Annotated in this window: 50 protein-coding genes and 2 pseudogenes (2 of these 52 running past the window's edge); 20 read left to right on the top strand and 32 right to left on the bottom strand. The window is 64.2% G+C overall.

All coding sequences use genetic code 11. The features are described from left to right. The 6 genes from P6U24_RS13170 to pobA all read right to left on the bottom strand — a co-directional run. A protein-coding gene (locus tag P6U24_RS13170) for an ATP-binding cassette domain-containing protein (protein ID WP_407159527.1) crosses the window boundary here: on the bottom strand, positions 1-724 show its 5' portion. It extends 65 nt beyond the left edge of the window; only the first 724 of its 789 coding nucleotides appear in the window; its start codon is at positions 722-724; its stop codon lies beyond the left edge, outside the window. A 69-nt stretch (positions 725-793) separates the two neighbouring features. Beyond that, on the bottom strand, positions 794-2,113 hold the full coding sequence (gene xylA, locus P6U24_RS13165; RefSeq protein ID WP_407159526.1) for a xylose isomerase: 1,320 nt from the start codon (positions 2,111-2,113) through the stop codon (positions 794-796). Continuing rightward, on the bottom strand, positions 2,110-3,567 hold the full coding sequence (xylB, locus tag P6U24_RS13160) for a xylulokinase (RefSeq protein WP_407159525.1): 1,458 nt from the start codon (positions 3,565-3,567) through the stop codon (positions 2,110-2,112). Before xylB ends, xylA begins: the two co-directional genes overlap by 4 nt. Positions 3,568-3,651: 84 nt before the next feature. After that, on the bottom strand, positions 3,652-4,680 hold the full coding sequence (locus P6U24_RS13155) for a LacI family DNA-binding transcriptional regulator (protein WP_407159524.1): 1,029 nt from the start codon (positions 4,678-4,680) through the stop codon (positions 3,652-3,654). 92 nt (positions 4,681-4,772) lie between these two features. Further along, the gene (locus P6U24_RS13150) at positions 4,773-6,392 is read right to left on the bottom strand and encodes a tannase/feruloyl esterase family alpha/beta hydrolase (protein WP_407160442.1); all 1,620 of its coding nucleotides are present in this window, start codon (positions 6,390-6,392) and stop codon (positions 4,773-4,775) included. 135 nt (positions 6,393-6,527) lie between these two features. Continuing rightward, positions 6,528-7,700 (bottom strand): 4-hydroxybenzoate 3-monooxygenase, encoded by a 1,173-nt coding sequence (pobA, locus tag P6U24_RS13145; RefSeq protein ID WP_407159523.1) that lies wholly within the window; start codon positions 7,698-7,700, stop codon positions 6,528-6,530. Between the two features lie 61 nt (positions 7,701-7,761). On the opposite strand from pobA, the gene P6U24_RS13140 reads away from it, so the two are divergent. Continuing rightward, entirely contained in the window at positions 7,762-8,667 is a 906-nt protein-coding gene (locus tag P6U24_RS13140; RefSeq protein WP_407159522.1) for a helix-turn-helix domain-containing protein, read from the top strand. A 214-nt stretch (positions 8,668-8,881) separates the two neighbouring features. Here the strand turns inward: P6U24_RS13140 and P6U24_RS13135 are convergent, their stop codons facing one another. The 9 genes from P6U24_RS13135 to P6U24_RS13095 form a co-directional block, all read right to left on the bottom strand. Further along, the gene (locus P6U24_RS13135; protein ID WP_407159521.1) at positions 8,882-9,841 is read right to left on the bottom strand and encodes a Gfo/Idh/MocA family oxidoreductase; all 960 of its coding nucleotides are present in this window, start codon (positions 9,839-9,841) and stop codon (positions 8,882-8,884) included. A gap of 1 nt (position 9,842) precedes the next feature. Continuing rightward, a complete protein-coding gene (locus P6U24_RS13130; protein ID WP_407159520.1) occupies positions 9,843-10,697 on the bottom strand; it encodes a class III extradiol dioxygenase subunit beta in 855 nt (284 codons plus the stop codon). Continuing rightward, a complete protein-coding gene (gene ligA / locus P6U24_RS13125) occupies positions 10,697-11,086 on the bottom strand; it encodes a protocatechuate 4,5-dioxygenase subunit alpha (protein WP_407159519.1) in 390 nt (129 codons plus the stop codon). The genes P6U24_RS13130 and ligA overlap by 1 nt, the downstream gene beginning before the upstream one ends. 12 nt (positions 11,087-11,098) lie before the next feature. Next, the gene (locus P6U24_RS13120; protein ID WP_407159518.1) at positions 11,099-12,013 is read right to left on the bottom strand and encodes an amidohydrolase family protein; all 915 of its coding nucleotides are present in this window, start codon (positions 12,011-12,013) and stop codon (positions 11,099-11,101) included. Positions 12,014-12,021: 8 nt separating this feature from the next. Then, a complete protein-coding gene (locus P6U24_RS13115; protein ID WP_407159517.1) occupies positions 12,022-12,957 on the bottom strand; it encodes a DUF1932 domain-containing protein in 936 nt (311 codons plus the stop codon). 5 nt (positions 12,958-12,962) lie between these two features. Beyond that, positions 12,963-13,658, bottom strand: coding sequence for a 4-carboxy-4-hydroxy-2-oxoadipate aldolase/oxaloacetate decarboxylase (ligK, locus tag P6U24_RS13110; RefSeq protein WP_407159516.1), 696 nt, complete (start codon positions 13,656-13,658; stop codon positions 12,963-12,965). A gap of 15 nt (positions 13,659-13,673) precedes the next feature. Continuing rightward, positions 13,674-14,699, bottom strand: coding sequence for an amidohydrolase family protein (locus tag P6U24_RS13105; protein WP_407159515.1), 1,026 nt, complete (start codon positions 14,697-14,699; stop codon positions 13,674-13,676). A 284-nt stretch (positions 14,700-14,983) separates the two neighbouring features. Beyond that, entirely contained in the window at positions 14,984-15,883 is a 900-nt protein-coding gene (locus P6U24_RS13100; protein WP_407159514.1) for a LysR substrate-binding domain-containing protein, read from the bottom strand. Positions 15,884-16,114: 231 nt separating this feature from the next. After that, the gene (locus P6U24_RS13095) at positions 16,115-16,570 is read right to left on the bottom strand and encodes a TspO/MBR family protein (protein WP_407159513.1); all 456 of its coding nucleotides are present in this window, start codon (positions 16,568-16,570) and stop codon (positions 16,115-16,117) included. A gap of 195 nt (positions 16,571-16,765) precedes the next feature. Here P6U24_RS13095 and P6U24_RS13090 point away from each other — a divergent pair, with 195 nt between their 5' ends. Then, complete coding sequence (locus tag P6U24_RS13090) at positions 16,766-17,719, top strand: AAA family ATPase (protein WP_407159512.1); 954 nt, start codon at positions 16,766-16,768, stop codon at positions 17,717-17,719. Positions 17,720-17,724: 5 nt separating this feature from the next. After that, entirely contained in the window at positions 17,725-19,095 is a 1,371-nt protein-coding gene (locus tag P6U24_RS13085; RefSeq protein ID WP_407159511.1) for a vWA domain-containing protein, read from the top strand. Positions 19,096-19,299: 204 nt separating this feature from the next. Here P6U24_RS13085 and P6U24_RS13080 read toward each other — a convergent pair whose 3' ends face one another. The 5 genes from P6U24_RS13080 to P6U24_RS13060 form a co-directional block, all read right to left on the bottom strand. Continuing rightward, positions 19,300-19,575 (bottom strand): hypothetical protein, encoded by a 276-nt coding sequence (locus P6U24_RS13080; RefSeq protein ID WP_407160441.1) that lies wholly within the window; start codon positions 19,573-19,575, stop codon positions 19,300-19,302. A 330-nt stretch (positions 19,576-19,905) separates the two neighbouring features. Then, positions 19,906-20,376 (bottom strand): RidA family protein, encoded by a 471-nt coding sequence (locus P6U24_RS13075; protein WP_407159510.1) that lies wholly within the window; start codon positions 20,374-20,376, stop codon positions 19,906-19,908. An 18-nt stretch (positions 20,377-20,394) separates the two neighbouring features. Next, complete coding sequence (locus P6U24_RS13070; RefSeq protein WP_407159509.1) at positions 20,395-22,086, bottom strand: benzoate-CoA ligase family protein; 1,692 nt, start codon at positions 22,084-22,086, stop codon at positions 20,395-20,397. A 129-nt stretch (positions 22,087-22,215) separates the two neighbouring features. After that, entirely contained in the window at positions 22,216-23,040 is an 825-nt protein-coding gene (locus P6U24_RS13065; protein WP_407159508.1) for an alpha/beta hydrolase, read from the bottom strand. A 2-nt stretch (positions 23,041-23,042) separates the two neighbouring features. Beyond that, the gene (locus tag P6U24_RS13060) at positions 23,043-23,537 is read right to left on the bottom strand and encodes a MarR family winged helix-turn-helix transcriptional regulator (protein WP_407159507.1); all 495 of its coding nucleotides are present in this window, start codon (positions 23,535-23,537) and stop codon (positions 23,043-23,045) included. 283 nt (positions 23,538-23,820) lie between these two features. On the opposite strand from P6U24_RS13060, the gene P6U24_RS13055 reads away from it, so the two are divergent. Both P6U24_RS13055 and P6U24_RS13050 read left to right on the top strand, forming a co-directional pair. Then, entirely contained in the window at positions 23,821-24,993 is a 1,173-nt protein-coding gene (locus P6U24_RS13055) for an ABC transporter substrate-binding protein (RefSeq protein WP_407159506.1), read from the top strand. Positions 24,994-25,036: 43 nt separating this feature from the next. Beyond that, a complete protein-coding gene (locus P6U24_RS13050) occupies positions 25,037-25,492 on the top strand; it encodes a cupin domain-containing protein (protein ID WP_407159505.1) in 456 nt (151 codons plus the stop codon). 265 nt (positions 25,493-25,757) lie between these two features. Here the strand turns inward: P6U24_RS13050 and P6U24_RS13045 are convergent, their stop codons facing one another. The 4 genes from P6U24_RS13045 to P6U24_RS13030 all read right to left on the bottom strand — a co-directional run bounded on the left by P6U24_RS13045 (position 25,758) and on the right by P6U24_RS13030 (position 31,121). After that, positions 25,758-27,005 carry a flavin-dependent oxidoreductase gene (locus P6U24_RS13045; RefSeq protein ID WP_407159504.1) on the bottom strand — a complete coding sequence of 416 codons (1,248 nt, stop codon included), beginning with the start codon at positions 27,003-27,005 and terminating at the stop codon, positions 25,758-25,760. 48 nt (positions 27,006-27,053) lie between these two features. Continuing rightward, positions 27,054-29,402 carry a bifunctional salicylyl-CoA 5-hydroxylase/oxidoreductase gene (locus P6U24_RS13040; RefSeq protein ID WP_407159503.1) on the bottom strand — a complete coding sequence of 783 codons (2,349 nt, stop codon included), beginning with the start codon at positions 29,400-29,402 and terminating at the stop codon, positions 27,054-27,056. A 78-nt stretch (positions 29,403-29,480) separates the two neighbouring features. Beyond that, positions 29,481-30,317 carry an enoyl-CoA hydratase family protein gene (locus P6U24_RS13035; RefSeq protein WP_407159502.1) on the bottom strand — a complete coding sequence of 279 codons (837 nt, stop codon included), beginning with the start codon at positions 30,315-30,317 and terminating at the stop codon, positions 29,481-29,483. A 42-nt stretch (positions 30,318-30,359) separates the two neighbouring features. After that, positions 30,360-31,121 (bottom strand): SDR family NAD(P)-dependent oxidoreductase, encoded by a 762-nt coding sequence (locus P6U24_RS13030; RefSeq protein ID WP_407159501.1) that lies wholly within the window; start codon positions 31,119-31,121, stop codon positions 30,360-30,362. Between the two features lie 150 nt (positions 31,122-31,271). Here P6U24_RS13030 and P6U24_RS13025 point away from each other — a divergent pair, with 150 nt between their 5' ends. From P6U24_RS13025 to P6U24_RS13005, 5 genes are read left to right on the top strand one after another with little or no spacing between them, the layout of a single operon-like run. Next, positions 31,272-32,099 (top strand): alpha/beta fold hydrolase, encoded by an 828-nt coding sequence (locus tag P6U24_RS13025; RefSeq protein ID WP_407159500.1) that lies wholly within the window; start codon positions 31,272-31,274, stop codon positions 32,097-32,099. Position 32,100: 1 nt separating this feature from the next. Then, on the top strand, positions 32,101-33,387 hold the full coding sequence (locus P6U24_RS13020; RefSeq protein WP_407159499.1) for an acyl-CoA dehydrogenase family protein: 1,287 nt from the start codon (positions 32,101-32,103) through the stop codon (positions 33,385-33,387). Positions 33,388-33,390: 3 nt separating this feature from the next. Then, positions 33,391-34,908: a class I adenylate-forming enzyme family protein gene (locus tag P6U24_RS13015; RefSeq protein WP_407159498.1), complete on the top strand. Its 1,518-nt coding sequence runs from the start codon at positions 33,391-33,393 to the stop codon at positions 34,906-34,908. 49 nt (positions 34,909-34,957) lie between these two features. After that, entirely contained in the window at positions 34,958-36,052 is a 1,095-nt protein-coding gene (locus P6U24_RS13010) for an NAD/NADP octopine/nopaline dehydrogenase family protein (RefSeq protein ID WP_407159497.1), read from the top strand. Further along, positions 36,049-37,035, top strand: coding sequence for a 3-hydroxybutyryl-CoA dehydrogenase (locus tag P6U24_RS13005; RefSeq protein WP_407159496.1), 987 nt, complete (start codon positions 36,049-36,051; stop codon positions 37,033-37,035). The genes P6U24_RS13010 and P6U24_RS13005 overlap by 4 nt, the downstream gene beginning before the upstream one ends. Before the next feature lie 104 nt (positions 37,036-37,139). Here P6U24_RS13005 and P6U24_RS13000 read toward each other — a convergent pair whose 3' ends face one another. The 6 genes from P6U24_RS13000 to P6U24_RS12975 form a co-directional block, all read right to left on the bottom strand. Beyond that, positions 37,140-38,186, bottom strand: a complete 1,047-nt coding sequence (locus P6U24_RS13000) for a peptidase M29 (RefSeq protein WP_407159495.1) — start codon at positions 38,184-38,186, stop codon at positions 37,140-37,142. Between the two features lie 32 nt (positions 38,187-38,218). Then, positions 38,219-38,983, bottom strand: a complete 765-nt coding sequence (locus tag P6U24_RS12995; RefSeq protein ID WP_407159494.1) for an ABC transporter permease — start codon at positions 38,981-38,983, stop codon at positions 38,219-38,221. Beyond that, a complete protein-coding gene (locus P6U24_RS12990; protein ID WP_407159493.1) occupies positions 38,980-39,756 on the bottom strand; it encodes an ABC transporter permease in 777 nt (258 codons plus the stop codon). Before P6U24_RS12990 ends, P6U24_RS12995 begins: the two co-directional genes overlap by 4 nt. After that, positions 39,753-40,595 carry an ABC transporter ATP-binding protein gene (locus tag P6U24_RS12985; protein WP_407159492.1) on the bottom strand — a complete coding sequence of 281 codons (843 nt, stop codon included), beginning with the start codon at positions 40,593-40,595 and terminating at the stop codon, positions 39,753-39,755. Before P6U24_RS12985 ends, P6U24_RS12990 begins: the two co-directional genes overlap by 4 nt. Before the next feature lie 69 nt (positions 40,596-40,664). After that, positions 40,665-42,371, bottom strand: a complete 1,707-nt coding sequence (ilvD, locus tag P6U24_RS12980) for a dihydroxy-acid dehydratase (RefSeq protein ID WP_407159491.1) — start codon at positions 42,369-42,371, stop codon at positions 40,665-40,667. 63 nt (positions 42,372-42,434) lie between these two features. Continuing rightward, a complete protein-coding gene (locus P6U24_RS12975; RefSeq protein WP_407159490.1) occupies positions 42,435-43,412 on the bottom strand; it encodes an ABC transporter substrate-binding protein in 978 nt (325 codons plus the stop codon). A 306-nt stretch (positions 43,413-43,718) separates the two neighbouring features. Here P6U24_RS12975 and P6U24_RS12970 point away from each other — a divergent pair, with 306 nt between their 5' ends. The 7 genes and pseudogenes from P6U24_RS12970 (at position 43,719) to P6U24_RS12940 (ending at position 47,077) form a co-directional block, all read left to right on the top strand. Then, positions 43,719-44,069, top strand: coding sequence for a RidA family protein (locus tag P6U24_RS12970; protein WP_407159489.1), 351 nt, complete (start codon positions 43,719-43,721; stop codon positions 44,067-44,069). Between the two features lie 167 nt (positions 44,070-44,236). Continuing rightward, positions 44,237-44,923, top strand: a complete 687-nt coding sequence (locus P6U24_RS12965) for an RNA polymerase sigma factor (RefSeq protein WP_407160440.1) — start codon at positions 44,237-44,239, stop codon at positions 44,921-44,923. A gap of 111 nt (positions 44,924-45,034) precedes the next feature. Continuing rightward, complete coding sequence (locus tag P6U24_RS12960; protein ID WP_407159488.1) at positions 45,035-45,556, top strand: DUF4142 domain-containing protein; 522 nt, start codon at positions 45,035-45,037, stop codon at positions 45,554-45,556. Between the two features lie 9 nt (positions 45,557-45,565). Further along, the gene (locus P6U24_RS12955; RefSeq protein WP_407159487.1) at positions 45,566-45,886 is read left to right on the top strand and encodes a cupredoxin domain-containing protein; all 321 of its coding nucleotides are present in this window, start codon (positions 45,566-45,568) and stop codon (positions 45,884-45,886) included. Positions 45,887-46,014: 128 nt separating this feature from the next. Further along, a complete protein-coding gene (locus tag P6U24_RS12950; protein ID WP_407159486.1) occupies positions 46,015-46,458 on the top strand; it encodes an FAD:protein FMN transferase in 444 nt (147 codons plus the stop codon). 37 nt (positions 46,459-46,495) lie between these two features. Continuing rightward, positions 46,496-46,888, top strand: a complete 393-nt coding sequence (locus P6U24_RS12945) for a c-type cytochrome (protein WP_407159485.1) — start codon at positions 46,496-46,498, stop codon at positions 46,886-46,888. A 39-nt stretch (positions 46,889-46,927) separates the two neighbouring features. Further along, positions 46,928-47,077, top strand: a pseudogene (locus P6U24_RS12940) (hexameric tyrosine-coordinated heme protein). Positions 47,078-47,169: 92 nt separating this feature from the next. On the opposite strand, the gene P6U24_RS12935 reads toward P6U24_RS12940, so the two are convergent. Beyond that, positions 47,170-47,343, bottom strand: a complete 174-nt coding sequence (locus P6U24_RS12935; RefSeq protein WP_407159484.1) for a hypothetical protein — start codon at positions 47,341-47,343, stop codon at positions 47,170-47,172. A gap of 160 nt (positions 47,344-47,503) precedes the next feature. Here P6U24_RS12935 and P6U24_RS12930 point away from each other — a divergent pair, with 160 nt between their 5' ends. Then, positions 47,504-48,580 (top strand): HWE histidine kinase domain-containing protein, encoded by a 1,077-nt coding sequence (locus tag P6U24_RS12930; protein ID WP_407159483.1) that lies wholly within the window; start codon positions 47,504-47,506, stop codon positions 48,578-48,580. Positions 48,581-49,606: 1,026 nt separating this feature from the next. On the opposite strand, the gene P6U24_RS12925 is transcribed toward P6U24_RS12930, so the two are convergent. Further along, positions 49,607-50,608, bottom strand: a complete 1,002-nt coding sequence (locus P6U24_RS12925; protein ID WP_407159482.1) for an aldo/keto reductase — start codon at positions 50,606-50,608, stop codon at positions 49,607-49,609. Between the two features lie 99 nt (positions 50,609-50,707). Between P6U24_RS12925 and P6U24_RS12920 the strand changes: the two are divergent. Together P6U24_RS12920 and P6U24_RS12915 are read left to right on the top strand one after the other, a co-directional pair. Next, a pseudogene (locus P6U24_RS12920) lies at positions 50,708-51,591 on the top strand (LysR family transcriptional regulator). Between the two features lie 350 nt (positions 51,592-51,941). Next, a protein-coding gene (locus P6U24_RS12915; RefSeq protein WP_407159481.1) for an AAA family ATPase crosses the window boundary here: on the top strand, positions 51,942-57,671 show its 5' portion. Its footprint extends 141 nt past the window's final position; only the first 5,730 of its 5,871 coding nucleotides appear in the window; it begins with the start codon at positions 51,942-51,944; its stop codon lies off the right edge, out of view.

Here is a 57,671-nt window from a genome sequence, read left to right as displayed (position 1 = left end):
GCTTGTCAGCCCGCTTCTCGCCGCGGCGCATCACGACGACACGGTCACAGACCGCGAAGATATCGGGCATGCGGTGCGAGATCAGCATGACAGCAATCCCCTGCTCCTTCAGCCGGTGGATCAGGCCCAGCACCTGCTCGACCTGGCGTACCGAGATCGCCGCGGTTGGCTCGTCCATCATCACGAGCTTGGCGTTGGAGAGGCGCGTCCGGGCGATCGCCACCGCCTGGCGCTGGCCGCCGGACATGTCCTTGACGAGGTCATGCGGCCGCGTCTCGGAGCGCAATTCTTGGAACAGCTCCAGCGCCCGCGTTTCCATCGCCCGGTGATCGAGCAGCCTGATCGGGCCGAAGGAACGCTTCAGTTCGCGCCCCAGGAAGACATTGGCGGCCGCCGTCAGATTGTTGGCGAGCGCGAGGTCCTGATAGACGACCTCGATGCCGACGGCGCGGGAATCCACCGGGCGATGAAAATGCACCTCGCGGCCATCGAAACGGATGGTGCCCTGGCTCGGCGGAAAATTGCCGGCGATGATCCGCACCAACGTCGACTTGCCGGCGCCGTTGTCGCCCATCAGACCGATCACCTCGCCGGCGCGAACGGTGAGATCGACGCCGTGCAGCGCGCGGATAGCGCCGAACTGCTTACCGATTCCCTTCAACTCCAGCACCGGCACGCTGGCCGGCTCGATGACCGGTACCCCTGTCGCCGCCGTGATGCTCATGGCGGTCCTCCCCTCTTGTCGTTGGCCGCGGTCGTTCGACCGTCGTTTTATGCGTCATGGATAGCACTACTATAGATAGCGGTTCACCACACTTTCTAGATATTCCTGCCGGCCCGAGCGCGGCTGCGGATCGAGACCCGCCATCGCGCGGTCGGCAAGTGCGGCGAGCGAGCGTTGACCGGCCAGAATCGCCTTGCCCTCCTCGCCATCCCAGCCGGCATAGCGCTCGGCAAGCGGCCCTGTCAGCGCGCCGGCGTCGAGCATGTCGGCCGCGGCAAGGAAGGCCCGCGCGCAGGCATCCATCGAGCCGACATGGGCGTGGATCAGATCATCCGGATCGATCGACTGGCGGCGGATCTTGGCATCGAAATTGAGCCCGCCGGTGGCGAGCCCGCCGCCCTTGATGATCTCATGGAAAACCAGCGCCAGCTCGCTCGTGTTCATCGCGAACTGATCGGTGTCCCAGCCGAGCAGATCGTCACCGCGGTTGATGTCGATGGAGCCGAACACGCCGAGCGCCTGCGCCAGCGCGATCTCGTGCTGGAACGAATGGCCGGCGAGGATGGCGTGGTTCTGCTCGATATTGAGCTTGACGTCGTTCAAGAGGTCATAGCGCTTCAGGAAGCCGTAGCAGGTCGCGACGTCGAAATCATATTGGTGCTTGGTCGGCTCCTTCGGCTTCGGCTCGATCAGGATCGGGCCCTTGAAGCCGATCTTGTGCTTGTGCTCGACGACCAGAGAAACGAAGCGGCCGAGCTGATCCAGCTCGCGGCCGATATCGGTGTTGAGCAGCGTCTCATAGCCCTCGCGGCCGCCCCACAGCACGTAGTTCGCTCCGCCGAGCCGGTGCGTGACTTCGAGCGCGGCGCGCACCTGCCCCGCGGCGTAAGTGAACACGTCCGGGTCCGGATTGGTGGCGGCCCCCGCCATGTAGCGGCGATGCGAGAACAGGTTCGCGGTGCCCCACAGCAGCCGCACCTTGGCGGACGCCATCTTCTGTTCGAACAGGTCGCCAATCGCGTTCAGATTGGCGACGGACTCCTTCAGCGTCGCGCCTTCCGGCGCCGCATCAACATCGTGGAAGGTGAAGAAGGGCACGTCGAGCAACCGGAACAGCTCGAAGGCCACATCGGCCTTGGCACGCGCCATCGCCATGAGATCGCTGCCGTGCTGCCAGGGCCGCAGGAACGTCTCGCCACCAAAGGGATCGCTGCCCGGCCAGCAGAACGAATGCCAGTAGCAGACGGCAAAGCGCAGATGGTCCTCCAGCCGCTTGCCGGCAATGATACGATCCTTGTCGTACCAACGGAAGGCGAGCGGACTGTTCGCCTCAGCTCCGCCATAGGCGATTGGCGCTGGTGTCTGGAAGAACGAAGTGGATGCGGTCATTGTGCGCACTCCTTCAAGGCAGGATAGAGCTTGCGCCAGCGCGCATAGGATTCGTTGTAGGCATCGACCAGCGCGGCGCGCGGCGCGAAACTGGCGAGCCGCTGCGGCCGGCGGCAGACGTCAGCCGGGGTGGCGCCGGTCGCAGCCAAGCGGCCGAGCCGCGCCGCGCCCATGGCCGCGCCGACCTCACCCTCCTCGACGCGGTGCACGACGATGCCGAGCACGTCGGCCGCGATCTGTGCCCACAGCGCCGAACGCGACCCGCCGCCGACGAAATCGAGCTCAGTGATCGGCCGTTCGCTGGCGCCGAGCGCGACGAGCATGTCGCGCGCGGCAAAGGCGACGCCTTCGAGCACGGCTTGCGTGAGATCCTGCCGTCCTGCCGCGCTGCGCAGATTGGCGAAGCACGCCGCCGCCGCCGCATCGTTGTGCGGCGTGCGCTCGCCATCGAGGTAGGGCAGGAACTGCACCGGGCTTGGACGTGCGACGGCATTGCCGAGCGGCGCCAGCAGATCGGCCTCGGATGTTTCCAGGATGCGCGCGAGCCACGACAGCGAGGCCGCCGCAGACAGCATCACGCCCATCTGATGCCAGAGGTTTGGCAGCGCATGGCAGAACGCATGCACCGCCGACGCCGGCTGCGGCGCAAACCGGTCGGTGACGCGGAACAGCACGCCGGAGGTGCCGAGCGAGAGGAACGCATCACCCGGCGCGATCGCGCCGAGCCCGATCGCGCTCGCGGCGCAATCACCCGCGCCGCCGGCGACGACCACGCGGGAGGTCATGCCCCAGCGCCGTGCGAGATCGCCATGGAGTTCGGCGCTGGGTTCGCTGCCCTCGACGAGGCGCGGCATGTGGCTGAGATCAAGTCCGGTCGCGGCAAGTACGGTTTCCGACCAGCGGCGCTGGCCGACATCGAGCCACAAGGTGCCGGCCGCATCCGACATGTCCTCGACCATCTCGCCGGTCAGCCGGTAGCGAACATAGGCCTTGGGCAGCAGCACCTTTGCGAGCTTCGCGAACACGTCCGGCTCTTGCTTTGCCACCCACAGCAGCTTCGGCGCGGTGAAGCCTGGCATCGCCAGATTGCCCGCAATCGCGTGCAGCTCCGGGCAGCGGCGCTCCAGCTCGGCGCATTCTCCGTGCGAGCGGCCATCATTCCAGAGGATCGCAGGACGCAGCGGCCACCCGTCTTTGCCGAGCAACGTCGCGCCGTGCATCTGGCCCGACAGTCCGACGCCGCGGACGGCCGCGGTCTCGCGCGGATGGCTCTTTGCGAGATCGTCGACCGCGCCGATCGTGGCGGAGACCCAGGCCTCCGGATCCTGCTCGGACCACAGCGGGGCCGGCTGCGACAGCGACAGCGCGCGCGAGGCGGCAGCGACCATCGCGCCCGCATCATCCTCCAGCACCGCCTTCACGCCGGACGTCCCGACGTCCAATCCGAGATACACGCCTCGCTCCTCCCTAACTCTCGCGCGGACGACGGACGGTCTGTCGCCGTCCCATCGCCCTCCTTCCGCGTCGCCGCTAGCGGCTCACGGCAGATTGTCCCGCATCACGATGTCGATACGGATCGTCTCCTGTTCGCTCAGGATGGGCTCGCCGCGGGCGAGCGCCAGCAGCACGCGCACCGCCGCCCGCGCCTCGTGCCCTGGGTTTTGCGAGATCGCGGCATCCATCACGCCGTTCAACAAAAGCTTGCGCGTCAGCACCGTCACATCATGGCCGACGAACATCATCTCGCCGGCGCGTCCTGAGTCGATCAGCGCCTTGGCCACACCCGATGTGCCGGCACCGACATTGTAGAGACCGACGATGTCGCGATGTTCCTGCAGCAGCCGCGCCATCAAGCGCTCCGAGCGGTCATCCTCGTCATGGCCCTCGACGACCGGCAAGACCTTGAGGTGCCGATATTCCGAGGAAAGCACCTGATTGAAGCCGAAGATACGTTCGGCGTGGTCGCGCAACGCCTGCGAGCCGGCGACGATGGCGACACTGCCTTGCCGTCCACCGACGAAGCGGCCGACCAGCGCACCGGCTGTGCGGCCGGCAGCGATGTTGTCGATGCCGACATAATGATGTCGCCGTGACGACGGCACGTCGGACACCAGGGTCACCACCTTGGCGCCGCCATCGACGAGATCATTGATCGCGGCGCGCACGCTGGGATGATCCAGCGCGACCACCGCGACGCCGTCGACCTGACCAACGAGCTCTTCGAGCCTCGCCGACAGGATGGCTGGATCGAACACGTCGGTCTCCAGCATCTCGACGGCAAGCCGTCGCGCCGAGAGCCAGCTCGCCATCTCACCGAGATGCGTCTGGATTTGCTGCATGAAAAGATTGACGCCGGACGGCATCACGAAAACGAAGCGCCGCGACCGCGCCCGCGCCAGTTCGGACGCGGCGGCATGCGGCTGGAAGGCGCTGCGTTCCATCGCCTCCTTCACACGGCGGACCGTGTCGGGCCGCACACCCGGGCGGTTGTGCAGCACGCGATCGACGGTGGCGAGGCTCACGCCTGCCTGCCGCGCGATGTCCCGCAATGTCAGCGGCGCGTCCATCTCCTCCCCTTTCGTTGGGGGGAGCCTAGCCGAAATCTTGAGGTACGCAACTCATTTTTGAGGTTTCAACACTCAGCGCTCAACACTCAGCGCTATGGTGCGCAGGTGAAGCTCGCGGCTTGGCTGGGCGGGCCCGACTTGTAGTGCGGCCAGGCCGGCCAACGGCACAGCGGCAGGCTGCGTGTCGTGGTGAAGGACGGCGCCTCGATCCTCTGCTCCACCACTTCGAGGTCGCCGGGCGCCTTGTCGTTCTCGACCCAGTCGACCAGCACGCTCAGCATATCGACATTCGCCGGCGCACCGGAGCCGACATGATCGACGCCCGGCGCGGTGTAGAGGCGCGCGAATTCCGCCGTCTCGGTCTTACCGAGCTTGCGCTCGACATTCTCGAAATAGCGGATGCCGGCATAGGGGCTCTGCGCGTAATCAGCCATGTGCTCGAGCATCACGAGCTTGCCGCCATGCGCGCGGAATTTGCTGAGATCAGGATCGGTCGAATCCATCAGCTTGGAAACTTCGAGCACCCGCGTTCTGTGCTCCTCCGGCTTGTAGCTGGTCACATCCAGCTTCGGATCGCGGGCGAAGACGTATTGGATACCGCCGGCGCCGTAGATCCATGCGATGCCATTTGCCGGGCTCGGCGGCTGCGTCGGCGCCGCCTTGCCGAGCCACCAGGAAATCCAGCCGCCCGCCGCGGCGAAGGCCGGCGTGTCTTCTCCAGACACGCCCCACCCCGGATAGTCGTCAAGACCATTGGCGAGCGCGAAGGGAAACGTGTAGGTCGCATGCAAGGTGTCGATCGCCTTGATCTGGGCATCGGTCAGACATTCGTCGCCGCTCTGCCCGGTCGCGCAGCGCAGTGTTTCAGCCTTGAAGCTCGCCTTGCACCCGACGGGATTCTCGACAAGCCCGTCTTCCACGCCATCGGCCTTGTCGCAGGTCTTGCGGACGGCATCGGCGACCAGCTTCACCTGCGCGGGATTGATCCAGCCCGCGCCCATGGTCACGAGCCCGCTGCGCGTGCCGGCGTGCTGCAGGCCGGCCCAATTGATGACCGGCACGCGGGCGAAGATGCCGTCGAAATCCTCCGGATAACGCTGCGCCATGGTCAGCGCCTCGCGCCCGCCTTCCGACGAGCCCATGAAGTACATTTTGCTCGGCGTCTTGCCGTAAGCCCGCTGCATCAGCTCGATCGCGGCATCGCGCACCTTCTTGTAGGCGACATGCGCGAAGTTCTCGAACGCCTCGTCGTTGAGCGCGAACACCTGCGGCGGCTCGCCGGGCTTGGCCTCATGGCCGGAATCGGTGCCATAGGTGACGAAGCCGCGCGCCAATGGCGAAGGCTTGTCGAACGGATAGGCCGGCGGCAAGGCAAGACCGGTGATCAGGACGCCGTTGAAGCCACCGCCGCCATATTGCAGCGAGCGGCCGTTCCAGTCGGCCGGCAGGTTGACCTCGAACTTGATCGGGGGCGCCTGGGGATCGCGGGGATCAATATGGCCGAGCACCTTGCAGAAGGCTGGATTGGCCGGGGCGATGCGCGCGGCCGGCGAGCCAGCCTTTTCGGCGATCGCAAGCGCGGATGGTGCTTGCAAAGCGGCGGAATCGATTTTCACGCCGTTCTGCGCAGCCCCTGCGAGACCGCTGCAGGTCTGCGCGGCATCGCCGACGAGACCATCTGCGAACACTGGAGAGGCCACCATCGCCAGCATCAAGCCCGCGCCGCATGCATGCGTCGCGCTGATATATCGTGTCATTTCCGTTTCCTCGCCATTTGGTCCCGTTGTCCAGGATCTCAATTCCTGCGCCTACAGCAGGTCGATAGCGTGAGCTTATCATCTGCTCAACTAGAACGGCAGGCCGACGTAATTCTCCGCCAGCGATCTCTGTGCGGCTTCCGACGAGAACAGATAAGCCATGTCGGTGTCCTGCAGTCTGTCCTCATAGGCGATGCGATCGGGGAAGCGATGCAGCAGCATCGTCATCCACCAGGAGAAGCGCTGCGCCTTCCAGATCCGCGCCAAGGCGCGCTGCGAATAATCGTCGAGCCCCTTGTCGTCACTCTTTTTGTAGTGATCGACCAGCCCGTGATAGAGGTAATAGATGTCGGACGCAGCGCTGTTCAGCCCGCGCGCGCCGGTCGGCGGGAAGATGTGCGCCGCATCGCCGGCCAGGAACAGCCGGCCGTAGCGCATCGGCTCGGCGACGTAGCTGCGCAGGGGAGCAATGCTCTTCTCGATCGAGGGTCCGGTGATCAGCTCAGTCGCGACATGGGGCGGCAGGCGTCGTTTCAGCTCGTCCCAGAACGCGTCATCACTCCAGTCCTCGACCTTGTCCGACAGCGGAACCTGGATGTAATAGCGGCTCAGCACCTGCGAGCGCATCGAGCACAGCGCAAAGCCGCGCTCATGCTTGACATAGATGAGCTCGGGGTTGATCGGCTTGGTTCGCGACAGCACCCCAAGCCAACCAAACGGATAGACCCGCTCGTATTCGCTAAGCTTGTCCTTCGGGATCGATTTGCGGCTGACGCCGTGGAAGCCGTCGGCACCGATGATGTAGTCGCAATCGATCCGGATGGTCTGGTCACCGCTGCGGTAGGTGACGAACGGCTGACCGGAGGCGATGTCGTGCGGCTGCACGTCGGCTGCATTGTGCACCACCTTGCCGCCGAGCCGGTCGCGTGCCTCGTAGAGATCGCGCGTCACCTCGGTCTGGCCGTAGACCAGCACGGAATTGCCGCCGGAATATTTGTAGAGATCGATGCGGTCGAGCACGCCGTCATGGGCGATGTTGAAGCCGTGATGGATCTCGCCCTCACGGTCCATCCGCTCGCCGCACTGCGCCTCGCGCATCAGCTCGGCAAAGCCGTGCTCGAGCACGCCGGCGCGGATGCGCGACAGCACATGATCCCGGCTCGCCCTCTCCAGCACGATCGTGTCGATGCCCTGCAGGTGAAGAAGCTGGGACAGCAGCAGGCCCGACGGTCCACCGCCGATGATGCAGACCTGAACGCGCATGGTTTCCTCCGCGGGCAGTTTTGGCTATTGGACGAATTTAGCCCGTTTCAGCCTTTGATGAATGGATCGACTGCGCTTTATCTTGTACAAATCGAACATGCCCCGCCCGACCGAAAGCCAGTCCACGATCCGCACCTATCCGCTGTTCGGCGAGGCCGGCGATCTGCCTGACGTCGTGCATTGCGAGACCATTGCGGCGCGATCCCAGCTGACGGGATGGCGCTTTACGCCGCACCGCCATGCACGGCTGCATCAGATCCTGCTGGTGGAGAAAGGCGCGGGCGAAGCGACGCTCGAAGGACAGGTGTACCCGCTCAAGGCGATGCGCGTGGTCAATGTGCCGACCGGCCACGTCCATGGCTTCGCCTTCGTCCCGGGCATGCAGGGTTTCGTGCTGACGATCGCGACAGAGATGCTGGATGAGGCACTGTCGCCGGCAGAAGGGTTATGGCGAGCGCTTGCAGAGTCGCGCGTGAGCCGCGCGACGCCGCAGATGCGGACCTTGATGACCCAGATCCATGCCGAATATGGCGGGAGGGATTTCGCCCGTGCCCACGTGCTGCGATCGCTGACATCGGCCTTGCTCGGCCTGGTCGCGCGCGAGCTGGCGGACAAGACTGCGGCCGACAGCACTGGGGCCACCGACCTGTTCCGTCGCTTCGAGACGCTGCTGGAGCAGCATTTTCTCGAGCATTGGGCTGTGGCAGATTACGCGGCCACGCTGTCGGTCAGCCCAACCCATCTCAGCCGATTGACCAAGGGCGCAACCGGGCACGCTGCGTCCGAACTGATCCAGGAGCGCATCATCCGCGAGGCGCGGCGCAATCTTGTCTACACCAATCTGCCGGTCTCGACGATCGCCTACGCGCTCGGCTTCAATGATCCGGCCTATTTCAGCCGATTGTTTGCGGGAGCGACCGGGCTGTCGCCGCGGCGATTTCGTGAGAAGGTGGTGAGGGGGGAGTGATTACAGCATCCGTCATTGCGAGCGAAGCGAAGCAATCCAGAGTCGCGAAGGAAGTCTGGATTGCTTCGTCGCTTCGCTCCTCGCAATGACGATTCATGATCAGCGTGTAGGGTGGGCAAAGGCGCACCGCGCCGTGCCCACCTTCTTTCGTCGTCACGACTGCAAAAGGTGGGTACGCTTCGCATTGCCCACCCTACGAGTCAGCGCGCGACGCTCACCCCTTTGCCAGCTGCTGATCGAGATCGTGCAGCACCTGATAGCACGGCAGCACCTGGGCGACGGAGGCGTTGGGGTCGCGGCCCTCGCGGATGGCGGCGAAGAATTCGCGGTCCTGCAGCTCGATTCCGTTCATGGAGACATCGACCTTGGAGACGTCGATCTTCTCCTCCTTGCCGTTCACGAGATCGTCGTAGCGCGCGATATAGGTGCCGGTGTCGCCGATATAGCGGAAGAAGGTGCCGAGCGGGCCGTCATTGTTGAACGACAGCGACAGCGTGCAGATCGCACCATTGGCCGCCTTGAGCTGGATCGACATGTCCATCGCGATGCCGAGCGTCGGATGTATCGGACCCTGCACGGCATTGGCCTTCACGATCGGCGAGCCCACTTGGTAAGCGAACAGATCGACGGTGTGGGCGGCGTGGTGCCAGAGCAGATGATCGGTCCAGCTCCGCGGCTGGCCGAGCGCGTTCATGTTGGTGCGGCGGAAGAAGTAGGTCTGCACATCCATCTGCTGGATGTGGAATTCGCCCGCCTTGATCTTCTTGTGCACCCATTGATGGCTGGGATTGAAGCGCCTTGTGTGGCCGCACATCGCGACCAGGCCCGTTTTCTTCTGAAGGTCAACCACAGCCTGCGCATCCTCCAGTGAGTCCGCCAGCGGAATCTCGACCTGCACATGCTTGCCGGCGTTCAGACATGCGATCGCTTGCGCCGCATGCATCTGCGTCGGCGTGCAGAGGATCACGGCATCGACCTCGCCCAGCTTCAAACTGTCGGCGAGTTCGGTCGAGACGTGCTTGATGCCGTATTTGTCGGCGACTTCCTTCGTCTGTTCCAGCCTGCGGCCGACCAGCGACACCACCTCGACGTCAGGAATGTTCTTGATGCCGTCGAGGTGCTTGATGCCGAACGCGCCGGCGCCGGCGAGCGCGACCTTGATGGTCTTTGCCATATCAGGTGTTCTCCAGGATCAGGTGACCGACCGCCGTGTTGCTCGCGGGCACGTGGTAGAAGCGATGCAGCACCTTCGGCTTGTGGCCGCCATTGACGTCGCTCATCGCCCCCCGCGCGATCAGCCACATGACGAGCTCGATGCCCTCGCTGCCCGCCTCGCGCACATAGTCGATATGCGGCATCTTCGACAGGCCTTCCGGATCGTTGATGAGCTGATCGAGGAAGGCATTGTCCCACTCGCGGTTGATCAGGCCAGCGCGCGGTCCCTGCAACTGGTGGCTCATGCCGCCGGTGCCCCAGATCTGCACATTCAGCGGCTCGTCATAGGATTCAATCGCCTTCCGGATCGCCTTGCCGAGCATGAAGCAGCGCCGGCCGGACGGTACCGGATATTGCACCACATTGACCGCGAACGGGATGATCGGGCACGGCCAGGCATCGACCTGACCGAACACCAGGCTGAGCGGCACGGTCAATCCGTGGTCGACATCCATCTTGTTGACGATGGTGAGGTCGAAATCGTCCTGGATCACCGACTGCGCGATATGCGCCGCGAGCTTCGGATGTCCGATCACCTTCGGCACCGGACGCGGTCCCCAACCCTCATCGGCCGGGGTGTATTCGGCCGCAGTGCCGATCGCGAAGGTCGGGATCATCTCCAGGCTGAACGCGGTGGCGTGATCGTTGAAGACCAGGAACACGACATCCGGCTTCTGCTGCTTCTCCCACTGCTTGGCGAAGTCGTAGCCTGCGAATACCGGCTTCCAATAGTCTTCCTGCGTTTTGCCGAGGTCGAGCGCGGCGCCGATCGCCGGGACGTGCGAGGTGTAAACGCTTGCCGTGATACGGGCCATCACTTCTTCTCCCCGGTGTAGCGGTTGCCCTCGATCGAACGGCCGCCCTTGATCATCATCTCGCGATATTGTTCTTCGGTCATACCGGTCATGGAGCCCGCCATCTGCTGAAAGCTCTTGCCGTCGGTGGCGCCGATCTTGGCGAGAAAATAGATGTTGCCGCCAAGCGCGATGCAGCGGTTGAGATCGCGATCGAGCACCGCCTGCTTCTGCTCTTCGGTCATTGGCCATTCGTCGAGATAAGCGCGCTCATTGGCCTTGAATCGGGCGCGGTTCTCCGCCTTCATCAACGACATGCAGAACTGGTTCAGATGATAGCCCTGGCGCGACATGTCGGCGTCGAAGATGGTCGTGCCGGGAACGTTCATGTAGGGCTTGTCGAGCGACATCGATCCTCTCCTTCAGGTTTCCTCGGGCCAGTAGAGCCGCATCGGGTTGTCGACCAGAAGCTTGTGCTGCAGCTCCGGCGTGGTTGCAATGTGCGGAATGAAATCGACCAGCAGCCCGTCGTCGGGCATGTGGTCCTTCAGGTTCGGATGCGGCCAATCGGTACCCCACAGCACGCGATCCGGGAAGGTCTCGACGATGCGCTTTGCGAACGGCACCACGTCGCGATAGGCGTTCTGCTCGCCGTTGAGCGCCGGCGGTCCCTTCACCGACAGCCGCTCCGGGCAGCTCACCTTTGACCAGACGTTCTGATGCTCGCGCATGAATTTCACGAACAGCTCGAACTCCTCGCCATCGACCGGCTTGGTCACGTCAGGCCGCCCCATATGGTCGACTACCACCGTGGTCGGCAGCGCGGTGAAAAAATCCCACAGCTCGGGCAGATCGACCGCCTCGAAATAGATCACGACATGCCAGCCGAGTTTTGCAACTCGGCCTGCGATCTCGTTCAGCTCGTCCTTCGGCGTGAAATCGACCAGCCGCTTGACGAAGTTGAAGCGGACGCCGCGCACGCCGGCCTCATGCATCGCCTTCAGCTCAGCGTCGGTGACGCTGCGCTTCACCGTCGCAACGCCTCGCGCGCGACCGTTCGAATTCATCAGCGCGTCGACCATGGCGCGGTTGTCGGCGCCGTGGCAGGTCGCCTGCACCACGACGTTGCGGGCAAAGCCGAGATGATCGCGCAGCGTATAAAGCTGCTGCTTGGAGGCGTCGCAGGGCGTATATTTGCGCTCGGGTGCGTAGGGAAACTCCGCGCCGGGGCCGAACACGTGGCAATGCGCATCGACGCTGCCGGCCGGCACCTTGAAGCGCGGTTTCGACGGGCCTTGATACCAGTCCAGCCAACCGGGTGTCTTCTGAAACTCCATCGCGTCCATCACTCCCCGGACTTGTTCTTGGATTTGGCGTTCGCGAGGATGCGGTCGGCCTCGATGCGCCAGTCCACACTACGCGCAAATTCCTTCGATCCTTTGATCCCGAACAAACCTTCATCGGCGAGATCGGCGATGAAAGCCTGGCGTTCGGCGGTACCGGAAGCCGACCAAGGTGTCAGCCCGGCCTCGCGCACGGTCTCGGCGACCTCCCGCACTTCTTCCGCGCGGCGGCGGCCGTGCTCGATCACGCGCTGGAAGAAATAGGCGCCCTGCTTCTCCCAGTCGATACCGGGAAAGGTCTCCTTCAGCGAGGCGAGCACCGCATCCTCGACGCCATAGGCGCGCGCGGTGGTGAAGGCCTCGATCACCATCGCCTCCATGCCCTTGATCATAATGCTGCGGCACATCTTGGTGGCCGAGGCGACACCGAGCTTGTCGCTCGCGGGCTTTGCCGCAAAGCCGAGATCGTTGAGCAGCGGCGCCAGTTCGCGCGCGCCGGCGCCGCCGAGCAAGAGCGGCACCTTGATCCGGTATGGCGGCACCGAGGTCATTACAGCGCCTTCGACGTAACGGCCGCCGGCCCCGTCGATCAACGCCGCAGCGCGCTGCTTGGCGCCGGGCGAGGCCGAATTGAAATCGAGGAACCAGGCCCCCGGCTTGATCGCACCGACGCAGGCCTGCGCCACCGGCACCGCCTGGCTCGCCGTCACCGCGGAGAGGATAAAATCGGCCTGCGATGCCAGCTCGGCATGCGAAGTCGCCAGCGTGACGCCGATCTTGGCGGCGTGCTCGCGCAACGGCGCGGCGCGCTCATCGCTGAGCTTGATATCGTAAGCGGAGACGCGCACGCCGTCCTTGCGCAGGTCCTCGGCAACGATCTTGCCGACCTCGCCGTAGCCGATCAGCCCGACATGCCACTGGTTGGAAGCCGTCATCATGGCGCTCAATCGATATATTTGAGCCCGGCCTTCGCTAAGGGCTCGCGCATCTTATACATGTCGAGGCCCAGCACGCCCGAGGCAAGCTTCTCGCGCTTCTCGGCCTCGTTGGCCTCCCGCGCCGCCGCCGCCTCGGCAGCCTGATCTGCGATCGCGGCTGGCACCACCACCACGCCATCGGGGTCGGCGATGACAACGTCACCCGGACTAACCGCAACACCGGCGCAGACCACGGGGATGTTGACTGAGCCGAGCGTCGCCTTCACGGTGCCGCGCGCCGAGATCGCACGCGAGAACACGGGAAACTGCATCTCGGTGAGATCGGCGACGTCGCGCACCCCGCCGTCGATCACCAAGCCCTTGGCGCCGCGGGCGCGAAAGCTGGTCGCCAAGAGGTCGCCGAAGAATCCGTCGGTATTCTCCACCGTGCAGGCCGCAACGACGACGTCGCCGGGCTGGATCTGCTCGGCCGCGACATGCAGCATCCAATTGTCGCCGGGCTGCAGCAGCACGGTGACCGCTGTGCCGCACATCTTCGCGGTCGGATAGATCGGCCGCATGTAGCACTGCATCAGACCGACCCGGCCCATTGCCTCGTGGATGGTGGCGACGCCGAATCTGGCGAGCTTCTCGACTGCGGCCTTATCGGCGCGAGCGATATTCTTCTTGACGATGCCGAGATCGTTCATCGGTGTGCTCATGGTCGCCTACCCCAACTACTTGCCTTTGGCCTTCAACGCGGCGTCGAGCCGCGGGAAGACCCGCCGCGCGTTGCCTTCATAGATCTGGTGACGCTGCTCGGCCGTCAGATTCGCCGCCTCGATGTAGCGCTTGGTGTCGTCGTAATAGAAGCCGGTCTCGGGATCGATGCCTCTGACCGCGCCGATCATCTCCGATGCGAACAGGATGTTGTCGACCGGAATCACGCGCGTCAGCAGGTCGATGCCGGGCTGGTGATAGACGCAGGTGTCGAAGAAGATGTTGTTCAAGAGATGATCTTTCAGCAGCGGCTTCTTCAATTCCTGCGCCAGCCCGCGGAAACGGCCCCAGTGATAGGGCACCGCGCCGCCACCATGCGGGATGAGGAAGCGCAGCGTCGGGAAGTCCTTGAAGAGGTCCGAGGTCAGGCACTGCATGAAGGCCGTGGTGTCGGCATTGAGATAATGCGCGCCCGTCGTGTGGAAGCAGGCGTTGCAGCTGGTCGAGACGTGGATCATTGCCGGAATATCCAGCTCAACCATTTTCTCGTAGATCGGATACCAGTGCCGGTCCGAGAGCGGCGGTGAGGTCCAGTGCCCGCCGGAGGGATCCGGGTTCAGGTTGAGGCCGACGAAGCCATACTCCTTGACGCATTTCTCCAGCTCGGGAATGCAGGTCGCAGGGTTCACGCCGGGCGATTGCGGCAGCATCGCCACGCCGATGAAATTGTCCGGAAACAGCCTGCTGACGCGATAGCAGAGCTCGTTGCAGATCGCGGCCCAGGTCGAGGACACCTGGAAATCGCCGATATGGTGCGCCATGAAGCTCGCCCGCGGCGAGAAGATGGTGAGGTCGCTGCCCCGCTCCTTCATCTTCTTGAGCTGGTTGCTCTCGATGCTCTCGCGCAACTCATCGTCGCTGATCTTGAGCTCGGAGGCCTTCGGCATCACGGCGGGGTCCTTGATGCCCGCGATCTGGCGGTTGCGCCAATCCTCCAGCGCCTTCGGCGCGGTTGTATAGTGGCCGTGCACATCGATGATCACTTGGCAGTCTCCTCAACCAGCGGACGCGGGTCCCACGATCCAGCCGGTCCCGCGGCTCCGGCGAGACGTCGCATGTCGTTGTGTCCGGTCTGCGACGGGCATCGCATCGAGAGACGTCTCCGCCCTGGATGTGGGTGATTTTAAACTGCACTCTGACGTGTTCGGCCCATTCCCGCCAGCGCCCGCCTCCTATAACAGCTATTCCGGAAGGGCATGGGACCGCGTGGCAGCCATGCTGAATTGGAACGGTTCGAATGGGCCCGCCGGGATGCCTGATGATCGCGTTAGCGCGGCAGCTTGCGGATCAGCGCGGAGGCGAGGTTCATGGTGCGGACCGCGAGCGGCGTCGGCCGCTTGTGCGCCGAGGTGACCAGGCAGAGCACGCTGGTCGGGGTCGGTTCGGTCAGCCGGCGGATCGCGAGCTGCGCCGCGCGGCCCGATGCCGCCACCCCGCTCGCAGTCAGCACGGCATGCCCGTAGCCGGCGCAGACGAGATCGATGATCGAGGGCACGCTCGACACCTCCCACGCGATGTCGAGCTTGACGCCGGCCAGCGCCGCCTGGGTTTCGAGCAGGCGCCGCATCGCGTGCACCCGCTCCGGCACGATTAGCGGATAGCGCGACAGCTCGACCATCGGCAGCGGCGCGGTAATCCGCCGCTTGCCCTTCGGGGCGTGGCTGACCAGGCCGAGCGCCTCCTGCAACAACGGCGTGATCTCTAGCCCGGGCTGCGCCTCGGGATTGTAGACCAAGCCGACATCGATGCGCCCGGTCGTCACCCATTCGACGATATGGGTCGACAGTCCCTCGACGACCGCGAGCCGCGCCGAGGGCAGCTCCTTCCGGAAACGGTCGATCAGCGGCAATGTGAGCTGGCGGCCGATGCTCGGCGGCAGCCCGATGGTGACGCGGCCGACCGGTGCGTCGCGGCTGGCGCCGAGATCCTCGCGCGCGTGCGAGACTAGCTGCAGCACGCCGACGCTATGATCGAACAGCCGTTTTCCCGCATCGGTCAGTGCGACACCACGGCCGTTGCGAGTGAACAGCTGCTGCTTCAGCTCGGTCTCCAGCGCCCGCACCTGCCGCGACAGCGCCGGCTGCGCCACCTCCAGCACGCTCGCAGCCTTGCTGAACGAGCCGAGCTCGGCGACCTGCACGAAATATTCGAGCTGCTTGAGGTTCATGGGTGGGGTGTCCGCGCGTCATTGCGAGCGAAGCGAAGCAATCCAGAGTCGGGAAGAAGGTCTGGATTGCTTCGTCGCTTCGCTCCTCGCAATGACGGAATTTGAGAGCACGATGTAGGGTGAGCAAAGCGAAGCGTGCCCACCATCAATCCGCGAGCCCAAACGACAGTGGGCGCGGCGCTTTGCGCCTTTGCCCGCCCTACGCAGCTCGTCCGGCCAAAATCCTTCATCTCAATTCAACACATTCAGCGATGCATTCAGCACCGACGCGAACGCGACCCAGCCCGCATAGGGCACGAACAACAGCGCCGCGATGCGATCCTTCCGCCACTGCATCACGACGAACGTGACAATCGACGCCAGCATCACGACGATGACCGCCAGCGCCGGCCACATCCAATGCTTGGTGAAGAAGATCGGCGACCAGGCGAAATTGAGCGCGAGCTGCGCCCACCACACCTGCATCACGGCACCATCGCTCACGCGCTCATAGGTGCGCCAGCCCGCGACCGCGATCAGCACGTAGAGCACGGTCCAGGCGACCGGGAACAGCCAGTTCGGTGGCGTGAAAGGCGGCTTTTGCAAAGCGGCATACCACGGGCCCGGCAGGTTCGTGGCGCCGATGATCCATCCCCCTCCGACCACGAGGACCAGGAAGACGATCAGATGCTGGATGGACCGGTTCATATTCCGCTCGGCGTTATTGCGGCACGCGCCTCGCCCCGCATGGGGCTCGGCGTCACTCGCACTGGACTTTCGCGCCTTGGGCGCGTAGCGAGGTCATAACACAAAGCCGATCGAAGTCAGGGCTTTACGAACAATACATGTGGGCCGGAAACGCTGCGATCTGCGTGTCAGGCCTTGGATATCCGGAGCTCGTCCTTGGCAGATACCAAGCCCTCGCCTCTGGCCTCGATCGAGGCCGTCGAAGCCGGTCTCGCGGCGCAGGGCTATATTGCCAGCCGCCAGATCGCGACCGCGGTATATCTCAGCCAGGCGATCGGGAAGCCGATCCTGGTCGAGGGTCCGGCCGGCGTCGGCAAGACCGAACTGGCGAAAGCGATCGCCGCCTGGCGCGGCCTGAAGATGATCCGCCTGCAATGCTATGAGGGGCTGGACGAGGCCAAGGCGCTGTACGAGTGGAAATATGCCAAGCAGCTGCTCTACACCCAGATCCTGAAGGACAAGCTCGGGGAAGTGCTGAGCGGCGCCGCGACGCTGCATGCGGCGCTGGGCCAGCTGCATGATTTCGGCGACGTGTTCTTCTCCCGCGAATTCGTCGAGCCGCGGCCGCTGCTGCAGGCGATGCTGGAGCCGAAAGGCTGCGTGCTCCTGATCGACGAGATCGATAAGTCGGATGCCGAGTTCGAATCGCTCTTGCTGGAAATCCTCTCCGATTTCCAGGTCACCATTCCTGAGCTCGGCACCATCGCCGCCGCCAGCGCGCCCACCGTGATCCTGACCTCCAATTCCGAGCGCAATCTCGGCGACGCGCTAAAGCGCCGCTGCCTGCATCTGCATATCGGCTTCCCCGAGCAGCGGCTGGAGGAGCGCATCGTCGAGAGCCGCGTGCCCGGCATCTCGCAAGTTCTGCGCCGGCAGCTCGTCGGCTTCATCCACGACATCCGCACGCTCGACCTGAAGAAGCAGCCTTCCGTCAGCGAGACCATCGACTGGGCCCGCGTGCTGGTGCTTTTGCAGGCCGCCGAGCTGGGCCATGAGGTGGTCCGCGACACGCTCAACGTGCTCTTGAAATACGAGTCCGACATCGAGGTGGCGCTCCCGCAGGTAACGACATTCGTCGCCAAGGCGCAGCGCCAGAACATCTTCGGGTAAGCCTCATGCAGGAGAACCTGCATCGCTTCTTTCGGGCCGCGCGCGGCGCCGGTGTGCATGTCTCGCCGGCCGAGAGCATCGATGCGATGCGGGCCGTGGCCGCGGTCGGCTTGTCCGACCGGAGCGTCCTGCGCGACGCGCTGCTGCTGACGCTGGCCAAGAGCGAGGACGAGAAGAAGGTGCTCGGTGCCTGCTTCGATCTGTTCTTCGCGCAGCCCGAGCCTGACCCTGCACAGCCGCAAAGCGCGCAGGATGAGACGGCGGAAGCAGATGCAGCAGCTTCCTCGCAACCCTCGCAGGACGCCGGTGGCCAGACCAGCAGCAATCTCGGTCCGCTGGCGCAAATGCTGCTATCGCAGGACCGCAACGAGATTTCGGCCGCCATTGCCAACGCCGCAAGCGCCACCGGATTAACTGATATCCGCTACTTCACCCAGCGCGGGCTATTCTCCAACCGCATGCTGGAGGCGATGGGCATCCAGCGGCTGCGCGATGATCTCGACGCGCTGACCGAAGCCAATCCTGCGCTCGCCGAGCGGCTGCAGGCCGCGCTTGATGCCCTGCGTGAGACCGTGCGCGATACGGTGGCGCAGGCGCTCGCGCTTTATGGCCGCGAGGAGGCCGAGAATTTGCGCCATGAGGTGCTGCGCAACGCGCCGCTGTCGCGGATCGAGCCGCGGCAGGTCGATGAGATGCGCGCGCTGATCCGGCAGATTGCGCGCCGCCTGCGCGAGCGCTATGCCAAGCCCCGCAAACGACAACGCCGCGGCCATCTCGACGTCCGCCGCACGCTCCGCCGCAACGCCGCCTGGGGCAGCGTGCCATTCCTCACAGCTTGGAAGCGCCGGCATCGCGACAAGCCGAAGATCGTCGCGCTCTGCGACGTCTCAGGCTCGGTGGCGCGCGTCTCGGATTTCTTCCTGCTTCTCATCCACAGCCTGCATGAGGTGGTCAGCGACGTCCGCTCCTTTGCCTTCTCCGGGCACCTGATCGAGGTCAGCGACATCCTGGAGAGCAAGCCGCCCGAGGAAGCGATGGCCGAGATCATGGGCAAGGTCGGCTTCGGCTCGTCGGATTACGGCTCGTCCTTCGTCGATTTCGAGAAGCAGTTCATGAGTTCGGTGACGCAGCAGACCACCGTGATCGTGCTGGGCGATGCCCGCAGCAACAATCTCGATCCCGGTGCCGACATCGTCAAGCGCATCTCCGAGCGCGCCAAGCGGCTGGTCTGGCTCAATCCCGAGGGCCGCATGACCTGGGGCTGGGGCGATTCCGAGATGCCACGCTACCAGACCTTCTGCAACGTCGTGCGCCAATGCGCGACCGCGCAGCAGCTCGAACGCGCGGTGAGCGATATCGTTGCGACGTATGGGTGACGTTGAGGCACCCGACGCTCTTGAGAGTAAGTCTCCGCGGTCGTCCCGGCCAAGCGAGCGTAGCGAGCGCGAGCCGGGATCCATAACCACCGGCAGTGATGAGGTGGCGCGCTGGAGCAACAGCTCACCGCAACACAAACGGCGGTGGTTATGGGTCCCGGCTCAAGGCCGGGACGACACCTATTGCTTGTTTAACGGCAGCGCCTACCGCCCCCCGGACGTCCGCTTCAACAGCGCTGCCCGCTGCTGATCGGTGAAGGCAACACCCGATTTCTTCTCGACCACCTTGATCGCCCACGATCGCAGCGGATCGTCGTCCGCCTTGGCCGGTTCACGCAGCATGCCGACGCTCATCTCGAGCAGCTTCGCATCGGCTTGATGATCGACAACCACACCGCCCAGCGACGGCACGGCGAGCGTGCCGATGACAGCACCAAGGCCGGCGGCCACCGCAGCAACCACGGCCGACTTCCAATCCACGATCTCGTCCCCCATTTTCTTCACGCCCACACGCCGCCACCGTCGCGCGGCTTTCTGTCCCTCGCATGGCGATCTCTGGTCTTTGATTTGGCGGCGCCGAGACGCGCCCCAATTCGGATGTCATCGCCCGCGAAGGCGGGCGATCCAGTACGCCGCGACCTTCGAGCCGGGCGACGACGACGGGAAAAGACAATGCTGTGCAATACGTCATTGCGAGCGAAGCGAACAATCCAGCGCTGCGCGTGAGTCCGGATTGCTTCGTCGCGTTGCTCCTCGCAATGACGATGTGGTGAGAGCTCGCTCCCGATGACCGGCCGAAGACGCAGTCGCCTACCCCGGCACGACCGCCGTCGCCTCGATCTCCAGCCGTGCCGCCTTCTCGACCAGGCGCACCACCTGCACGAGTGCCATCGCGGGATAATGGCTGCCGAAGATCTCGCGATAGATCCGGCCGAGCTCCTTGAGGTTGGCGAGATACTCGTCCATGTCGACGACATACCACGTCAGCCGCACCAGATGTTCGGGACGCGCACCGCCTTCCGCAAGAATCGCCGCGATGTTTTCCAGCACCTGGCGCGCCTGCGCGAGGAAGCCGTCGGGCAGATGCTCATGCTGATCCCAGCCGATCACGCCGCCGGTGACGACGATGCGCCCCTCGGCGCTGATGCCATTGGCATAACCTTTCGGCATCGGCCAGCCGCTCGGCTGCAGCACGCGCAAGCCTGTCGCTGCGTCGCTGGACGCATCATTGGTCTTGGCCGATGGCAGCACCGCCAGCGTCGGCGCTTTGGGCGTGCTCACGATGATCACTCCTTCATCTCATTCCGCAGCGAGACCCGACGACGCGGCCCCTGCCGCCGCGAGCTGACGCAGCGCGAAGCGCTTCAGCTTGCCGGTCTCGGTCTTCGGCAGTTGCGCCACGAACTCGATGGCACGCGGATATTTGTATGGCGCGATCTCGCGCTTGACATGCTCCTGCAGCTCCGCAACCAGCGCGTCGCTGCCCTCTGTGCCCGACACCAGCACCACATAGGCCTTGACGATGGTGCCCCGCGCCTCGTCAGGTGCGCCGACCACGCCGCATTCGGCTACGGCCGGATGACTGAGCAGCGCCGCCTCGACGTCGGGCCCCGCAATGTTGTAGCCGGCCGAGATGATCATGTCGTCGGAGCGCGACTGGTACCAGAAGTAGCCATCGGCATCCATCACATAGGTGTCGCCGGTGATATTCCATCCGTTCTGAACATATTTGCGCTGTCGCTCATCGGCGAGATAGCGGCAGCCGGTCGGCCCGCGCACCGCGAGCCGTCCCATGGTACCCGGCGAAACGTCACGCCCCTCGTCGTCGACGATCTTCGCTTCATAGCCCGGCACCGGCTTGCCGGTGGCGCCGGGCCGGATCTCGTCCTCGGTCGCACTGATGAAGATGTGCAGCATCTCGGTCGAGCCGATGCCGTCCATCAGCTTCAACCCTGTCGCCTTCTGCCAGGCGTCGAACGTCGCCTTCGGCAGGGTCTCGCCGGCCGAGACGCATTTGCGCAGCGAGGAGATGTCGCAACCGCCGAGCTTGCTCAGCATCGCGCGATAGGCGGTCGGCGCGGTGAAGCAGACGGTTGCCTTGTAGCGCTCGATTGCTGGGAGCAGTTCGTCCGGCACGGTCTTTTCCAGCACGACATAGGACGCCCCGATATGCATCGGGAACAGCACGCCGCCAAAGCCGAAGGTGAAGGCGAGCGGCGCCGAGCCGATGAAACGGTCGTCCTGGCGCGCACGCAGCACGTTCCGGGCATAGCCGTCGCAGACCGCGAGCATGTCGCGGTGGAAATGCATGGTGCCCTTGGGGTCGCCTGTAGTGCCCGAAGTGAAGGCGATCAGGCAGAGATCATCGGCGGCGGTGTCGACGGCGGTGAACTCAGGGTTTGCATCGGCCATCAGCGCTTCCAGCGAATCCGGCTTGCCGGTGCCCCAATAGACCACGCGCTGCAGTGCCGGCGCCGCAACCTTGGCTTTTTCCATCTCGTCAGCCAGCTTGCCGTCGCACAGCGCCAGCGATATCTGCGCCTTCTGGATCGGATAGGCGAGTTCCTTGGCGCGGAGCAGCGGCATGGTGGCGACCACGATGCCGCCGGCCTTGATGACGGCGAGATACGTCGCGACCATCATCGGGTTGTTGGCGGAGCGCAGCAGCACCCGGCCGCCGGTGACGAGGCCAAGCTTGGTTACAAGCACGTTGGCGATCCTGTTCACCAGGGCCTGCAGCTCGCGATAGGAGTAGCTGATATCAGGACTGATGATGCAGGGCGCATCGCCCCTGCCCTCCGCCACCCACCGGTCGAGGAAATGCGTCACGCAATTCAGCCGGGGCGGATATTGCAGCTCCGGCCGGGTGAAGATGAAGTCCGGCCAGAGCTCGCGCGGCGGCAGATTGTCCTGCGCGAAGGTGTCGACATGAGCAGTCGCGGCGATCGACGCCGCATTCTGTGGACCCCCGGCTTTGGCGGCATTGGCCATCGCACGCTCCTCGTCTGGAAAGGACGCCTGGCACGTTTCAAGTCTCAATATTTTAGACCTAAAACATCTCGGCGCAAGATCCGAACATTGTGCAGTGCGCGCTCGTTCTCTAGGCGCCGACTTCCGATCTCAGCGGTCAGCCAACTGTTTCAGCCGCAACACCATGGCGGATCCGGGATCGGCCAGCGGCGCGATCGCGGTGAAATGATTGGCACCGGCAACCTCATCATAGCGCGTCGCGACGCCAGCGGCGCCCCAGCGGTCGGCGATGACGCGGCTCTGACGCAGATATTCCGCGCTCTCATTGCCACCGACCACGGCGTCAAGACTCTTGCCCGCGGGCGCCGCCCAGAACAGCGGGCTAGCCGCCCGGGCCGACGCCGCGTCCATGCCGACTGCCTTGTTGACGAAGGTACCGACCAAAGGCTCGAGCTCGAACAGGCCGGAGATCGCGTAGGCCGCACGCACGAGATCGCGCGAAACCGACGGATCGAATGCACGCCAGTCGGTCGCCAGCAGGCAGGCCGCCAGATGCCCGCCGGCGGAATGGCCGCTGACGACGAGCGGCCTGCCGAGCTTCGCCAGCTCGCGCGCGGCCCCCCGCATCTGCCCGATGATTGTGTCGATCGTCACCTGCGGACAGAGATCATAGGTCGGCACGGCGACGGTGACGCCATGCGCGTTCAGGCCGCGCGCACAGTGGCTGAAGGAGGAGCCATCCAGCGCCTGCCAGTAGCCGCCATGGATGAAGACGACGAGCGCACCATCACCATCCGCCTCGAACAGGTCGATGATGTGACGCGGACCCGGACCATAAGCAAGCCGCCGTGGCGCCTTCTGCTCCCGGTAGGCCGCAGCATCCCGCGCCCAGCCGGCCATCAGTTGCGCGTGCTCCGGCACCCGCGCGCGATTGTTGTACTCGGCCTCGTAGTCGATCGTATCCGTGCTGCTCACGTTCACCCTTCCCGGCGTTGCACGGCCTTTTGCGCGGAGCCCTTTGTCTTGGCGAGCAGCCGCATCAAGTCGCGCACATCCTTCTCGGTCAGCTCGCCAAAAATGTCGGCGATCCAGGTTTCGTGCTCGGCCGCCATCCTGCGAAACTCGGCCCGTCCGAGCTTGGTCAGCCGGATCACCTGGACGCGGCGGTCGGTGTCGGAGGTGCGGCGGTCGAGATGGCCCGATTCGACCAGGCGCTCCACCAGCCCGGTCACGTTGCCGTTCGAGACCATCATCCGCTTGGAGACATCCGACAGCGTCATGCCGTCGGGCGCCTTGTCGAGCTGCGCCATCAGGTCGAAGCGCGGCAGGGTCACGTCGAAGCGCTCGCGCAAGCGGCTGCGGATCTCGCCTTCGATCAGGGTCGTGCAGGTCAGGAGCCGCAGCCACAGCCGCAGCTCCTCGGCATGGTGCTCGGGCTGCTCGACGGCCTTGGTTTCGGAATCGAGGGTCATAACGGCATCATACGCGCGAAGGGAAGAGAAGCGATGACTTTGACCTTCAAAGAGTTCACCGGGCAAGGAAAAACATGATGGTGCGAGCCGCCCTGGCGCTCCCGAGCAATTCTTTTAGACTTCAAGCAATTGGCGCGGCGCTTGCATGCGCCGGTCCCCGCCGCAGGCGCAACACGTCTGTCGCTTGCGGCAAAGGGCTGCATCGGACTAGGCTTGAGCCGCCGGCGGTTATCTGGCCGAGTGCAACAGCACCGTGCAAAAGCGTCAATCTGGGGAAGTTGTCATGAGAACGAGTTCGAAGCTGGTGGGCCTTGCACTTCTCGCCGGCATCGCGGCGACGCCGGCACTGGCGGCCGACAAGATCAAGATCGGCGTCATTGTCACGCTGTCGGGACCGGCGGCCGCGCTCGGCCAGCAGGTCCGTGACGGCTTCAATCTCGCGGTCAAGGACCTCGGCGGCAAGATGGGCGGCAAGGAGGTCGAGGTCGTTATTGCCGACGACGAGCTGAAGCCGGATGCGGCGATCACCAAAGTGAAAGGCCTCCTGGAACGCGACAAGGTCGATTTCGTGGTCGGGCCGATCTTCTCGAACATGCTGCAGGCGATCCATCGGCCGGTGACCGAGAGCAAAACCTTCCTGATCAGCCCGAACGCGGGGCCATCGAGCTACGCCGGCAAGGAGTGCAACCCGTTCTTCTACGTGACGTCGTACCAGAACGACCAGGTGCACGAGATCCTCGGTAAGGTGGCGCAAGACCGCGGCTACAAGCGCGTCTATCTCCTGGTGCCGAACTATCAGGCCGGCCGCGACTCGGTCGCCGGCTTCAAGCTCGACTACAAGGGCGAGATCGTGGAAGAATCCTACGTGCCGCTCAACACGCTCGACTTCCAGCCGGAGCTGAGCAAGATCGCCTCGCAGAAGCCCGATGCCGTCTTCACGTTCATGCCAGGCGGCATGGGCGTGAACCTGGTCAAGCAATACAGGCAGGCCGGCCTTGCCGACAGCATTCCGGTGCTCTCCGCCTTCACGGTCGATGAATCCACCCTGCCGGCGCAGCAGGACGCGGCGGTCGGCATGTTCGGCGGCGCCGACTGGGCGCCCAATCTCGACAATCCCGCCAGCAAGAAGTTCGTCACCGGCTATGAAGCCGCCTATAACAGCGTGCCCGGCACCTACGCGATGCAGGCCTATGATGCCGCGCTTCTGATCGACAGCGCGGTGAAGTCGGTGGGCGGTGATCTCGCCAACAAGGACGCGGTGGCGGCGGCGCTGAAGAAGGCCGACTTCACCTCGCTGCGCGGCAGCTTCAAGTTCAACACCAACGGCTACCCGATCCAGGACTTCTATCTTACCAAGGTCGCCAAGCGTCCAGACGGCAAATTCCAGACCGAGATCGTTCAGAAGGTGTTCGAGAATTACGGCGACCGCTACGCCAAGGACTGCGCGGCCAAGTGAACCCGACAAGTAAATCGGAAGTAGACCTCAAGGAGTATACTCGATGAGCCACCCCGAGATCGCCGGCATCACCCGCGCCAATGAGGGCATTCAGGGCATCACCTGGAACATTCTCGGCCAGACCTACGTGCCGAAGAACCGGACCGAGCACAGCTTCTCCTGGCACGCGACCTTCCCGACCGGCACCTTCGTGCCGCCGCACATCCATCCCGATCAGGACGAATATCTGTACATTCTGGAGGGTCGGCTCGACTTCATGCTCGACGGGGTCGATGAATATGCCACCGCAGGCGACACGGTGCGGCTGCCGATGGGCAAGCCGCACGGCATCTTCAACAAGTCGGGGCAGACCGCGAAGACGCTGTTCTGGGTGTCGCCGACGCGCCGGCTCTACGACCTGTTCTGGGCAATCCACAACATGCGCGAGCAGAACCCGGACGATGTGGTCAAGCTCGCGGCCGAGCACAACATCCACTTCCTGCCGCCCCCGCCGCAGTAAACGACGAAAACGTTGGCGTACAACCTGTCGCCCAGGATGCGGTGCGATCCCTCGCCCCGTTCTTGCGGGGTCGCGACGCGCTTTGCCCGCGCCGTGAGGGTTGGAGTGAGGAGCAGACGCACGATCGGTGGGCGTTGCTAGACCTGTACCCCCTCACCCGGATTGCATCTGGCGATGCAATCCGACCTCTCCCCGCAAGCGGGGCGAGGTAAGACTGAGCAAGCCGCGGCAGGTGCGCGCATGCACTAGCAGCAGCAAGATGATGTCACGACGCTTGCCGGGTCACCATGCGTGCGGCAAAGCCGGCCCGCGTCGCGTAGCCGCGCACGATCGCCTCGCGGGCCTCGTAGTTGAGGATGGTGTCGACGTCGGTGAACCCTTGCGGCGCGAGCTGCTCGATCGCGTCGATCACGCCCTCTGGACCGCCCCGCCGGTTCGCTGCGACGATCTCGCTCGTCATCGGCAGCCGCTGCTGCTCGTAGGCGGCGAGCGCCTGGCGCGGATGCTCCGAGCGCGCCAGCGCATCGGCCAACGCGCGCGCATCGAGGATAGCCTGGGAGGCGCCGTTGGAGCCGACCGGGTACATCGGATGCGCCGCGTCGCCGAGCAGCGTGACGCGGCCACAGGTCCAATAGGGCAACGGATCGCGATCGCAGCAGGGATATTCCCAGAACTCGGGCGTGGCGCGCACCAGCGCACCGAAATCGACCTGAGGAATCGAGAAGCCCTGGACGTGCGGCATCAATTCCTCGGCGCGGCCGAGCCGCGACCAGTCCTCGCGCCGTGGCGGCGGGGCGCTGCCATCGCCGAGCCGGACCAGCACCGCCCAGTTGGTGAGCCGGCTCGCCGGGCTCGAGCCTTCGGCGATCGGATACACCACCGCTTTGGCGTTGAGACCCCCGGCGATGATCATGGACCGGCCGGTCAGGAAGGCCGGCCAGTCAATGGCGCCGCGCCACAGCATCAGCCCGTTCCAGCAGGGCGGGCCTTCGCTCGGAAACAGCGTCTCGCGCACCTTGGAATGGATGCCGTCGGCACCGATCAGCACGTCGCCGCGCACCGTGCGAACATGCGCGCCGGAGCGGTCAAAGAAATAGGCGGTCACCCCGCCCTCGTCCTGCGTGAACGCACCCAGCCGGCAGCCGGTGTGAATGGCGCCCTCGCCCAGCCGCTCGACCACCGCCTGATGGATCACGCCCTGCAGGCGGCCGCGATGGATGGAGAATTGCGGCACCTCGTGGCCGGCGTCCAGCCCGCGCTTCTCGTGCCAGACCTGCTGGCCGTGCCGGGTCAGGTAAAACAGCTCATAGGTGCGGATCGCAACCTGGTCCAGCCTATCGAGCAGCCCGAGCTGCGCCAGCTCGCGGATCGCATGCGGCAGCGTGTTGATGCCGACGCCGAGCTCGCGGATCGTATCCGCCTGCTCGAACAGCTCGCAATCGATGCCGCGCGCCCGCAACATCAACGCCGTGGTCAGACCGCCGATACCGCCGCCGACAATGATCGCCTTCATCACCCGTACTCCACTCGCTGCCGGTTGCCGCTAGCGTCGCATGGCCCCTTACTCTGCCGCAAGCGGCTTGGCAGCCTCCGCCTTCAACTCGGCGCGGGTCTTCGGCTTAGCCTTGATCTTGAGGTCCTCGAAATCCTGCCGATCCCGCACGCTGTTGCGGAAGATCTGCTCCTTGCCCGGCAGATATTGCGGTGGACAGAACACCTCGGCGCCATACCAGGCTGCGGCTTTTATGGTGAAGGCCGCATCGACCAGATGCGGGCGGCCGAGTGCGACGAGATCAGCGCGGCCGGCGGCGAGGATGGTGTTGACCTGATCGGCGGTGGTGATGTTGCCGACGCACATGGTGGCGACGCGCGCCTCGTTCCTGACCTGGTCGGAGAACGGCGTCTGGAACATGCGGCCGTAGATCGGCTGCGCCTCGCGCACGGTCTGGCCAGTGGAGACGTCGACGAGGTCGACACCGGCCTCCGCAAAGGCGCGCGCGATCAGGACGGCGTCATCCCCGGTGATGCCGCCCTCGGCCCAGTCCGTCGCGGAGATGCGCACCGACATCGGCTTGTGCGCCGGCCAAATGGCGCGCATTGCCGCGAACACTTCGAGCGGAAAGCGCAGCCGGTTCTGCAGCGGGCCGCCATAGTCGTCCGTTCGCTGGTTGGTCAGCGGCGAGATGAAGCTCGCGAGCAGATAGCCATGGGCGCAATGCAGCTCCAGCATGTCGAAGCCGCAGCGTTCACCGCGCTCGGTCGCTGCGAGGAAATCGTCTCTGATCCGATCCATCGCGGCGCGATCGAGCTCGCGCGGCACCCGGCTGTCCGGGAAGTACGGCAAAGGCGACGCGGACACCACGTCCCAGCCGCCCTGTTCGAGCGGCCGGTCCATGCCGTCCCACATCAGCTTGGTCGCGCCCTTGCGGCCGGCATGGCCGAGCTGCAGCGCAAACCTGGCCCGCGAATTGGCATGGACGAAGTCGACGATCCGCTTCCACGCGGCTTCCTGTTCGTCGTTCCACAGGCCGGCGCAACCCGGCGTGATGCGCGCGTCGCGACTGATGCAGGTCATCTCGGTGAAGATGAGGCCAGCGCCGCCGATCGCGCGCGAGCCGTAATGCACCAGATGGAAGTCGCCCGGCACGCCCTCTTCCGCCGAATACATGCACATCGGTGACACCACCGCGCGATTGTTCACAGTCATCTCGCGCAGCCGCAGCGGCTGGAACATCGGCGCGACGGGCTTGTCGACATCGACGTCAAAACCCTCAGCATGAACCTGCCGGGCAAAAGCCTTGTCGACCTCGGCAACGAAGTCCGGCGCGCGCAGCGTGAGATTGTCGTAGGTGATCGCTTTCGCCCGCGTCATCACGCCGAACGCGAACTGCACCGGATCGAACCGCCAGAAGCGATCGACATGCTCGAACCATACCAGCGAGACGTCGGCAGCGTGCTGCGTCTTCTCCACCTCCTCGCGTCGGCCGTGCTCGTAAGCATCAAGCGCGGACGCCACGTTGGGCGCGCGCTGCATGGCCTCGGCCAGCGCGATCGCATCCTCCATCGCCAGCTTGGTGCCGGAGCCGATTGAGAAATGCGCGCTGGCCTTGGCATCGCCAAGCAGCACCATGTTGCCCTTGACCCAGCGCTTGTTGCGGATCATCGGGAAATTGCGCCACATCGAGCGGTTGGTGAGCAGCGGGTGATCGCCGAGGAACCAACCGAAGATCTGTTTCATGCGCTCGGCCGATTGCCGCTCGTCGAGACCGGTCAACCCGGCACGTTCGAACGTCGCCGGATCGGTCTCGAAGATCCAGGTCGAATGCCCCGCCTCATATTGATAGGCATGGGCGATGAACGGGCCCCACTCCGTCTCCTGGAAGATGAAGGTGAAGGCGTCGAGCGGCCTGGTCGAGCCCATCCAGGCGAATTTGTTGCTGCGCAGGTCAACCTCGGGCGCGAAGTGATCGACATATTTCTCGCGGAAGCGGCTGTTGATGCCGTCGGCGACGATGACGAGATCGGCATCGGCAAAGCGCGACTCGTCCTCGATCTCGATCTCGAAATGCAGGACAACGCCGAGCTCGCGGGCACGATCCTGCAGGATCGTCAGCAGGGTTCGCCGCGCGCAGCCGCAGAAACCGTTGCCGCCGACGCGATGCACCGTGCCGCGGAAATGCACGGCGATATCGTCCCAATAGGCAAATTCCTGGGTGATGCGGCGATAGCTCGGCGGATCGTATGTCTCGAAATTGTCGAGCGTGGCATCGGAGAACACGACCCCGAAGCCGAACGTGTCGTCGGCGCGATTGCGTTCATACACCGCGATGTCGGCATGCGGCCGCTGCTTCCTCAGCAGGATCGCCGCATAGAGGCCGGCGGGTCCGCCGCCGATGATCGCGATCTTCATGAGAGCCTCCGGAAGATGCCAGGCGAAAATATTTTAAACCTAAAATATCTCCTGACAAGCCCCACGCCGCGCGCGGCCTCAATTCCCCTGGAACACCGGCTTGCTCTTGGCCGCGAAAGCCTCGAAGGCGCGCTTGAAATCCTCGGTTGTCATGCACAAGGCCTGGGCAATCGCCTCCGCCTCGATCGCCTCCTCCACCGACATCGCCCATTCCATTGCCAGCATGCGCTTGGTCATGGTGTTGGCGAAGGTCGGTCCGTCGGCGATCTCACGCGCCAGCGCCGCGGCCTGCGGCAGCACCTCGCCAGGCGCGACGATCCGGTTGAAAAAGCCCCAGCGCTCGCCCTCCTCCGCGCTCATGAAGCGGCCGGTGTAGAGCAGCTCGGAGGCGCGCGATTGCCCGATGATGCGCGGCAGGATGGCGCAGGCGCCCATGTCGCAGCCGGCCAGCCCGACCTTGTTGAACAGGAATGCGACCTTGGCGCCGGTTGCAGCGAGCCTGATATCCGAGGCCATTGCGACGATGGCGCCGGCACCGGCGCAGATGCCTTCGACCGCGGCCACGATCGGCTGCGGGCAGGCGCGCATTGCCTTCACCAGATCGCCCGTCATGCGGGTGAAGGCGGTCAGTCCCTTGGTGTCCATCTTCACCAGCGGACCGATGATCTCGAACACGTCGCCGCCGGACGAGAAGTTGCCGCCTGCACCAGTCACCACGATGGTCTTCACGTCATCATCGAACGCACAAGCACGGAAGAAATCGGTGAGCTCGCGGTAGCTGTCGAAGGTCAGCGGATTCTTCCGCTCGGGCCGGTTGAGCGTCACGGTGGCGACGCGGTCAGAGACCTGCAGCAGGAAGTGGCTTGGCTTGTAGTTCGCCAGCGGTACCGTCACGGGATTGGCAGGGCTCGACATGGAAGCTCCCTTCTGGCTTCTCGTTCGTTTAGAAGCCTGAGATCATACCTCGCCGCCGGCGACCGCGATCGCCTGGCCTGTGATTGCGCTGGCGCCCGCGCCGCACAACCAGAGCACGGTGTCCGCGACCTCCTGCGGCCTGACGAGACGACCTTGCGGGTTGTGCTTCGCGAGTTCGGCCGCGGCCTGTTCGCGGCCGCGTCCGGTCTTGTTCATGATGGTATCGATGCTGCCGGCGACGAGATCAGTGTCGGTAAAGCCGGGACATACCGCATTGACGGTCACGTTGGTGGACGCGAGCTCCAGCGCCAGCGAGCGCATCAGACCGACCACCGCATGCTTGGCCGCCACATAGGCGGAGACATAGGGATAGCCCTTGAGGCCCGCGGTCGAGGCAACCATCACGATGCGGCCATAAGGCCGGTCCTTCATCGCCGGCAACGCCGCCTGCACCGTGTGCACGACACCCATGAAATTGATGTCCATCATGCGCCGGAACAGCGCCGCATCTGATTTCACAAACGGAGCGGACTCCGCAGCGCCGGCATTGGCAACCAGGATATCGATCGGCTGCCGCGCGGCGGCCAGGCCGATCGCAGCGGTCAGCGCATCCTGATCGGCAACGTCGGCCACGGCCATATGGTCGGCACAGCCGCCCGCGATCGCAGCCTCGAGCGTTGCGCGATTGCGGCCCACGATCGTCACGGTCGCGCCAGCGCGTTTCAGCGCACGCGCGATCTCGCGGCCGATGCCGCGGCTACCGCCCGTCACCAGCGCATGCGCGGAAGCAGGCAATCCGGACATGCACGAGGCTCCTCATCATCGACGCCATGTTGAACCGAAGATATTTTAACCTTCAAATTTATGCAACACAGGCGGCAGATGGCATGCGATGTGCTTGACAGGCGCGATACCGCAGATAGCGTCGTCGCTCGAAAGGCCGGTCCGGGACAGATGCGCGCCACCAGCAAGATCATGACGACAGCGGATCGCCGCTTCGGTTACGAAGCGGCGGGCGATCCGGCGCGACCGACCCTGGTGTTCCTGCACGGCATAGGTGGTGCGGCGCGGGCCTGGCGCGGCCAGCTCGAAGCCTTCGGCGATCGCTATCATGCCATAGCCTGGGATATGCCGGGCTATGGCCGGTCGAAACCTCTCACTGCGGTCAGCATCGTAACTCTGGCAGATGCGCTGCAAGACTTCCTCGCGCAACTCCACGCGCATAGGACGATCCTGGTCGGCCATTCGATCGGCGGCATGATCGTGCAGCAATGGCTGACGGCCCATCCAAAGGATGCCGCCGCGGTCGTGCTGGCGCAGACCAGCCCCGCCTTTGGCAAAGCGGACGGTGACTGGCAAAGGTCCTTCATCGCGGCGCGGCTCGGCCCGCTCGATCGCGGCGCTACCATGGCCGAGCTCGCGCCCGCGCTGGTCAAGGAGCTGGTTGGCGATGACCCGGATCCGGATGGCCTGGAGCTGGCGCGTTCTTGCATGGCCGGCGTTCCCGAGGCCAGCTATCGCGCCAGCATGCTGGCGCTGCTCGGCTTCGACCAGCGTAACGCGCTGAAGGACATCAAGGTGCCGGCTTTGGTGCTCTCCGGTTCCAAGGACAACAACGCCCCGGCGCCGATGATGGCGAAGATGGCAAGCTACATTCCGGGCGCGAGCTATGTGGAGCTCGAGCGTGCCGGGCACCTCGTCAATCTCGAGCAGCCGGCCGTCTTCAATGCCGCGCTCGACCAATTCCTCAGAGGCCGCGTGACAGCAGAGGCGAGGACGTGACATGACGCTTCAAGTCAAAACAAGCGCCACGGCATCAGGCCAGGCACTCGATGCACCGATGTTCGATCCCGCCGCGTTCAGGCTTACCGCCGAGCAGGCCGAGATCATTGCGCGCGCCCGCGAGCTTGGCCAGAGCGTGTTCGCTGGCCGCGCCGCGAGTTATGATCGCGATGCGATCTTCCCGACCGAGAACTACAAGGATCTGCATCGCGCCGGCTTGCTCGGCATTGCGATCCCCAAGGCGCATGGAGGCTTCGGCGCCGACTACCAGACCTACGCGCTGGCTGCCGCCGAAATCGGCCGCTATTGCGGCGCCACTGCGCTCACCTGGAACATGCATGTGTGCTCGACCTTGTGGTCCGGTCCCCTTGCCGACGATCTCGACATGGACGAGGCCACGCGCGCAGACCACGAGCGCCGGCGTGCCATTCACTACAAGCGCATCATCGAGGATGGGGCGATCTATTCGCAGCCGTTCTCTGAAGGCGGTGCGGCGGCCGCCGGCGGCGTCGCGTTCGGCACCGAGGCCAAGCCGGTGAAGGGCGGCTGGCTCGTCAATGGCAAGAAGATCTTCGCCTCGCTCGCCGGACACGCCGACTATTACGGCGTGCTCTGCACCGAGGTGGCCGAGGGCGAGAAAGCCTCGCGCCGCAACACGCTCTACCTCGCCGTGCCAGCGACCACCGCGGGCGTCTCGGTGGTCGGCGACTGGGATCCTCTGGGCATGCGCGGCACTGTCTCGCGCACGCTGCTGTTCAAGGACGTATTCGTTGGCGAGGACGCAGCGCTGATGCCGCGCGGCGTCTACTTCCAAGCCGCCCAGCGCTGGCCGCACATGTTCCTGACGTTGTCGCCGACTTATATGGGTCTCGCGCAAGCTGCATTCGACTTCACCGTGCGTTACCTCCGGGGCGAGGTGCCCGGCATGCCGCCGGTTAAGCGGCGGATGTATCCGACCAAGCAGATCGCTGTCGCACAGATGCAGATCAAGCTGGAGCAGATCAAGAGCATCTGGTTCCAGGCGGTGACCGAAGCCCGCGCCAATCCGACCAAGGAGCAGGTGCTGCGCGCCTATGCGGCGCAATATTCGGCCATGGAAGGCGCCAATGAGCTGGCCGCGCTGGCGATCCGCACCTGCGGCGGACAATCGATGCTGAAATCTCTGCCGCTGGAGCGTATCTATCGCGACAGCCGCTGCGGCTCGCTGATGCTGCCCTGGACCGCCGAGCTCTGCCTCGACCGCATCGGCCGCGAGGCGTTGTATGAGCCCGGCGAGACGGACGACTGACCCGTGGATCTCTCTCACCTTATCGCGCGTAACGCGGCTTTCACGCCCGACAAGCCGGCGATCCATTTCGAAGGCGAGACGCTGAGCTACGCTGCGCTCAGCGCACGAATCACGCAGACAGCGCGCGCATTGAGCTCACAGTTCGGCATTGGGCGCGGCGATCGCATCGCGATCCTGAGCTTGAACCGGCCGGACTATCTGGTGCTGCTCTATGCCTGCGCACGGCTCGGCGCCATCCTGGTGCCGTTGAACTGGCGGCTCGCGGTTGCCGAGCAGACGTTCATTCTCGCCGATGCTTCGCCGAAGGCGCTGGTATTGGAGCAGGCGTTCGCGCCGGTGCTCCCAACGCTCGCGGAACGGCTGCCCGCAACCCGCCTCGTCGGGTTCGACTTCGCACCGGAGCACGGCCTCGCCTTCGATGCGCTGATCGCGCGCGGTCACGACGACGTCTCCGATGCCGATGCTGACCTCTCCTGCCCGCTGCTGATCGTCTACACCTCCGGCACCACCGGCCGGCCGAAAGGCGCGGTGCTGCGCCAGGAAGCGCTGTTGTGGAATGGGGTGATGAGCCAGCACATGCATGGTCTCACCTCTGATGACCACGTGCTGACGGTGCTGCCGTTGTTTCATGTCGGCGGCCTCAATATCCAGACCACGCCCGCGCTGCATCACGGCGCGACCGTGACGCTGCATTCCCGCTTCACGCCGGACGCGACGCTCACCGCGATCGCGCGCGACCGCCCAACCCTCACCGTGCTGGTGCCCGCGACCATTCAGGCTGTGACCGAGCATCCGGCCTGGACCGACACCGATCTCTCCTCGCTGAGGGCGATCGCCACCGGCTCGACCATCGTGCTGCCGGCGCTGATCGACCGCATTACCGCACGCAACGTGCCGGTGCTGCAGGTCTATGGCTCGACCGAGACCTGTCCGATCGCGATCTACACGCGGATCACTGGCGACCTGTCGCGTGACGGTTCGACCGGCCTGGCCGGCCTGTGCTGCGAGGCTGCGATTGTCGATGGCGACGGCAATGCGGTGGCGCCGGGCACGCCGGGCGAAATCGTCGTGCGCGGTCCCAACGTGCTCACCGAATATTGGGGCAACCCTGATGCGACACGGAAGGCGCTGCAGGACGGCTGGTATCGCACCGGCGATATCGCCCGCCGCGATGCCGATGGCTATTTTTATGTGCTCGAGCGCAAGAACAATCTGATCATCTCGGGCGGTGAGAACGTCTACCCCGCCGAGATCGAGCGCGTGCTGATCGAGCATCCCGATGTCATCGACTGTGGGGTCATCGGCCGGCCGGACCCGCGCTGGGACGAGGTTCCAGTGGCCTTCGTTGTCAAGCGTCGCGGTGCATCGCTGGACGCTGAAAGCCTGAAGCTGCATCTTCAAACGCAGCTCGCCCGATTCAAGCTGCCACGCGAGATCATCTTCGTTGACGATCTGCCGCGCACCGCGCTCGGCAAGGTGCAGCATCATGTGCTGCGGCAGCTCGACAAAAACGCGCCATGAACATATGCGCTCGATGTCCGCGCAGTCGCGCTGAATCACGGAGAGTGCCATGAAGATAGCAGTGCTGGGCGGCGGCAACGGCTCCTTCGCAGCGGCCGGTGATCTTGCACTCCAGGGCCATCACGTCAGCTTCTGGCGGCGTGACAGAGAGCTGGTCGCGCAGCATAAGGCCGCCGGCTCGACGATCGCCGTCAAGGACGTCAATGGCTGCCACGACGTCACGCTCGATCTCGTCACCACCGACATCGCGGAAGCTGTTGGTGGTGCCGAGCTGATCCTCTGCCCCGCGCCCGCCTTTGCGCAGGCTGATATCGCACGCCGTCTTGCACCGCACTTGAAAGATGGTCAGGTCGTATTCCTGCCGCCGGCGACCTTTGGCAGCATGATCTTCGCGCTCGCCGCGCGCGACGCCGGCAATAAGGCCAAGGTCAGCTTTGCCGAGACCGGCACCCTGCCGTGGCTGACCCGCAAGCACGGTCCGTTCGAAGTCGCGATCACCGTCCGCGCCAAGCGGTTGCCGATCGGGGTGTTTCCAGAGGTGGGCGCCGAGCACGCGCTCGACGTGATCGGCCGCGCTTTTCCCGGCGTCATCGAACCCTGTGGTGATGCGCTGTCCGGCGCGCTGATGAATGCCGGCTGCATCATCCACCCACCGCTGATCGTGATGAATGCGGGCCCGATCGAGCATTTCGAGCGCTGGGACATCCACAAGGAAGGCACGCAAGGCGCGATCCGCCGCGTGACCGATGCGCTCGATGCCGAGCGCATCGCCGTGCGCGAAGCACTGGGCTATGGCCCACCGCATTTCCCGATCGCGCATCACTATGCCAGCGAAGGCGAGATCTGGATGTATGGCCGTGGCTCGCATGATCGCCTGACCGATTCCGGCGATTGGCGCGAACATCTGGTGCTGACCGAGCATCGCTACATGCGCGAGGATCTGCGGCTCGGCCTCTCGTTCCTGATCTCGGCCGCCGAGCTCACAGGCACCGCGACGCCGTTGGCGTGCGCTTTTCTTGCGATCGGGGGCGCCATCTGCGGCGAGAGTTTCACCGCGACGGGCCGGACGCTGGCGGGTCTCGGTCTTGGCGCCCTGGACCGCACCGCGCTGCAAAAGCTGCTGCGCGACGGATTCCCGGCATGACGGCGCGGACGCCCATCGCCTGTCTCGGCGCCGGCCGCATGGGCCGGGGCATTGCGGTCGCCTTCGCCTATGCCGGTCACCCCGTCACCATGATCGATGTCAAGGAGAGGACGCCAGAACAGTTCGCCAAGCTCAAAAGCGACGCGCTCGGCGAGGTCAGGGCGACGCTTGCGACCATGACCAGACTCGGCATGCTCAGGGACAGTCAAGCCGAGATCGTGATGAGTCGTGTCGCCGTGGTGCCTGCGCGCGAGAGCAGCACCGCGCTGGCTGAGACCGGCCTGGTGTTCGAAGGCGTACCCGAGATCGTGGATCTCAAGCGCGAGGTGCTGGCCGCGGCCTCGCGCGCCGTCAGGTCTGACGTGATCATTGCATCGACAACCTCGACCATCCTTGTCGATGACCTCTCCGGCGCGGTCGTCAATCCCAGGCGTTTCCTCAACGCGCATTGGCTGAATCCGGCCTATTTGATTCCGCTGGTGGAGATTTCGCCGGGCAGCGCGACCGATCCTGACGTGGTCACCGAACTGAAGGCGCTGTTAGAAGGCATCGGCAAGGTGCCGGTCGTCTGCGCGGCGACGCCGGGCTTCATCGTCCCGCGCATCCAGGCGCTTGCGATGAACGAGGCCGCGCGCATGGCCAGTGAAGGCGTTGCCAGCGCCGAGGAGATCGACAAGGCGATCCGCTACGGCTTCGGCTTTCGCTACGCGGTGCTGGGCTTGCTCGAGTTCATCGACTGGGGCGGCGGCGACATTCTCTACTATGCGAGCCGCTATCTCGAAGGCGCGCTGGGCAGCGACCGCTACCGCGCGCCCGAGGTGATCGCGCGCAACATGGAGCAAGGCCGCATCGGCCTGCGCACCGGGGCCGGCTTCCTTGACTACACAGGCATGGATGTCGAGGCCTATCGCGAGCAGCGCCTCGCCGCGCTGGTCGACATGCTCCGCCATTTCAAGCTGGCAAGGCCACCGGTCGTGGATTGAAGGGTCACCCGTCATTGCGAGGAGCGAAGCGACGAAGCAATCCAGACTTCCTTCCTGACTCTGGATTGCTTCGCTTCGCTCGCAATGACGCTCCGCAAGACCTGCTAACCGAACACGTCTTGCAGCACGCCGTCCTTGATCACGACGGTGCCGTCGAGTTCGATCGTGGTGCCCATCATTGGCAGGTCGAAATGGCCTGCCGTGTAGCGGCCGGCGAATTCATTGGCGCCGGTTGAGAACAGAAAGTTGCCCGGCACGGCCCGCAGCTCGGTGCCATTGGTGTCGCGCTGGTCGTACATCGACAGAGCCTCATAGCGCGCGCCGGGATTCATGCCCCAGCCGACATGCGACACCGCATAGGCCTCGCGGTCGCCCCAGGAGGCCAGATAAGCACGCATCATCGCGGCATCCGTCCCCTCGCCTTCCAGCTCGGTGACGTAGTCGTCTTTCAGCGTCATCTTCACCTGCGAGGTGAGATAACGCTTGAAGGTGAGATTGATGTCGCCGGGCGCCATCACCAAGGTGCCATTGACGGAGCCGCTCTTCGGAAAGCTGACGACAATGCCGCCCGGCCAGTGCGCCAGCGTGCCCGGCCGATCGGTCCAGCCCCAGACGCCGACGGTCGAGGCGCCCTCCATGATCACGTTGAGATCGGTGCCCGCCTTCGAGGTCACGCGCATGCGCTTGGTTGCGCGCAGCATCTTGGCTGCGGCGCGCACGCGCTTCTCCAGCGCCGGATCCGGCACCATGCGCTCGAGTGCCTCGGGGTGCTCGTTGGAGATCACGAGGATACGCGCACCCGCTTTCAGGATTTCCGGCGTCTCCACCGCATGCATCAGGCCCTCGATGGTGCAGTCGACCACGAAGCCGGCCTGCTGCAGCGCGCCGACCACCGGCGCAAGCCGGCCGATCGCCTCGGAGGCGCCGGTCGAGCGCACCGGCACCGGATGCCGGTTGCGCGGCGTCGGCACCACGAGATGAAACGGCCGTGCGCCCATGCGCAACAGCGCCAATTCCGACAGGTGGACATTGAGCGCGCGCGACTGAGTCTCGGAGAGGATCGCCGCGATATCGCCCGGCTTCACCGCGCAGCGCTCGAAGATCTCGCAAAATGCGTCAATCCATTTCGCCTCAATGCGATCCGCGAACATGCTCTTCCTCCAAATGTCTTCTCGGCGTTCTATCAGACTTCAGGGAAGCCGCGCAGCAGGTAAGAACGCAGCGCGCCAAGCAGGCCATTGAGGATCAGCCCAAGAGCCGAGATCGTAATCAGCGGGACGAACATGTCGACGGCCTGGAACTGCCGTGCCGCCGCGACCAGCACGTGGCCGAGGCCGTCCGTCGAGGTGATCATCTCGGCCAGGAACACCACGATGCAGGAGATGACGAGGCCGATGCGGCAGCCGGTGAGGATCGACGGCATGGCGGCCGGCAGCACCACCTTCCACAACACCTCGCGCGGCGGCGTGCCTGCGGCGAGCGCCGACCAGACCAGTTTCTGCTCGACGATCGAGGCGCCGTAGTAAGTGGATAGCAAGATCGGGAACAGCGCATCGGCCGTGACCAGCGTGATCTTGGATTCATGGCCGAAGCCAAGCAGCAGCAGGAAGGCTGGATAGAGCGCGACCTTGGGCAGCGGCGCCAGCACGCGAACCAGTGGCCGCACCGCGGCATTGACAGGCGGACTAACCGCGGCGGCAATGCCAATGGCGACGCCCAGCACCACCGCGATGGCAAAGCCCGCGAACAGCCGGAACAGTGTCGCCGCGATGTCCTGCTGGAACGACGTGTCGAGCAACTGCTCGCCCATGCGGGCAAACACCTGCCCCGGCGGCGGCAGCAAGGTTGCAGGCGCACAGCCGAACGAGATCAGCGCCTGCCAGAGCAGCAGCACGAGCACGATCGGCAGCAGGCCCAACACAAGCTCGGAGATGCCGCGCATGGTCATGAGAAGCTCAGCGGAATATCGAATTGCGGCTCGGACCAGCGCACCAGGCGCGCGCGGGCGACCTCGAACGCGGCATCGAAGCAGATACCCATCGCGCCGACGATGATGATCATCGCAAACACGGTGTCGTACTGGCCCATATCAAGCGCATTGAACAGGATGTTGCCGGCGCCGGACTGGCGCGCGATCATCTCGCTGGTGACCATCGTGATCAGCGCCAGCACCAGCCCGGTGCGGCAGCCGGTGAGGATTTCCGGCAATGCCGCCGGGAACACGATGCGCACTAACCGCTGGGCCGCCGTCAGCCCCATTGCGGCTCCCGACCACAGCATCTTCTCCTCGACCGCCTTGGCGCCCTCGAAAGAATGATAGATCACCGGCAGGCTGACGCCGAGGAAGATCACCAGTGTCTTGGAGAGATCGCCGACACCGAGCCAGAGCATGATGATCGGCATCAGCGCCGCCTTCGGCACCGGATAGATGATCATCAGGAGCGGATTGAAGAACGCGGCGATCGCGCGGCTGCGGCCCATCAGAAGACCCAGCGGGATCGAGACGGCGACAGCGAGCACCAGCCCAATTGCCATCCGCCGCAGCGAATCCGCGATGTTGAGCAGGGATTCCTTTTCAGTGAGAATCGCGGGAATCGCGCGCAATGACTCCAACGCGGTCGGAAAGCTCTCATTGCCGAGCCCCAGCGAACCGAGCTGCCAGATCACCAGCAGGCCGAGGCAGGCGAGCACCGGCGCCAGTCGTGTCAGGGCCGGCTTCATATCGGGAGCTCGACGTCGCCGGCATCGTCGAACATGCGCTCGATGTCGACGATGTATTTCTGGTAGCGCGGATCGAGCAGCAGCTCGTCGCGTCGTCGTGGTCGCGGCAGGTCGATGTCGATCACCTGGCGGATGCGGCCGGGCGAGCGCGTCATCATCACCACCTTGTCGGACAGGAAGACGGCCTCCTCCACCGAATGGGTCACGAACAGCACGGTCTTGCGGTCACGCTCCCAGATGTTGAGCAGGTCGTTCTGCAGCCTGGTGCGGGTGTGCGCGTCGAGCGCGCCGAACGGCTCGTCCATCAGCAGCACCTCGGGGTGATAGGCGAGCGTGCGCGCCAGCGCGACGCGCTGCTTCATGCCGCCGGACAGCTCCTTCGGATAGAAGGTCTCAAAGCCCTTGAGGCCGACCATCTCGATCAGCGCACGCGCCTGTGCTTCGGCCTCGGCCGGCTTTACGCCCTGCTGACGCGGGCCATACATCACGTTGCCGAGCACTGTCTTCCAAGGGAACAGCGCGAACTCCTGAAACACCGGCCCGCGCTCGGGGCCGGGTCCCTTGATCGGACGCCCCTTCATCGTCGCGGCGCCCTCAGTCGGGCTGACGAAACCGCCGACGATGTAGAGCAGCGTGGATTTGCCGCAGCCTGAGGGACCGAGAATCGAGACGAAGGCGCCCTCCTCGACCGACAGCGAAATATCCGACAGCGCCAGATGGTCACGGCGCGCCTTGGTCTGGAATCGCTGGGAGACGTGCTCGATCGCAATGATCGGCTTGGCCCGCGCTGCCGGCGCAGGCTCCATGCGATGATCAGATCGTATCGGCGTCACGCTCATCCAAGGTCTCGTCTACGAGGTCGCTTCCGCGAAAGCTTAGCAAACTTCCTGCCAATCGCCCGGAAAGGTCTACTCGATCTCCTGGTCGAACCACGGCCACTCCGCAGGGCCCTCATGGGTCACCGCGCCGAGCGGCGCCTGCCCAACCAGCTTCGCATATTTGGCGAGCGCCCCGGCGCGATGCCGCGGGGCGCGGGGCGACCACGCCTCGCGCCGTGCAGCGAGTTCGCCTTCGTCCAGCAGCAGGTCGAGCCGGCGCGCCTTGGCATCAATGCGGATGCGATCGCCATCGCGCACCAGGGCGAGCGGCCCGCCAACAAAGGCCTCGGGCGAGACATAGCCGATGCACATGCCGCGCGTCGCGCCGGAGAAGCGGCCGTCGGTGATCAGCGCCACCTTCTCGCCCATGCCCTGGCCATAGATCAGCGCGGTGACGCCAAGCATCTCGCGCATGCCGGGGCCGCCGACCGGACCTTCGTTGCGGATGATCAGCACCTCACCGGCCCGATAGTTGCGGTCGCGCACCGCGGCAACGCAGGCCTCCTCATCCTCGAACACGCGGGCGGTACCCTCGAAAACGAGATTCCTCAGCCCGGCGACCTTGATCACCGCACCGTCGGGCGCGAGATTGCCCCTGAGCACCGCGACGCCGCCGTCAGACATGATCGGCGTGCGCGGATGGAAGACGATCTCGCCATCGGGCGCATTGGCATAGCCATACTCGTCGGCGAGTGTCCTGCCGGTAACAGTGAGAGACGAACCATCGATATGGCCGCTCTCGATGAGCGCACGGATCACCACCGCCGCGCCGCCGATATCATAGACATCCTTGGCGGTGTATTTGCCGCCCGGCCTTAAGTTTCCAATCAGCGGCGTGCGTGCAAACACCTCGCCGACATCGTCGAGCGTGAAGCGGATACCGGCCTCGTTGGCGATCGCCGGCAAATGCAACGCCGCGTTGGTCGAGCCGCCGGTGGCGGCGACGATCGCCGCGCCGTTCTCCAGCGCTTTACGGGTGACAATCTCGCGCGGTAGCGGGCCGCCGCGCGCCAGCATTTGCATGATCAGCCGCCCGGCCTGCCGCGCGACATGGGCGCGCTCGGCATAGACGCCGGGAACCATCGAGACGTTGGGCATCGACAGCCCCATTGCCTCCGACAGCATGCCCATCGTGTTGGCGGTGAACTGGCCGGCGCAAGCGCCGATGGTCGGCAGGCAAGTGAGTTCGATATCCTTGAGCGTCGCCTCGTCGATCTCACCGGTCATGAAGCTGCCGACCGCCTCGTAGGAGTCAAGCACGGTCAGCGTCTTGCCTTGGAGCTTGCCCGGCAGCGCACTGCCGCCATAGATGAAGATCGACGGCACGTTGCAGCGGACCATGCCCATCATCACGCCAGGCAATGTCTTGTCGCAGCCACCAAAGCCGATCAGCGCGTCATAGGCAAGGCCATGCACCACCGCCTCGATCGAATCGGCGATCAGCTCGCGCGAGAACAGCGAGAACTTCATGCCTTCGTGATTCATGCTGATGCCGTCGGAGACGGAGATCGTAGCGAATTCCCGGGGCACACCCCCTGCTTCCGATATGCCGGTCTTCGCGGCATCGACCTGGAAGTCGTGGGTCATGTTGCAGGGAGTCTGCTCGCCCTTCTGGCTGACGACGCCGATCATCGGCTTGGCGATATCGGCATCGTCCAGGCCCATGGCGCGCATGAAGGCGCGATGCGGCGCGCGATCGAGCCCGTCCGTCGTCACGCGCGACCGCAGCTTCTTCATTGTCGATATCTCCGCAAAGCGCTCCGGCCTCACCGGAGCGCGCGCTCGTCCGTTCGTGTGCCTTTACTGAAGCGGCGCCACGATCGACGGATGCTTGAACTGGGCGACATCCATCTTCGGCAGCATGCCGGTATCGGCATAGATGTCGAGCATCTTCTGGATCGCCGCGAAATTCGGCGCGGCGCCGGGATCGCGCCCGAAATCATTGTCCTTCAGGAGATAGGTGTCGATCACGGGCACCGGCACTTTCATCACTTCGGAGACGACCTTCAGCGTCTCATCGCGATTGGCGAGCGCCTTCTTCATACCGAGCGTGATGTCGCGGACATAGGCCTTGACGAGATCCGGATTCTTGTCGACGAAATCGGCGCGGCAGGCCTCCAGAATATGCACGATGTTCGGCATCGCCTCCGACAGCGCAAACAGCTTGCGCGTGCCGCCCTTCGCCTCGGCGCGGGCTGCAAACGGCTGGTTCATGTTGACGGCATCGACGCGGCCCTGCCGCAAGGCATCCTCGGCCACTGCGAAGCCGACCTCGACCAGTTTGATGTCCTTGGTCGGATCGAGCCCGGCCTGCTTGAGCAGCATGTTGAATGGACCCTGCGTGCCGCCGCCGATCACGGAGATGCCGACGGTCTTGCCTTTCAGGTCCGCGATGGTCTTGATCGGCGAGTCATCCTTGACCGCCCAATACACCGAGAAGCCGCCGGGCTTCTCGAACACGTGCTGGGCGACGATATAGGCCTTGAGGTTGCCGCCCTTGACGCCGTTGGCGAGCGACAGCGGCGCTTGCGTCGCACAATCGAGCGCGCCTGCGGCCAGCGCCTGCGTCATCGGCGCCGTGCCCTGAAACTGGGTCCATTCGACATTGTAGGTCTTGCCGAGATCGGGGAATTCGGTCGGCCGCTTCATCATCCAGTATTTGGATTCCTCGGCCGGAATCGTCCAGCCGACGCGGATGGTCTGCTGCGCCAGGGACGGACCTGCGCTCGCCGCAACCGCGGCCACTGCCATCGCCGCCACACCCCAGAACGTCCGCATTCCGCCCCTCCACCTGAAACCGGGAAAGGGCCAAATCTTTCATGGCTCAAATAGCTGCGCAAGCGCGGAAAACACGATGTGGTCGCCGCAGGTCCGGCAGCGCCCTCGCGGATCAGACCGCCAGCACGCTGGATCCGGCCGGGGATCGTCTCCCGACCGCGACGGCATGCGGGAGCATGCACTCGACGCGCTACGTCATATCCTGGAGATTACGCAGGCGATCCCGTTCGAGCGGACGGCAAAGCTGGCGCGGGGGCGTCCGACGCGCTAGGAGAGGCTCTCAATTCAAGCCTCGAGGAGTTCTCCATGTCGATCCAGCGTTTCGAAACCGGCCCGCGCATGAGCCAGGTCGTCGTGCACGGCAACACCGTCTATCTCGCCGGCGTCGTCGCGCAGAAGACCGCCGGCGAAAGCGTCACCAAGCAGACCGAAGAGATCCTGTCGATCATCGACGGTCACCTGGCGAAGGCCGGCACCGACAAGTCGAAGCTGCTCTCGGCGAACATCTACATCACCGACATGAAGACGTTCGGCGAGATGAACGCGGTGTGGGACGCTTGGGTCTCGCCCGGCAACACGCCGGCCCGCGCCACCGTCGAGGCCAAGCTCGCAGCACCACAATTCACTGTCGAGATCATGGTGGTGGCGGCGAAGTAAGCCGTCCACCGGGCACATAGCGGCGGCCCTCGCGGCCGTCGCTCTTTGGACGTTCTTCCTTCAGCTTGCGTCATCGGTCGATTTCCGGGAACCTTTGCGCCGCTGTCGCATCCAAGCCTGAAACGCTTCTTGTCCTTGCAAGCGAGGTGGCCATGGAACGGGCGATGATGCCGCGAGTACAGGCAGCATCCGGCAGCATCGGCGACATCGAGCTCGTGCGCCGGGCGCTCGCGCGCGACGAGACGGCGATTCGCGCCATCATCACCACGAACAACCGGCGGCTTTATCGGCTGGCCCGCGGCATCCTGCGGCGCGACCACGAAGCCGAGGACGTCGTTCAGGAAACCTATGTTCGCGCCTTCACTCATCTCGCCGACTTCCGCGGTGAGTCCAGCCTGTCGACCTGGCTGTCGCGGATCGTCATGAACGAGGCGCTGGGGCGGCTCCGCCGCGAACGGCCCGGCATCGAGCTGTCGTCCTTGCCGGAAGGCACGCTGGAAGCGCAGGTCATCCGGTTTCCCACCGCATCGACTGAAGATCCGGAAAGATCCATGGCGCAGCGCCAAATCCAGCACGTCGTCGAGGCTGCGATCGACGAATTGCCCGAACCATTCCGCCTCGTCTTCATCGCGCGCATGGTCGAAGGCATGAGTGTCGAAGACACCGCCGAGTTGCTCGCGCTCAAGGCTGAGACCGTGAAGACACGGCTGCACCGCGCCCGCGCCATGCTGCGCGCCAATGTCGAAAAGAAGATCGGACCGGTGGTCATGGACGCGTTTCCGTTTGCAGGCCGGCGCTGCGCCGGGCTGACCCATGCCGTGATGACGCGCCTCGGCTACGGCCAGACCGTCTGACGGGCTTCGGTCCATCCTCGCAAATTTCCGGGAACCTCCGGCGCCTCCCTTCATCCAACGGCTGTAACGGTCGAACGCGCCGATACGGCGCAGCACAGGGAGGACCAAGGCATGTCCATTCGATTTGGTGCGGCGCTCGCCGCGATGACACTCTTGAGCGGCGGGGCGCTTGCGGAGAACGCCAAGCTGACCGATCCGCAGATCGCCCATATCGCCTACACGGCGGGCACGATCGACATCGCCGCCGCCAAGCAGGCGCAGACCAAAGCTTCGAACAAGGACGTCAAGGCGTTCGCGGATGACATGGTGCGCGACCATGAAGCCGTGAACAAGCAGGCGCTCGACCTCGTCAAGAAGCTCAATGTCACGCCTGAGGACAACGACACCAGCAAGGCGTTGTCGAAGCAGGCTGCCGACCAGCTCGCCGAGCTTGGCAAGCTCAGCGGCGCTGCATTCGACAAGGCCTATGTCGCCAACGAGGTCGCCTATCACAAGACGGTCAATTCCGCGCTGGAAAAGCAGTTGATTCCATCAGCCAGCAATGGCGAGTTGAAGGACCTGCTGAAGACCGGCCTGAAGATCTTCCAGGGTCACGAGCAGCACGCCGAACACGTCGCGGCCGAGCTGAAATAGGAGCCGACCATGCAGACCGGCGGCCTTCGCCCGATCATCGTGGCAATCGTGATCGGCGCGACGGCCGTCCCGGCGGATGCGGCGACGATCCAGATTGTCATGGAGAATCTGGTGATTTCGCCGGCCGCGGCCTCGGCCAAGGTCGGCGATACCATCGAATGGATCAACAAGGATATCCTGGCCCACACCGCAACCGCCGGAAATGGCGATTTCGACGTGACGATTCCGCCAAAGCAGACGATGACGCTGGTTCTGAAGAAGGCCGGCAACATCGCATATTACTGCCGCTTCCATCCCAACATGAAAGCAACGCTCACGATCGCGCCATAGGATGAGGCGCGACTTCGGCGGCATGCCGCTGGTCGGCATCGAACGCGGCGCGGTTCTTGAGCTGAATCAAGGCGCGCCGCAGACATCGCTCTAGCCTCTTCACGGTATCGGGCGTGTTGGCGCTCAGGATGCCCGATGAAGCGGGGCCCGGACTCCTGCTGCGGGCCCGCGGCGTCGCCCACAGCCTGGTCGACATGGGCGAGACCCGGGCCATCGGGTCGCGTCCGGACGGGCGTCCGTGGGAGGTCGGCGTCGTCGATCCGGTCGTCGCGGGACGCACGGAAGCGGTGCTTCCGATCGTCGACCGCGCCGTGTCGACTTCGGGCGCCTATGGCTTCCAGTTCGATGCGGCGGGCCGCTTCAATCATCTCTCCGATCCCCGGACAGGCGCCTGCGCCGACCGTTACCGCAGCGTGACCACGGTGTCCCGCAACGCGACGGCCGCCGACGCGTTGTCCACGGCCTTCAGCCTGATGCAGAAACAACAGATCCAATCGCTGTTGCCACAGGTGGACATCGAGCGGGTTCATCTCGTCGACGCTGCGGGCAAACAGGTCGACCTCGTCGCGTGAAGTCATCGTCTTTCGAAACCAAAGCAAGGAGAATTGGATGAAACGAACTGCACTTGTAGCCCTGTTTCTGGCGGCCGGGCTCGGGCAGGCCAGCGCCCAGGATGCCGCCGCAGGCGAAAAGGTCTTCGCCGTCTGCAAGGCCTGCCACCAGGTCGGGGACAGCGCAAAGAATGCCGTCGGCCCTGTGCTCAACGGGCTGTTCGGCCGAAAGTCCGGATCGGTCGAGGGCTACAACTACTCCGATGCGAACAAGAAATCCGGCATCACCTGGGATGAGGCGACGTTCAGCGAGTACATCAAGGATCCGAAGGCCAAGATCCCGGGCACCAAGATGGCGTTTGCCGGCATCAAGGACGAGCAGAAGATCAAGGATCTGATCGCCTACCTGCACACCTTCGACAAGGCGCCCGTCAAACTCAGCCAGCAGTGAGGGCTTCGGTTCTGATAGCGCTCCGGAAAGCTCTCGCGAATGGGAGTGAAGATCACCCAGCCATCTGATGACGTCCGCTCCCGGTTGCGGGCGGCATACGAGCAAGACGCTGCGTAATTCATCGCGACATCCCACGTCGTCGCGGTTCACTTCCAGACGGTCGCCGCCGCCAACAATTGGTGGCGCTGACAGCGGGCGGAAGACATCCCTGAGCGCCTGCTTCGGGCGTGAAGCGGCCGGGCTGCGGAGGCGATCATGATCGTCCTGCCGGCTCGGCCTGCTCACTCCCGTTCGTGGCCGAGCAGCCTGTGCGTGCTGCGGTTCACGAAATGCAGCTTGCCGCATGCCGGGCAGTCCACCATCACGTACGCGTCGCGGTCGCCCTCCGCCTCGTCGGCGATAAGGTGCTGCACATATTGCCGAGTGCCCGGACATCGGAAGGTGATGATGCTCATGCGCGACCTTCGCGCAACGGGCATCGCCGGCCATGACCAGGATCAAGTTCCGCCGAGCTTGCGCAACCTGTAACGAAATGCGTGCAGTCCCACGCCATCGTCTCGGAACCATCGGCGCCATCATGGATTAGCTAGCTACCCCCCGGTCTGTAGGAACGCGATGCTGGACTTGTTTGGACATACGGACGAGGCCACCATTGGCGAGATCGCGGCCCGGCATGCGGCCATTCGCGGCGGCGGCGTGGAGTCCGAGAAGCAGTTCCGCGAGCTGCTTCAGGCGTTGCCGGCCGCGATCTACACCACGGACGCCGAAGGGCGTATCACCTTCTTCAACCGCGCTTGCATTGATTTCGCCGGACGCACGCCAAGGATCGGCGAGATGTGGTGCGTGACATGGAAGCTTTATCTGCCGGACGGCACGCCGCTGCCGCACGAAGAATGTCCCATGGCGATCGCGCTGAAGCAGAACCGGCCTGTGCGCGATGTCGAGGCCGTTGCCGAGCGGCCGGACGGCTCGCGCATCTGCTTCATGCCCTACCCGACCCCGCTGCGCGATGGCGACGGCCGCCTGATCGGCGCGGTCAACATGCTGGTCGATATCACCGCCCGCAAGCACGCCGAGCAGCGGATGATGCTGCTCACGGCCGAGGTCGATCATCGCTCGAACAATCTGCTCGCGGTGATCCAGGCGATGCTTCGGCTGACCAAGGCAAACACCGCCGAGGAGTTCCAGGCCTCGTTTCAAGGCCGGCTCAGCGCGCTCGCGCACGTGCAGAGACTGTTCTCCGCGTCGCGCTGGACCGGCGCTAGCCTCAGGACCATCGTCGAGGAGGAGCTCCGGCCATACGCAAGCGAGGACGGCAAACGGATCAGCATCGCGGGAGATGACATTCGCCTGCCGGCCACCCTGGCCCAGGCGATCGCGGTCGCCATCCATGAGCTCGCGACCAACGCCGCCAAGTACGGCTCGTTGTCGACGCCTTCTGGTCGGCTCGACATCAGCTGGGTGGCCGATGGCACGGAGCCGCTCGTGTTGCGCTGGTCGGAGAGCGGCGGGCCTGGGGTCAGGGAGCCCACGCGCAAGGGATTTGGCGTCGGCGCGATCGACGGCGTCATCCGTAACCTGCGGGGAACGATTACCCGGCAGTGGCGGGCGGAAGGACTGTTTTGCGAACTGTCGTTCCCGGAGATCGTGGGCTGCTCGCTGAAATCGCCGATGCTGCCGCAACAATGCTGAGCCGGAAGCCGGGCCCAATCCCACGAGATCTTGCAAGCAGCTCAATGCCTTGAGCCTGGCGGGGGCGGGAGGGATCGAACCCTGCAATAATCAGTTGCCGTCCAAGGATTTTTCCACTCCGGCCCGCCCGTTTGATTCCATCTTTGATTCCAAAGCAAAAGCCCTCGTCGGAATGACCAACGACGAAGCGGCGTACATCGAGGCCAGGGGCTGGAAAGCGAGCGTCGTTGCCGAGCCGAGAGCATCCCTTCTGTGCATCAAACGCCAGAGCTTTGAGGTCCGCCATGCCCGAAGCCGATTTCCTGCAGATCTGCACTCATGTCCGCTGCGGGGTAATGCGGACTCGTTTTGCTCAGCCCGAGCTTTTCCGAGCCACCGATGCGCCGACGGTCAGGCATCGAAGCTGCGACCACTACAATGTCAAGGTAGTCCGGAACACGAATTCTCGCGCAAAATCAAAGCGAAAAGGCCAGTAGACGTGCAAACGGAGTAAGAACAAGATCGGAACGAAACGCCATTTGCTGTTGACGTGCTGTTGACGGGCGGCGGCTGTCGAGGTTGGCTTCTATGCCAATCTCCCCGGGGCGTGGCCATGGTCTTCGGCGCTCGCGCCATCATGCGTGAGAGTGTCTTGACGCAAGCATCTCAAATTTTCCGATAGAGGGGCTAATCAAGAGGCGTGTGTTTTCGAGGAAAATCAAAGGCGATCCGACAAACGGATCGTTCAACGCGCATTGAACCCGCAAAAGGTTTTCACTTGTCGGAATGGTCCGGTCGCAGTCCTCTCGGAGAGCTCCAGAACGTCGGGGGTTCGAGTCGCTGGAGCCCTATCGCTTTTCCTCACACCAACCAGACGATACCTCATCCAATCTTGCGCATAGGCAGTACGTAGGATGGGTAGAACGAAGGCGAAACCCATCATGACTCTAGCAGAGACGGTGCTTGAGGGGTTTCGCAAGCGCTCAACCCCTCCCACGAGTTCTGTCATCGCAATACCGACCGGATACGAGCCGGACTTCGCCTCAGCTACCGATTAACCCAGTTCATATCCGGGTAACGCTCGCCCGCCGCCGTGTCTGCGAGACGGTCAAGCATTGCAAGATCGGCCGCGTCGAGGGTGATCGATACTGCTGCAGCGTTTTCCTCCAGCCGCTCGACTTTTGTCGTTCCCGGAATGGGCACGATCATCTCCCCCTGTGCCAGCACCCAGGCGAGTGCGATCTGGGCCGGGGTCACGCCCTTCTGCGTCGCGATCTCTCGGATGTGTTCGACGAGCTCCGCGTTTCGCTGGAGATTGGCGGGCTGGAAACGCGGCAAGGTGCGGCGGAAGTCGTCGTCGCGCAGAGTCTCGGGTCCGGCGATGTGGCCGGTGAGGAAACCGCGGCCAAGCGGACTGTAGGACACCAGTGCGATGCCGAGACGATTGAGCGTGTCTAAGACGCCGTTCGACGCGATATCGCGAGACCACACCGAAAACTCCGTTTGAACGGCGACGATTTCGTGCACGGCATGGGCCCGCGCTATCGTGTCCGCGCTCGCCTCGGAGAGGCCGATGAAGCGAACCTTGCCGTCATGCACCAGATCTGCCATCGCGCCGACCGTGTCTTCGACCGGGACGTCGTGATCGATGCGATGCTGATAATAGAGGTCGATGTGATCCGTGTTGAGCCGGCGGAGCGATCCCTCGACCGCGCGCATTACGTTCTCGGGCCTGCCGTTGATTTCGAGCGCGGCATAGCCGCGTTGTCCAGCCGGCGGCATGATACCGAACTTGGTTGCGAGGAACACCTTGTCGCGCCGCCCCGCGATCGCCTTGCCGACCAGCGTCTCATTATGCCCGCCACCATAGACTTCCGCGGTGTCGAGGAAAGTGACGCCGAGGTCCAGCGCGCGGTGGATGACGCGGATGCCGTCATCGTCGGTGACAGCGCCATAGATACCCGGGGACATGCCCATGCAGCCAAGACCGAGGGCGGACACAGCGACGCCGCTACGGGCGCCCAGCTTGCGAAGAGGAAGATTCGACATTCAGGTCTCCTTGGTTGGTGGAGCTGAATGTGCGTCTGGCAGATTGTTTCGGAATACATATAATCTGAACGGTCTACTGAGCTGAGTTCATCAATCGACATGCCGGACAACCTTTCGGATTTGGCCGCCTTTGCCGCAGTCGCAGCGCGGTTGAATTTCAGACGCGCGGCGGTGGACCGCGGCGTCTCGCCATCCGCGCTGAGCCACTCGATCCGCGGCCTTGAAGAGCGCCTTGGCGTGCGCCTGCTCAATCGCACGACCCGGAGCGTCACGCTGACCGAGGCAGGCGCCCAGCTGGTGGTGCAACTGCGCAACGCCTTCGACGATATCGACGCCGCGCTGGAATCGATCAACCGTTTCCGCGACAGCCCGGCCGGCGTGCTCCGTCTCAACGTGCCGCGCTCGGCGGTGCTGCTGCTCACGCCGATCGTCACCGCGTTCGTGCAGCAGTACCCCGACGTGAAGCTGGAGATCGTTACGGACGATGCTCTGGTCGATATTGTCGCCGCCGGCTTCGACGCCGGCATCCGCTTCGGCGAGCATCTGGCCCAGGATATGATGCGGTGCGGATCGGCGAGGAGCAACGCTTCGCCGTGGTTGGCGCGCCCGCCTATTTTGACCGACGCGGGACGCCGACGACGCCGCACGATTTGCACCGGCATTCGTGCATTCAGAGTGGGGCAATCTTTCGCTGGGAGTTCGAGAAGGACGGGGCGCCGCTCGACGTGGATGTACCGGGCCAGCTGACGCTCGACGATGCCGGCTTAATGCTTCGATGCGCAACCGCCGGCGTCGGCATCGCGTTTGTGTTCGAGAGAGAGGCCCAGCCGTTGTTGCGCGCTGGGCGCCTAAGCCGCGTGCTGGAAGACTGGTGCCCCCGTTTTCCGGGCATGTTTCTGTATCATCCGATGCGGCGGCAGATGCCGGCCGCGTTGCGGGCCTTCGTCGATGTCTCGCGCAGCATGCAGCGAGACCGTGCTTGATGGGTTTCGCAAGCGTTCAACCCATCCTACGAGTTCGACCGGTCCCCGAGGCGCATGGCGCCTGGCTCCTGCCTTCCATGCGGAATCGAAAGGCCGCTTTGCCCCTAACCGGAACTCTATTCGACCTTGTCAAGTCAACGACTATGCGTGAACTTAGTCAGTCACCATGACCAATGCGAAGCTGCAAAAATCTACTAGGCTTTTTGGTACTCGAGCTTAGCTCGGCTGGCCACACCGCTCCATCTGTGGCAGACTTGATTTTGTTCAACGAGCTCAACAGGGTATCTCGCCATCCGACATCGGGTGCCGTAGAGGCCAGCAGTTGAACCCAGTCTTCCGGTTCGGCGCGCATGGACAGCGACTTCCAGGTGTTATGGGAGGACGACGACCACATCTTTTGCCGGGCATCGCGCCAGGGCTCCGATGGTGGCCGCAAAACTGTGCTGGCCGTGCTTCCCGCCGAGCACGCCCCATCGACGAGCCGGGATCGCCTGGCTCAGGAATATGCACTAAAGGACGAACTCGACAGCGCTTGGACCTTGCGGCCACTCGAACTTGTCAGTGAGGGCGGCCGGCCCGTGCTGCTGCTCGAGGATCCCGGCGGCGAGCCGCTGGAGCGCCAGCTCCAAGCGCCCATGCAAGTGGGAACTTTCTTGCATCTCGCCGTCAACATCACGGCGGCTCTCGGCAAGGTCCATCAGCGTGGGCTCGTGCACAAAGACATCAAGCCGCACAACATCATCGTGAATCGCGCGACCGGCGAAGTCAGACTCACGGGTTTCGGCATTGCCTCGCGACTCCCGCGCGAGCGCCAATCACCCGAACCGCCTGAAACCATCGCCGGCACCCTCGCCTATATGGCACCCGAGCAGACCGGACGAATGAACCGCTCGATCGACGCGCGCAGTGATCTATACGCGCTGGGCGTCACCTTCTATCAGATGCTCGCCGGCGCGCCCCCCTTTACCGCAGCCGATCCGATGGAATGGGTGCACTGCCATATCGCCAGGAGGCCTGTGCCGCCTGCCGAGCGTCGGAAGCAAGTGCCCAATATCCTTTCGGCCATCATCATGAAGCTGCTCGCCAAGACCGCCGAGGAGCGCTATCAGACCGCGACCGGTCTGGAGAGCGATCTCCGGCGCTGCCTCGCCGCCTGGGAGGCTCGGCAGGCGATCGACGACTTCCCCCTGGGCGAGCGCGACATCGCGGACCGGCTGCTCATCCCCGAGACGCTCTATGGGCGCGCGCGAGACATCGAAGTCCTGCTCGCGGTCTTCGACCGCATGGTCCAGAGCGGTACGCCTGAGCTGGTGCTGGTGTCGGGATACGCCGGCATCGGCAAGTCAGCTGTCGTCAACGAGCTGCACAAGGTGCTGGTGCCCTCGCGCGGCCTGTTCGCCGACGGCAAATTCGACCAATACAAGCGCGACATTCCCTATGCCACACTGGCGCAGGCGTTCCGCAGCCTGCTCCGGGGCTTTCTGGCGAAGAGCGAGGTCGAGCTGGCGCCCTGGCGCGATGCCCTGCACAAGGCGTTAGGCCCGAACGGCGGGCTGTTGGTGGACCTCGTCCCCGAGCTGAGGCTCATCATCGGCGAGCCGCCGCGGGTACCCGACCTGGCTCTGCAGGATGCGCAACGGCGCTTCCATCAAGTGGTGCGGCAGTTCATCGGCGTTTTCGCGCAACCGGAGCATCCGCTGGCGCTATTCCTCGACGACCTGCAATGGCTCGACTCGGCGACGCTGGACCTGCTCGAGGATCTGCTGACTCAGGCGGATGTGAGCCATCTGCTGCTGATCGGCGCTTACCGCGATAACGAGGTCGACGCCGCGCATCCGCTGCGGCGCAAGATCGCCGCCATCAAGAACCGCAGCGGCATCGTCGAGGAGATCGCGCTGGCGCCGCTTGCCACCGAGCATGTCGGGCAGCTGATCGCCGACTCGTTGCGTTGCGAGCCGAGTTATGCCGCGTCCCTGGTGCAGTTGGTGCAGGAGAAAACGGGCGGCAATCCGTTCTTCGCCATCCAGTTTCTTTACGAGCTCGTCGAGGAGCATTTGCTTGCGTTCGATCATACGTCGTCGTGCTGGACGTGGGATCTCGATCTCATTCGCGCCAAGGGCTATACCGACAATGTGGTGGACCTCATGGTCGGCAAACTCGCGCGCCTTCCGGCCAGCACGCAGGCAGCGTTGCAGCAGCTCGCCTGTCTCGGTAATACCGCCACGATCACGCTGTTGGCCCTCGTTCTGGGAAGATCGGCGGCTGAAGTCGACGCAGCGCTGTGGGAAGCCGCGCACGAGGAGCTGGTCGAGCAACGGCAAGGCTACTACAGATTCACCCACGACCGGGTTCAGGAAGCCGCCTATTCAAGCAAACCGGAAGCCGAGCGTGCGGAAGCCCATCTCGCCATCGGCCGGCTGCTCGCGGCGAATACTCCCACAGAACAGCACGGGGACGTGATCTTCGACATTGTCAATCAGCTCAACCGCGGCGTTGCGTTGATCACCTCACGAGACGAACAAGCAAAGCTGACCGAGCTCAACCTGCTCGCAGCCAAGCGCGCCAAAGCGTCCACCGCCTATGACTCGGCTCTGACCTATCTCAATGCCGGCGCGGCCCTGTTGCCGGAGGATTGCTGGGATAGCAGGCATGAACTTGCCTTCTCGCTGGAGATCAACCGGGCAGAATGCGAGTTCCTGACTGGCGCGCTGGCGGAAGCGGAGCGACGCCTGATGGCTCTCTCAGCCCGTGCGGCCGGCCCTGTCGAGTTAGCCACGGTCTCGTGCCTGCGCATCGACCTGTACACGAGGCTCGATCGGAGCAGCGATGCAATTGCTGTTGCTCTCGATTACCTCCGCCACCTGACCATCGACTGGCCACCCCATCCGACAGAGGAGGAGGCGCGAGGTGAATACGACCGCGTTCGGTCCCAACTTGGCGGGCGCCGTATCGAGGCTCTGATCGATCTGCCCTTAATGAGTGATCCGGTGTCCCTCGCGACTTTGAGCGTGCTGACCAGGCTGCTGCCGCCTGCACTATTTACGGATTTAAACCTCTTTTCCTTGGCCGTTTGTCGAGCGGTTAATCTCAGCCTTGAGCACGGAAACTGCGATGCCTCGTGCGTTGCTTATATGAGGCTTGGGATGATTGCCGGTCCTCGCTTCGGCGACTACGAGGCGGGATTTCGATTTGGTCTGCTCGGATATGAATGGGTCGAACGGCGCAGATTGACGCGATTTCATGCGCAGAGCTACATGCTCTTCGGAGCGCACCTCGCGCCATGGACGCGACATCTCCGGAGTGCGCGTGATTCGCTGCTTCGTGCTTTCGACGTCGCAAACAAGACCGGCGATCTCACGTTCGCCGCGTACGCCCGCGTCAATCTGAATTCGAATCTGCTCGCGGCTGGTGACCCGCTCGCCGAGGTGCAACGTGAAGTCGAGAGTGGCCTCGCGTTTGCGAAAGCGGCACAGTTCGGGCTGGTCGTTGACGTTGTCGTCAGCCAACTGCAGCTCATCCGGACCCTGCGGGGGCTGACGTCGAAATTCGGCTCCTTCGATGATGAGCAGTTTGAAGAGCTTCAGACTGAGCGCCGGTTCGCCGAGAATGCCAACCTCATGCGAGCGGACTGCTGGTATTGGATCCGAAAGCAGCAGGCGCGCTTTTTTGCAGGCGACTACGCGGCTGCGATTGAGGCGTCACAAAGGGCGCAGCGGCTGCTGTGGACGTCTATATCGCAGCTCGAAACTGCCGAATACGAATTCTATGGTGCATTGTCCCTCGCGATGGCCTGCGCCTCCGCCGCGCCTGCCCAGCGCCGGGAGTACCTCGCGGCACTGGCGGCGCACCTGCGACAGATCCAAATCTGGGCAAAGAATTGTCCGGAGAATTTCGAGAATCGCGCTGCGCTTGTCGAGGCGGAGGTCGCCCGCTTGGAGGGCCGCGAACTCGATGCCGAGCGTCTCTATGAGCACGCTATCCGCTCGGCCCGCGCCAATGGCTTTGTTCAAAACGACGCGCTTGCCAACGAACTCGCCGCACGCTTCTATGCGGCGCGCGGGTTTGAGAGGATCGCTCGTGCGTACTTGGCCGACGCTCGGCGTGCTTATTTGCGGTGGGGGGCTGATGGCAAGGTGCGGCAACTCGATCGCGTCTATGCCCACCTGGCAGAGGAAACAGCGGTGCCCACCCCGACGAGCACGATCGGGACCCCCCTGGAGCAGCTCGACCTCGCCACCGTCATCAAGTTGTCGCAAGCGGTCTCGGGCGCAATCGTCCGGGAGAAGCTGCTCACCACCGTCATGCGCACCGCTATCGAGCACGCGGGCGCCGAGCGCGGCCTGTTGGTTCTGTCGTACGGGGCCGAGTTGCGCATTGCCGCCGAAGCGACCACCGACGGCGACACGGTCGTCGTGCAGCTGCGCAACGAGCCCGTGACCGCAGCGCTCCTGCCGGAGGCGATCCTCCACTACATCTTGCGTACGCGGGAGAGCATCATTCTCGATGATGCCGCAGCCCAGAAACCGTTTTCAGCGGATCCCTACATCATTAAGCGCCAAGCGCGCTCTGTTCTCGGCCTGCCGGTGATCGCTCATGCGAATTTCATCGGCGTGCTGTACCTGGAGAACAATCTGGCTGCGCATGTCTTCGCGCCGGGTCGGATCGCGGTGCTAAAGCTGCTCGCCTCGCAGGCGGCAATCGCGCTGGAGAATGCCCACTTGTACCAGGATCTCGCAGAACGCGAGGCTAGGATTCGGCGCCTGGTCGAGGCCAACATCATCGGGATTATCATCTGGGAGCTTGGAGGTCGGATTCTGGAGGCGAATGATGCGTTTCTCCGCATCGTAGGATACGATCGCGAGGATCTCATTTCGGGCTGCCTGCGCTGGACTGACCTTACACCGCCGGAGTGGCTCGACCGCCACGTGCGATTGTGGATCCCGGAGCTAAAGATGATGGGGAGCGTGCAGCCGTTCGAGAAGGAATATTTCCGCAAGGACGGCAGCCGCGTGCCCGTTTTGATCGGCATGGCTGCATTCGACGAGCAACGAGATTACGGCGTCTCCTTTGTCGTCGACCTGACGGAGCGCAAGCGGTCGGAAGAGGCACTGCGGGAAAGCGAGGAGCGCTTTCGCACTCTTGTACAATTCTCCTTCGACGTGTACTGGGAATCCGATGCACGGCATCGCTTCACCCGCCAGGAGTTCGGCGAAGGTCTTCCCGACGCGCCGGCGCCTGGCTCTGAAATTGGGAAGACGTGGTGGGAAGTGCCCTATTTGGAGCCTGATGCGGAGGCCTGGCGCAAGCACCGGGAGACGCTCGATGCCCACCTGCCGTTCCGTGATTTCGAGCTGGCGCGGCCTACGCCTGACGGCGGCAAACGCTACGTGTCCATCTCGGGACTGCCGGTCCTCGACAAAGCAGGGCGCTTCATCGGTTATCGCGGCGTCGGACGGGACACCACCGAGCGCAAGCGGGCCGAAGAGACCTTGCGGGAGATGCAAAGGGAATTGGCGCATGCGAACCGCCTCGCCACCATGGGTGAGCTCACGGCCTCGATCGCCCATGAAGTAAGCCAGCCGATCGCTGGCGCATCGTTGAATGCCGATGCCGCCCTGCATTTCTTGGACAGAAGCCCGCCAGATGTTGCCAGAGCCAGGGACACGCTCGGTTGTATTGTGAACGACACCGATCGAGCCCGCGACATCATCGGGCGAATACGTGATCTCATCAAAAAAGCACCGCCAGTGAAGGATCGCCTGGATATCAACGAGGCGATCAGGGACGTGATCGAGCTCGTCCGGAGCGAAGCGGTGAAGAACGACGTCGCGGTGCAGACGGAACTCGGAGACGGTTTGCCACTCGTCGAAGGTGATCGCGTCCAATTGCAGCAAGTGATCCTCAACCTGATGGTCAATGCCATCCAAGCCATGGGCACGGTCGCGAGGGGATCGCGAAACGTGCTCATTACGACCGCTCGGGCCGAATCTGACGGCATTATCGTCGCGGTGAAGGATTCGGGACCAGGATTGGCCCCGGACACTCTCAAGCGCATCTTCGACCCCTTCTACACGACGAAA

It is taken from the genome of Bradyrhizobium sp. STM 3557, assembly GCF_045571465.1.
Classification (GTDB): domain Bacteria; phylum Pseudomonadota; class Alphaproteobacteria; order Rhizobiales; family Xanthobacteraceae; genus Bradyrhizobium.
This window is presented reverse-complemented; position numbering and strand designations above follow the sequence as displayed.

What these genes read in the sequence shown, in the direction of transcription:
- P6U24_RS13050 (WP_407159505.1), top strand. Translation starts at nt 25,037, where the DNA reads ATGAGCCACCCCGAGATCGCCGGCATCACCCGCGCCAATGAGGGCATT.
- pobA (WP_407159523.1), bottom strand. Translation starts at nt 7,700, where the DNA reads ATGCGCGTTCAGGTCTGCATCATCGGCGGTGGACCGTCGGGCCTGCTG.
- P6U24_RS12925 (WP_407159482.1), bottom strand. Translation starts at nt 50,608, where the DNA reads ATGTCGAATCTTCCTCTTCGCAAGCTGGGCGCCCGTAGCGGCGTCGCT.
- P6U24_RS13010 (WP_407159497.1), top strand. Translation starts at nt 34,958, where the DNA reads ATGAAGATAGCAGTGCTGGGCGGCGGCAACGGCTCCTTCGCAGCGGCC.
- P6U24_RS13035 (WP_407159502.1), bottom strand. Translation starts at nt 30,317, where the DNA reads ATGTCGAGCCCTGCCAATCCCGTGACGGTACCGCTGGCGAACTACAAG.
- P6U24_RS13100 (WP_407159514.1), bottom strand. Translation starts at nt 15,883, where the DNA reads ATGAACCTCAAGCAGCTCGAATATTTCGTGCAGGTCGCCGAGCTCGGC.
- P6U24_RS13135 (WP_407159521.1), bottom strand. Translation starts at nt 9,841, where the DNA reads ATGGCAAAGACCATCAAGGTCGCGCTCGCCGGCGCCGGCGCGTTCGGC.
- P6U24_RS13020 (WP_407159499.1), top strand. Translation starts at nt 32,101, where the DNA reads ATGACGCTTCAAGTCAAAACAAGCGCCACGGCATCAGGCCAGGCACTC.
- P6U24_RS13025 (WP_407159500.1), top strand. Translation starts at nt 31,272, where the DNA reads ATGCGCGCCACCAGCAAGATCATGACGACAGCGGATCGCCGCTTCGGT.
- P6U24_RS13030 (WP_407159501.1), bottom strand. Translation starts at nt 31,121, where the DNA reads ATGTCCGGATTGCCTGCTTCCGCGCATGCGCTGGTGACGGGCGGTAGC.
- P6U24_RS13085 (WP_407159511.1), top strand. Translation starts at nt 17,725, where the DNA reads ATGCAGGAGAACCTGCATCGCTTCTTTCGGGCCGCGCGCGGCGCCGGT.
- ligA (WP_407159519.1), bottom strand. Translation starts at nt 11,086, where the DNA reads ATGTCGCTCGACAAGCCCTACATGAACGTTCCCGGCACGACCATCTTC.
- P6U24_RS12930 (WP_407159483.1), top strand. Translation starts at nt 47,504, where the DNA reads ATGCTGGACTTGTTTGGACATACGGACGAGGCCACCATTGGCGAGATC.
- P6U24_RS12955 (WP_407159487.1), top strand. Translation starts at nt 45,566, where the DNA reads ATGCAGACCGGCGGCCTTCGCCCGATCATCGTGGCAATCGTGATCGGC.
- P6U24_RS13045 (WP_407159504.1), bottom strand. Translation starts at nt 27,005, where the DNA reads ATGAAGGCGATCATTGTCGGCGGCGGTATCGGCGGTCTGACCACGGCG.
- P6U24_RS13005 (WP_407159496.1), top strand. Translation starts at nt 36,049, where the DNA reads ATGACGGCGCGGACGCCCATCGCCTGTCTCGGCGCCGGCCGCATGGGC.
- P6U24_RS12950 (WP_407159486.1), top strand. Translation starts at nt 46,015, where the DNA reads ATGCCCGATGAAGCGGGGCCCGGACTCCTGCTGCGGGCCCGCGGCGTC.
- P6U24_RS12970 (WP_407159489.1), top strand. Translation starts at nt 43,719, where the DNA reads ATGTCGATCCAGCGTTTCGAAACCGGCCCGCGCATGAGCCAGGTCGTC.
- P6U24_RS13060 (WP_407159507.1), bottom strand. Translation starts at nt 23,537, where the DNA reads ATGACCCTCGATTCCGAAACCAAGGCCGTCGAGCAGCCCGAGCACCAT.
- P6U24_RS13070 (WP_407159509.1), bottom strand. Translation starts at nt 22,086, where the DNA reads ATGGCCAATGCCGCCAAAGCCGGGGGTCCACAGAATGCGGCGTCGATC.
- P6U24_RS13130 (WP_407159520.1), bottom strand. Translation starts at nt 10,697, where the DNA reads ATGGCCCGTATCACGGCAAGCGTTTACACCTCGCACGTCCCGGCGATC.
- P6U24_RS13115 (WP_407159517.1), bottom strand. Translation starts at nt 12,957, where the DNA reads ATGATGACGGCTTCCAACCAGTGGCATGTCGGGCTGATCGGCTACGGC.
- P6U24_RS13040 (WP_407159503.1), bottom strand. Translation starts at nt 29,402, where the DNA reads ATGAAGATCGCGATCATCGGCGGCGGACCCGCCGGCCTCTATGCGGCG.
- P6U24_RS12965 (WP_407160440.1), top strand. Translation starts at nt 44,237, where the DNA reads ATGCCGCGAGTACAGGCAGCATCCGGCAGCATCGGCGACATCGAGCTC.
- P6U24_RS12995 (WP_407159494.1), bottom strand. Translation starts at nt 38,983, where the DNA reads ATGACCATGCGCGGCATCTCCGAGCTTGTGTTGGGCCTGCTGCCGATC.
- P6U24_RS13120 (WP_407159518.1), bottom strand. Translation starts at nt 12,013, where the DNA reads ATGGAGTTTCAGAAGACACCCGGTTGGCTGGACTGGTATCAAGGCCCG.
- ligK (WP_407159516.1), bottom strand. Translation starts at nt 13,658, where the DNA reads ATGAGCACACCGATGAACGATCTCGGCATCGTCAAGAAGAATATCGCT.
- P6U24_RS12960 (WP_407159488.1), top strand. Translation starts at nt 45,035, where the DNA reads ATGTCCATTCGATTTGGTGCGGCGCTCGCCGCGATGACACTCTTGAGC.
- P6U24_RS13155 (WP_407159524.1), bottom strand. Translation starts at nt 4,680, where the DNA reads ATGGACGCGCCGCTGACATTGCGGGACATCGCGCGGCAGGCAGGCGTG.
- P6U24_RS12975 (WP_407159490.1), bottom strand. Translation starts at nt 43,412, where the DNA reads ATGCGGACGTTCTGGGGTGTGGCGGCGATGGCAGTGGCCGCGGTTGCG.
- P6U24_RS13000 (WP_407159495.1), bottom strand. Translation starts at nt 38,186, where the DNA reads ATGTTCGCGGATCGCATTGAGGCGAAATGGATTGACGCATTTTGCGAG.
- xylA (WP_407159526.1), bottom strand. Translation starts at nt 2,113, where the DNA reads ATGACCGCATCCACTTCGTTCTTCCAGACACCAGCGCCAATCGCCTAT.
- P6U24_RS13140 (WP_407159522.1), top strand. Translation starts at nt 7,762, where the DNA reads ATGGATCGACTGCGCTTTATCTTGTACAAATCGAACATGCCCCGCCCG.
- P6U24_RS12990 (WP_407159493.1), bottom strand. Translation starts at nt 39,756, where the DNA reads ATGAAGCCGGCCCTGACACGACTGGCGCCGGTGCTCGCCTGCCTCGGC.
- P6U24_RS12945 (WP_407159485.1), top strand. Translation starts at nt 46,496, where the DNA reads ATGAAACGAACTGCACTTGTAGCCCTGTTTCTGGCGGCCGGGCTCGGG.
- P6U24_RS12935 (WP_407159484.1), bottom strand. Translation starts at nt 47,343, where the DNA reads ATGAGCATCATCACCTTCCGATGTCCGGGCACTCGGCAATATGTGCAG.
- P6U24_RS13150 (WP_407160442.1), bottom strand. Translation starts at nt 6,392, where the DNA reads ATGCTGGCGATGGTGGCCTCTCCAGTGTTCGCAGATGGTCTCGTCGGC.
- P6U24_RS13055 (WP_407159506.1), top strand. Translation starts at nt 23,821, where the DNA reads ATGAGAACGAGTTCGAAGCTGGTGGGCCTTGCACTTCTCGCCGGCATC.
- P6U24_RS13095 (WP_407159513.1), bottom strand. Translation starts at nt 16,570, where the DNA reads ATGAACCGGTCCATCCAGCATCTGATCGTCTTCCTGGTCCTCGTGGTC.
- ilvD (WP_407159491.1), bottom strand. Translation starts at nt 42,371, where the DNA reads ATGAAGAAGCTGCGGTCGCGCGTGACGACGGACGGGCTCGATCGCGCG.
- P6U24_RS12985 (WP_407159492.1), bottom strand. Translation starts at nt 40,595, where the DNA reads ATGAGCGTGACGCCGATACGATCTGATCATCGCATGGAGCCTGCGCCG.